This window comes from Paenibacillus selenitireducens (genome assembly GCF_002021565.1).
Classification (GTDB): domain Bacteria; phylum Bacillota; class Bacilli; order Paenibacillales; family Paenibacillaceae; genus Paenibacillus_K; species Paenibacillus_K selenitireducens.
Window position 1 is genome coordinate 1 of sequence record NZ_MSZX01000019.1, and the last position, 57,671, is coordinate 57,671.

A 57,671-nucleotide genomic window follows, 5' to 3' on the forward strand; every position below is an offset into this window, starting at 1 on the left:
STRCSSATNDATACTNTRYCHNAGCDTAAACCAGCTAATCAAAGTCAAGATTCAACAGATTTAAGATTTCAGAACTCCAAAGAATGCAGACTCAAATAAGCCTACTGCAAGAAGCGAGTTAATGGTAAAATATAACTATTAATATCCGTTATTTGCTCTGAAAGGGCGCGTCGTTACTCAAAATTCCGTAAATCATGCGCAAAAGCTTGTTTGAAGTCGCCACAATGGCAACTTTGGCAGGTTTGCCTTCAAGTCGTTTTTGCTGGTAATATTGCCATAGAATCGGATTTCGAGGGCCGTGGATTTGCTTTGAGATACCCCCAACTGTTGCTTGGTAGAGCGCTGTACGGAGATATGCAGAGCCCCGTTTTGAGATACGATTCTGGTTTGCTTTAAAGGTTCCTGACTCGTAAACAGATGAATCCAGCCCTGCAAAAGCGGTCAACTGTTTCACGGAAGGGAACCTTTTTATGTCCCCAATTTCAGCGTGAATCATTGCCGCAGTAATCGGCCCCACCCCAGGGATCGATCGTAGTAGGTGGTAGGCAGAAGATTCTTGAACTAAGGATTCCATTTGTTTTTCGAGTGCTGTAATTCCTTCTTGGTAAGCCTTGAATAACCCTATGAAATTCTGCATTGCAAATATATGCGCCTGAGATCCACACGGATCAGGAAGGCTACTCCGCGCAATTCCCAGAAGCTGCGCGTATTTATCTTCATTCCAAGTACGACCTCTTCGATTCAGCATAAGAATGGTTAATACGTCCTCTTTGTCCGCAGTCAGTAAAGCTGAGGGGGAAGGGAATTTAGTGAGAAGCTGAATGGATGAAGGGTTGAAAATGTTCTGAAAAGCCTTGTCATAGCCCGGAAAAGCCAAATCCAGAATGGAACGGAATTGCAGCTGAACTTCACCAAGAAGAGCTTTCCATTGGGCATGTTGGCGACAGAGAAACCGTAGTTCAGTGACCTTTTCATCCATTGGCATGATTGGCGTACCTTCCCCTAAATAGAATGCATTAGCAATTCGAATTGCATCAATAGGATCGGTCTTTACCTTACGAGTAGAGCGCTTTTTGAGCTCATGAGTCGTTAAGGGGTTTAACAAGAAAACGGGATACCCGTGCGAGAAAAAGAAAGAAGCAATAGGCTTCGAATAATTACCAGTCGCCTCCATAACGACAGTTGGTCGCAGCGTTGTAGATTCTTCAAGCTGAACAAGAACTGAAAGCAATGACGAAACATGATCAGGTGAATGGGAGAAAGAGAAGGGCTTTTTCACTTGTACGCCATAGGAAGTGAAGGCAGCGGCAACGCTCTTCCCCTTCGCAATATCGATACTTAAAACAGGTTGATTCATATGACCTCCTTGGATGACACTAGGACCCAAAACAAATGCTCTCCACAGGTTGGCACGGTGATACGGGCTCTAGGCCCAACCAGCTAAATCGGGGTATGAACATTGCTAGGGCTGAAACACTTTATGTGACGAGATCTAAGTCCCAACACCACATTCGTTCTTAACCCAGTGCTAATCTTTTAAGTATAAAAGAAAAGCTCATCCCCGATGAACTGGGATGAGCTTAATATACCAACACCATATTCAAGCATTGGGGCTATCGCCCCTCGGTCTGCCCGAGGGATTTCGGAATTGAGCTAACGGAGTACGATAGTTCAGAACACCACAACGGCAGCCGATCAGAGGATCAGCTGCCGTTTTTATTGAAGTAAAGGGCAGTTTAACGTAAATTTCAACAATATGGAAACGTATTATTAGGTGAGTTCACAATTCTTAAGCTCGAAACTACGTCTTTATAAGGTTTAAGGTGGGAGTTGGTTTTTTGTCAAAAAACTTGAAAATCAATGTATTCTGTTCCATCGCTATTTTATTAATCGTTTCATATTTTTTTGGCATTGGACTACAAAACAATGCCAAGGAAATTGAAAAAGCTGTATTATCTTTAAACCAGCCGATGACAAAAATTGTTCATATTGAAGCATTAGAAAATAATAAAGCTATTGCGTTTTATGAATGGGGAACAGCACCCGAAGATTATTTTGGGATTATAAATTTAAAGAAAGACCTTTTTGGCTGGCACCTTATGAATGGTTCAACTTCGGCTACCCCAAAGGAATATAAAATAGGATGGTCTTTTAGTGACTTAAAAAGGGACTTTTCAAATTACACAGACATTCTCTATGGAAAAATATTTGACGCCGAAATCGTAGACGTACTTGTCAATACTGATAATGGTAAGCAATATTCAGCAAAAATCATTGACGATAATAACGGTGAAAAGTTTTGGTTCTTAATAACAGATGGAGTAAAACTTACAGGTTCTACTATTACAGCCCGTTCTCAAGATGGAAAAATAATCGAACAGATAACAAGATAAATACTGATATCGTTAAGCTAACGGGACACGATAATGTAGGAGTTTGCTTGAGGCAGCTCCTTTTTCTTATGTTGAAGTAACTGGCAGGTTAATTTAGTTGAAAATAAAGGAAAATAGATAAGATATGAGGAATATATTGGAGTATTTGGGGAGGGTTTTCGTTGAAATACTTTTATGGAATATTAGTGGTTTTGGGAGTTGTGTTGCCGTATTCGCAATTTCTTCCGTGGATCATTCAGAATGGCCTGGATATGTCTCAATTAGTAGAAGAAATAACCCAAACGAGCATTGGATCATTTGCATGGATGGATGTTTTAGTATCAGCAATTGTACTTATTGGGTTCATTCTCTTCGAAGGCAAAAGAAATGGTATGAGGTCGTTATGGTTGCCGATTATAGGTACTCTTGTAGTAGGTGTTTCATTAGGTCTTCCTTTATTTTTATTACTTCGTGAAATACACATCGTGAAGAAATTATAAGGCTGAATTTCAGCACTTTTGAGCTAACGGAGAACGATAGTTGAATAACACATATTGTTGAGTAAGCTACCGCAGCCTGCTTATTTTTTAAGCTATTCTAGCTAATAGCTTGTCAATATTTAATTCCTAATGGGTACGGGCAACATTCCTGAAGTTGTACACATCTGAGGGCTGCTTGCAAAAATCGACGGGGGAGCCTTTAGGATTCAATTGTCATCAGATTGGTAGGGGGCTACATATATGATGGAACGTGATGTTGTTATAGGCATTGATGGAGGTGGAACGAGTACAAGAGTCATGATATGCGATCTAAAGGGGAACGAGCTTGCTTATGCGGAGGGTGGCTGTGCTTCCAAGTATAAGGACGAGAACGCGTCTGATCATGTGAAAGCTACTATTGAGGATGCACTTGCGAAGGCAGGGCGAGTTGCAACTGATGTGGCCATGCTTGTTGCTGGAATTGCAGGCTACGAATCAGAAGCTGATGATGCATGGATTATACCTTTTACCGACTTGCCGGGACTCCATTGTCCAAAGCTGCACTTGAATGACTCGGATATTGCTCACGCCGGAGCGCTTCAGAATAGGCCAGGTATTATTGCGATCGCGGGAACGGGCACCATGATCATGGGCATCAATGAATATGGCAGGCGGATCAGAAACTCAGATTATCATCAATACGCGTATAGTGCCGCGCGTCATCTCGCCTATGATGCTGTGTATGAAGTGCTTGCAGGACTTCGAGATGATTCGAATGAGGGGCTGATCACGGAGATGCTGCAATATTTGCAAGTGAGTAGCTTGGAGCAGTTGCAGGAGCTTGCTCGGCAGGGCTTCCATCCCGATACGATGAAGCGCAATCAACTGTTCGGGCAGTTCGCTCCACAAGTCACGAGGGCCGCAGAACAGGGCAGCAGTGTTGCAAGACGTGTATGCAACCGCGCTGCAGAGCAGCTCCGATTGGGTATTGAGCTTGTCGGCTCCAACTTTGCTCAACGCAACGTTGAGGTCGCGTTAATCGGCAGTGTCATCTGCAGCCCCTATATGAGCGGTAAGCTGACAGAATTGCTCATGGCAAATCCAATTAAGCAATATCGCGTGGTTGAAACGCAATTGCAGCCCGTAGTCGGTGCCATTCTTCTGGCCTATAAGGAGCTGGGAATCCCTACAAACAAACGGTGAAGTTGAATGTGAAACGGATATCCTATCTGGATATTTAGCGGAGGGCAGCAGTTGTGAATTCAACATGTCATATATAAAAGATAATGTAGTCTTCATACCTATTCGTATGATCGGAGATTTAATGAGGTAAGAAGGTGATCAAGAATCGTCTCATGAGGATCAGAGATTACCATAAAAAAGAGGCCGCCCCGAATACTGTTTGGGGCGGCCTCTTTACATGATGTTTTATAGGATGCGATGGACTGTAAATTGTCCGGTGGAGGCATGAAGAGCCTCTGACACCTGCTGCGGATCAACCTGGTGGTGACGCGCGATCGCATAGCGGAATTCATAGAATCCTCCGAGCGTTGCTTTAAAGTTGGTTTCCCAGTAGTTCGTCAGGATCCATGCATACGTGGAAGGACGACTATCTGCTTGTTGCATCGTATGAAGTAATCTCGGTTTGTGCTCCAAGGTGCCCAACTGCAGCAATGGCGTATCTGTCATGGAAAGGGCGAGAGCTTCTTGGTCGTTGGCTGAGTGCCAGAATAAGCCTTCCTGTACGCACGTGTAATCCAGGCAAGAACCCGGAATTTGGTCCTTCCATGGACGAACCAAGCCCCCGGCTTTTTCCACGTAAAGTTCTGCATCCGATCCCATAGCAAATGGCAGAGCTACATATACGTTTTCGGGGAGCCAGATGCTGTCCTTGTGAAAACGGACCGATACTTCGACGCGAGGCTGGTTTGCGAACATTTTAAGATGTACGGCGTAGTAGCTGAGTCCTTTCACTTCATATGCAAGCTCGATAAGAGCGAACAATGGTCCATTGTCCAGCACCTTCATGCGAGTCAAACGCCCGACATCCCGCTGGACGTTAATCCCTTTCCGGTTTCGCCCCATCCGGGAGCGAGTAGAGCATACCTGGGAAGGATCGTGTTGATCCAGAGCCGGTGTAACCTCATAAACCGGAGTGAATGGGGCGTGTTGGCGGTTCTGATCCAACAGATCTACAGAACTTCTCTTATCCACCCACGCTGTGATTCCTTCATTTATTTTCCACTCGATACGCATCGTTCCTGATTCTATGAAGTCCTCGTTGACAATAATCGGATGTTCCGTGGCAGGCTGCATCCAGATGTCGGCGACTCCTTCGCATGCGATCGGCTCGATATTGCGGGCGGTCAGGATTTTATCGGATGGTGCGGAAACGTCCCCCATATCAAACGGTTGAAGATGAAGAGTACGGGACTCTCCCGGTAAAAGCGTCAGTTCGGTGACGAGCGATTTCGTATGGGATAGTTGATACGGTATCGCTTGTCCTATCGATTCATCGATAAGCTCGAATTTCTTCTGGAGTATTACGGTTTCCCATCCATCGAGCGGAATCGTCACCTGAAGCGTGGCTTCAGATGGTTCCGTATTGATGACCTCGTACCGCAGAGGACGATGGGGAGCAAGAAGAGCCCCATGACGAGCGACGAGCGCTTTATCCAGTGCACGGTAAGCCAGTTTGCTGGCTTCGGCGGCATACGCCTGTTTCCGAACCTCCAGCATCTGAACCTGCGGATGCCACGGTTCATAGACAGAGGAATGGTACCCCCACGTATGCTCCGCATACATGGTCAGTGCCTGCATCGCTTCGTCCATGTCGGAAGGACTTGCCGCTTCATGGGCAGGGTCCAATCTTTTCACTTTCCGAAGTGTACGCTGGGCATCGCGGTAGATCTGAGTATGCATCGCCGTGGAAGCAACGCCGTCGGTCCACCAGTCCGGCCAGTCCCCCCGGTGAACCGGGAGCTTGGATAAGTCTTCCTCCTTCAATACCGCAAAGAATTCGGAAAGCGTCGTTAGTTTAATCGTGACTTGATCGCCGAATTGTTCATTCCATTGCGTAATCCATTCCGCTATATCCGCATTCGGAGACGCATTGTCTGTGCCAAGCCCAGATACCATGACAGGAACGAAGGAATAAGGATATTGTTCCTGCTCAAGATTTCTTAAATACCGGTTAATCCGTACCGTTGCAATATCGTTATGACGAGATTCGGGTTCCATGAGATAATGTTGGATTTCGTCTTTGATGATATATTTACCCAGCGCGTTCGGGCAGAAGCCCAACTCATTGCCGAACATATAGTGTTCTCCGTTCCAGACGAGCAGCTTGCCGCCGTCAGGGGTTTCCCACCAAAACGGCGTTTGCTTGCGGCCCAGTGGATACATACCGTGATGCGTGTGGATACAGGAGAAGAGATGCTGAATGTTATTCTGGAGCAAACTGGAGGCATATCCCCAGCCGTATCCGTTAATGTCGGCTGTCATCGCACTGTCGATCCGGTGTCCGAAAGACTCCGCATATTGCTGGGCCTTGCCGTGATTCCGAAGAAGGAGATCGAAGTCGGGAAGCTCGGTCATGTTCAGATAAGTCCCCGATAGCTCAATATCTCCCCGTGCTACAGCCTGCTGAAAAGCCGCTTTTTCGGAAGCTGAAGCTTCTTCCAGGAACTTCTCTACGGCCCAGAACGTTTCACATGTCCAACGGAATGGTTTCCACTCCGGATGCATTCCACTGTGAGCGGCTTCTGAAATTTTCAATGCCTGACGAATAAAATCAACATGATACTGTTCGATTCTTTCCTGACGCTCCGTATAGCCGATATCCGTGTGCGAATGATGGATGACGTAGATTGTCCAGTTGCGGACGGGTTTATGCTCTTCTTTAGTTGATATACTCATAGTAAGATAACCTCCAATTAATTTAACGATGCGTGCGCTGTTATCCTGATCCTCGAATAGCTTACGATTTTATTGTAGAAGGAGCAGGAGGAGGTGTCTTTATAAAAAGAGGAAGTTTTTTTGTACGATCAGGACATGATTCCTTATCGCTACAGATTGGAGTCAAATCGCCCTTCAGTGAACTGTGAATATCTGAATCGTACGGGGGGTTACGCCAAGCTTTGCTGTAAATACGTGTGTGAAGTAATGAACGGATTTGAAATCCGTATACGACGGCAATATCTATGATCTGTCGATCCGTATGTAGAAGCATGCCTTTTGCAATTCTGTGACATGTTCAACAAGGTCGCGTTCTTTAGCATAACGAATCGAGTCCGTCCCCAATAGCCCATATAGGGGGACATTGGTCCGCACTCTGAAACCGTTTTCTAATGAAACAGTGGGGTTCTTTTGAATGTCTACTCAATGAGGTATAATGATAAATTATTAATTGATATAAGAGATTCTAAGTTGGGGGAAGTGCAATATGTTAGAGTTGATCATTGATGAATCGGAACGTTTACGAATAGTAGCGCATGCGTTATCTTCAGATATTCGTATTAACATTATTAAGCTTTTGAATTTTAATAAGGAGAACATAGTAGATATTGCCGAGAAACTAAATCTACCTGTTTCTACAGTCGCATCGAATATCAAAGTTCTAGAGGGTGCTGGGTTAATCGTTACGGAAGTACAGGCTGCATCCAGAGGAACTATGAAACTTTGTACAGTGAATTTCAATGAAATTCATATGAATCTGAATGTAAATGCCGGATATAATGATCCAACAAAAGTTTACCAAATCGATATGCCTGTTGGCTGTTATACTGATTGCGAAATTCATCCCACTTGCGGTTTGATTAATGATAATGGGATTGTTAAACCTCAAGACGAACCGTCCTATTTTTTTCATCCGGGGAGAGTTTCCGCTCAACTGATTTGGTTTCATCGGGGTTACGTCGATTATAAATTCCCGGTTACCTCTGATACAAATATGAACATCAAGTCAATTCAATTTTCTATGGAACTCTGTTCCGAAGCTCCTGGTTATGATCACAATTGGCCGTCTGACATTACAGTATGGATCAATGATACAGAAATTGGAACTTGGACTTGTCCTGGAGATTTTGGCGATAGAAGGGGAAAACTTAACCCACTATGGCTTCCTGACAATCATACCCAATACGGTTTGCTAAAAACCTGGAAAGTCGATAACGGGGGAAGTTACTTGGATGATGTAAAAATCTCGGATATTAGATTGCCGGATATTTCATTTAAAATGAATAAATATATTAAATTCAGAATTGGCATCAAACCCTATTCGGAGAATATCGGCGGAATCAATCTTTTTGGTAAAGAGTTCGGTGATTATAGTCAGGACATCATTATGAGAATTATCTACTAAAGTTAAATGTAGAAGGATCGCAGAAAATGGCGATAGAATGCCGCACCCTTTAGACCCCGATTGGGTCTTTTTGGCATATAAAATGGCGAGATGTGTCGATTATATATTTTTCTATTTTCAAGTGAAAAGGGATCAATATACAATTCGTTACGGATTTTGTGTAACAAATAAAAAAACGGGAAAAAAGTGTTGACGAAACAAAAAAACTGATTTAAGTTTAGATTGTCATTAAACGGTAACGTTAATGGAAAAATATACGTGGAAAGGAGACAAGACTGTAAGCGCTGTCACAAAAGAAGTTTAGCTGTGTTTAGATTACACTAGTGGGGGGAATTTCTGTGAAACGGTTCAAAATATATGCGATTACAGTATGCTTAATTCTTCTTTCAACTTTGATTCTAAGTGCTTGCTCCAGTACTAGTAATAATAAATCTGTTTCGGAACCGAAAAGTAGCGATGCTGCAGTTTCTGGTAAGAAGATCACGATTACCTATTGGAACTTATTCGGTGGTGGTGACGGAGTTATCATGAACGAAATGGTTAAGAAATTTAACGATGAATACAAGGATCAAATTGAAGTCAAAGCTCTGACGCAAGATTGGGGCCAGTTCTATACAAAACTTCAAACGGCAGTTGCAGGAGGGAACGCTCCGGATCTCGCAATTTCTCATACATCCAAACTTTCCGAATTAGTAAGTTTAGGAATCGTTGAACCCATAGATGCGTATTCGGAATCCATTGGGTTGAATTGGGGCGATTTTAATGAGAACATTCTATCCGCTTCAATCTTTGATGGTAAGCATTACGCAATGCCTCTAGATGCTCATCCGCTTATCTTGTACTATAACAAGAAAATTTTGAGAGATTTGAACTTGTTGGACGAGAATGACAAGCCTCAAATTCAACCTGGTCCGGAGGGATTTACGAGCTTTCTTCAAAAGATTAAAGACAGTGCTCCTAGTGGCACTGAGGCCATGCTTCTTCCATCCGATGGTGAAGACCCATACCGGGTTTGGTGGGCACTGTACAATCAGCTTGGCGGGCAAGGGGTATTTGATGAATCTGGTAAAAAGGTTACATTGAATAACGAGCAAGGCAAAAAGGCAGCTGAGTTTGTCAGTAGTCTATTTAGTAGTGGTTTGGTGAAGAAGAGCTTTCCGAAGGTCGGTGAAACATTCCAAGCGGGTAAGGGCGCTTTACTTCCAACAGGTGTGTGGTTCACGAGTACGCTTGAAGCAACGAAAGGTTTAGAATTTGGAGCCATTCCGTTCCCACAAATCTTTGATAAGCCAGCTACATGGGTCGACTCCCATAATTTCATTCTACCTATACATAAGAAAGGCGAAGATGCAAACAAAGTGAATGCAGCTTTGACCTTTGCTAAATATATAACGGATCATGCTGCGATGTGGTCTAAGGCTGGGCATATCCCAGCTTCCAAGGTGGCCGTAGAGTCTGAAGAATTTAAGAGTTTACCTCTTCGCCAGGATTATCTTCAGGCAGGTAACAATGGGGTGTATCTACCCAATTCGCCAAAGTTGTGGCCAGTGAAGGATCAGCTGGTTCAGGCTTTGAATACAATTTGGTCTGGCAAAGTCCCTGTAGATAAAGGTTTAGAGGCAGCCGTTCAAACTATGGAGAAAATTCTGGCGCGATAAATAATGTTTGGCATCGGGGTTACTGTGAGTAACTCCGATGTACTATGGAGGTAAATCATGAAAACGGCAATGGTAGTAGAACCTGATCTTGCCCATATCTCTACAGGAAAGCGAAAGAGAAAACTAAATAATGAACTGCTAGCATCCGCCTTCCTGGGACCCTACTTCATTTTTTTTCTAGTCTTTTCAATTGTTCCGATTTTTTACGGTTTATTCGTAAGTCTTCACGATTGGACGTTGATCGGCAAAGTGAAATTTGTCGGCTTGGATAACTACGTATATGCGCTTCAGGATTCTGATTTTTGGGCCTCATTGTGGAATACCTCCTATTTCGTTTTGATTTCAACGCCTCTAATGATCATTACTTCTTTTGGTCTTGCTTTAATACTTGATTCAAGAATTAAAGGTCGGACGTTTCTTAGAATCATATTCTTTATGCCTAATATACTATCTGTTGCGGTCGTTAGCTTCATATGGATTTTTGTTCTTGCTCCTTATAGCGGGTTGGTCAATACGGTGCTGCATAATATCGGCCTTCTAAGCCTAGGAACAGAACTCTTCTGGTTGGATGATCCAAATCTAGCTTGGATATCTATTGTCATGATTACGCTTTGGTGGACACAAGGATTTAATATGATCCTGCTTTTGGCAGGGCTACAGGATATTCCTATTGATCATTATGAAGCGGCGACGTTAGATGGTGCCAATACGTGGGCGAAATTTAAATTTATAACTATACCCGCGATGCGCGGACTAATTGTGTTGATTACTGTTCTTCAGGTTATTGCTTCTTTTAAAGTATTCGGTCAGGTATGGTTAGTAACGCGCGGAGGTCCCGGCAATGAAACCAGGACAATAATCCAATACATTTATGAGACTGGTTTTACTGCGAATAATCTAGGATTATCTACGGCTATGTCATTTATGTTTTTCATTTTTCTTATCATTCTTTCATTTTTTCAACTTAAGTTTTTTGGTAAAAAGGTGGATTAAGGAGATGAACAAATGGGCGAATTCGCTGGATCTCAAAAATGGACAATTGCTAGAATACTGCTGTACGTCATAGCTTTTGGTTTAGCGATTATTTTTTTCGTTCCGGTCCTATACATGGTGTTTACTTCATTAAAACCTGAAGGTTCAATCATGGGGAATTTATTTGATCGTGTATTGCCTCCATTTACGTTTGAAAATTATATTTATATCTTTGATAACGCGCCTGTCCTAAAATGGACGATGAACAGCCTGATTGTGTCAATTATTGTTCCTGTGCTCAGTTTAACAATGGCTTCCTTGGCTGCTTTTGCACTTTCGAGGATCGATTTCAGCTACAAGAAAATAGCCTTTTGGTTAATTCTGAGTGGAATGATGATTCCAGGCGAAGCAACAATCGTTTCCTTGTATATGGTAGCCAACAGCTTGAATATCCTCGACTCTTATGCGGCTTTGATTCTACCAGGTCTAGCAGGGCCGCTCGCTGTAGTGATCATCAAACAGTTTTTTGACGGGATGCCTAATGAGTTAGTAGAGGCCGCCAAGATCGACGGATGTAGTCTGTTTCGTATATGGTGGAACATTTTCATCCCTCTGTCAAAACCGGTATTTGCTTCATTAATGATTTTTTCTTTTCTTGGTTCTTGGAATGACTTTCTATGGCCGTTTTTATCGATTCAATCGGAAGATCTATTTACACTGCCTATCGGCATTCCGTTTTTCATGAGTTCTTATAACCAGGATGAGACTCTCCCGATGACGATTAACGCTTATGCATCGATTCCAATCATTATCGTCTTTATCATTTTCCAAAAGTATATTGTGAAAGGCATGACCTTATCGGGGATAAAAGGTTAATTTTACATATACGGTATCGAGTAAGCAGATTGTTTATGATACGGGGAATTACAACCATTTAAAAGAAATTAAGAGTATTCAAAGATATCACCTTTCATGTGGAACGAGCCCTTAGAATGATTCTATAGGCTCGTTTTTTTTTGTTATTTATTGTGATTGAATCAATTTCATAATGCATTAATCCGTAAAAGGCTAGACTAACCCGAGTTCATAATTAATCAATTTTTTAAAATTAGGCGGCTTCTGACCAAACGAAGAATGGGAGTGATATCCAAAGTTTCAAAAATCGCTTCAAAGCGATGATTTCGTTCCATTTCAAAGTAGCTCTGAGGGGGGCCAATCGGTTATGTTGCAAGGGAAAGGGGGATCCAAGGCTCGAACTATTTATTTACGAGGATGAATTGTGGTATCTTATATTACGGCACTAATGTCATTATCCCACTCGTCACTCTTATGGTTAATTCGTCATATCAGGTATTCAGTCCCTATAGCTAAAACCAACATTCGCGGTTTCTAACTTTGCATTGGAAACGAGGTTTCAATTTTGAATATAAGGGGTTGGTTTCATGGGGGTAGTGACGTTATTATTGAATACACTTATCATTTTGATTTGCGTATTAAGTTACCAAGTGTTTTGGCTAGAGCGGGAAGAAAAAGAACCGAAAAACGAATGTCTGATATCGTTGCTGGCTGTAACCGCAATAATTCTCTGTATGACATTTCCATTCAATATACAATCCGGATTTATTTACGATTTGCGAATGGTGCCGATCCTCCTATGTTTCATTTTCGGCGGGCTTCGGAGCACCCTCTTTGTTGGGGTCGTTTACTTATCCTATCGATATTATTTGGGTGGGGTTGGTTTTTATTCTTCCGTTATTATTTTTGTGATTTTATACCTCATCGTAAGTTGCCTTTATTTTTTTGTTCCTCTATTTTTAAGAAAAAGAAAAATGTTTATAGGCATGTTACTGCTGGTAGCATATATTCTAGTTCTATTTTTCGCAACAACCCTCTTCAAACATAGTTCCCATCAACATCTTGATTTACACTTTGCTCAGTTTCTCCTCCTTCATTTTCTTATCAATCTGTTTACAATGTGCATCTCGGTTTATTTAATCAACAGCATGTTAGAGAAAAAGAGGTTAAAAGAAAAAATTCAACGAACGGAAAAGCTATATATACTCGGGGAACTATCTGCTACCTTCGCCCATGAAATTGGAAATCCATTGACGACGGTTCATGGATTCCTTCAGTTTATGATGAACAATCCCATTTCCGACATGAAACGAAATGAATATTTACATATCATGATGACCGAACTGACGCATGCAGAATCGATTCTTGCTGAATATTTAACTCTCACAAAATCACAGGAGACTATCCAGGAATCCATAGATTTGGGATCGCTTATTCAAGAGGTGCTCGAGACATTATCTTCTGTGGCCGCGGAAAATTTCGTACAAATTCAATGCCATCTTCCTTCATTAGTAATGATCGAAGCCAACCCGCTAAGGGTTACGCAATGTTTGTTCAATATCATAAAAAATGGGATTGAAAGGATGGCGACAGGCGGAATATTAACGGTTACATTGAAACAAGAACGCAAAGAAATCATAATCGACATCACAAATACAGGTGTAGAAATGACTAGGGAGGAAATTAAACGCATGGGGATGCCCTTTTATGCTACAAAAGAGAAAGGGACTGGTCTGGATACGATGATGGCTTACAGCGTCATTAAAGAATTGAAAGGCGATTTGGAAATAAAAAGCAAGAAGGGATGGACTTGTTGTTTGATCACAATTCCGGTTGCTTCGAACGACAAGATGAATTCGGATTCCGGGAACCGATGCAACGATCGTATATTGAAGTGACTTGTTTCACAGAAGGGTAGTTTTTTACAAATATTTAACAAAGGTTTTAAATAAAGCTAACATATATCTTCTATGATGGATGCATCCGTTTTGGTTATGTGAGACTTTTTTGTTTTGTTGCTTGATATTGTTTGATGTGACAATAACTTTGCAGGGGGATCGAACGATGAAACGAATAGCCATTGATATGGATGAAGTCATTGCGGACACGCTAACGACACATGTGGAGTGGTACAACCGAGACTATCAAGATGAACTGAAGCTGTCAGAGCTTGAAGGCATTACCTTGCTGCAGGCCAGGCCTGATGTGAGATCGGCGATTGAAAGCTACTATGAGCGGGAAGATTTTTTTCGCAATATTAAGGTGATGGAGCACAGCCAAGAAGTGCTTCGAGAGCTCTCAGAGCACTATGAAATCTATATCACAACAGCTGCAATGGAAGTACCCGCCTCTTTCCGGGCTAAGTATGAGTGGCTGCTTGAGCATTTTGATTTTTTAAATGAGATGAACTTTGTATTCTGTGGCGACAAAAGCATCATTCGAGCAGACTACTTGGTCGATGACAATGTGAAGCAGCTCCGTGCCTTCAAAGGGCAAGGGATTCTCTTTACTGCGCCTCGCAATGTGCATGAGATAGATTATGTACGGGTGAATAATTGGTTGGAAGCGAGAGCGTGGTTCATGGCTCAGCTGCATCAGGACCAACAGCAGCGTGAGGAACAAAACGAGGAGCAGAACAAGGAGTGCTGTGCTGTGGTGGAGGAGGGTTGAACATGACTTTGCGCGAAATGCAAGATCGAAGTGGAGGCGAAGAGGCTTTACCTCGGGTCGTTGCGCATTGGGAGTTCTCTGCGGATAATGTACTATCGGGATCCATGGAGGAGGGCTGTCTAATCATCAAGGATAGAAGCGGGAATGGAAATCACCTCGAGTCCGTATCTATTCCTTGTGCTGCAGATAGACCAGAACCGATAGGGGAACAGCGATCCTTACAGTGGGAGCACGATCCACAGCGTGGAGAGGTATTGGGTTTTTACAATGACATCGATTCTGCCGCTCGCAGTTACTTCCGAACGATTGCGCAGGCACCGCTCAATGAACTCACTTTTGAAGAGGGGTACACGATCGAAGCCGTCATTCGACTTCCCCATCCCTTCGATGAGGTCAGGCATAGCTGGATGGGCGTGCTGACGAGACAGGGGAGCGGCGCAGAGCTTGGGCGCCAAGGGGAGCAGGAGCTGCTTGCGACACTATCGGTATCCAATTGTATGGAATACCAGTGGGTCTATCATCCGAATCAAGGGGATACGTCAGCAACCAGTTGGTCGCGGTATTTGAAGGAGGAGGAGTGGCATCATGTTGTGATCGTGAATGACACCAAAAAGACGCTGCTCTATGTGAACGGGATTTGTGATTACGCATGCCTTCAGCAGGATCTTCATGGGCTCGCCACCATCAAGGGAAAGGGCTGGAATGTAGGTGCCTCAGAATGGAATGGTAGGCTTGACACGTTGTTCTCTGGCAGACTAAGCGAGATCCGTGTGACAGATAAGCCGCTCGATAAGTCGGAGTGGCTAGATGACCTGAAGCCGTTACAGATCCTCGAGGGTACGAATGAAGGGGAGATAGCCTTACATCATGAGAGCAATTACCACTTTGTGTTTATCCCGGATCCGCAGAAGCTCGTATATCTTAACCCACACATGTTTCATGCACAGGTCGAGTGGGTGAAGCAGCGGCGTGCCGAAGCGAATATTGCAATGACCGCCTTTCTTGGCGACGTGGTCGACCACAGTAATCGTAGAGAAGAATGGGAACGAGCCTCTCTTGCGATATCTACGTTGGATCATGAGGGTATCCCTTATGTAATGACGGCAGGTAATCATGATTATGATGAAGCTGATACGTATCTAGCGTACTTTGGTCCGCATCGGTTCAAGGATAAGTCCTATGTGAAGGGTTATGCTCCTTCATGCTATAGCTCCTATGGCATCATTGAAGCGGGAAGTTATACTTATCTATGGCTAATGGTAGATATGAAACATCTTCAATCGGATATTCATTGGTGCAAAAAAGTACTTGATCAGCATTCTGAGCTGCCAACGCTTGTCGTATCTCATGATATTCTCTACAAAAATCATGCGCTTCAATTAGAGGAGTCACCGAATGGTCGCATCATCTGGGAAGAGCTTGTTGCTCCGTATGACCAGGTATTCATGACGGTAAATGGTCATTATGATGGAACAGGACATCAGGTAAGGACGAATTCGCACGGCCTGGAAGTGATTCAACTATTAATCAATTATCAAGACAGCTACCGAGGCGGCAACGGGTGGCTTCGGCTTGCGGAGTTTGATGAAGCGTACAATCATATTATTTTTCGTACCTTTTCACCATGGGTAGAGCAAATGGCTGCAAGTGAAGAGCCAAGCTATCCAGATTATCGTTTTTTAACGGGAGAGGACCATTCCTTTACGATTCCTTTGCATTTCAAGGAGCGTTTTGGGCAGCTTCAACCGTCTATCTCATGAGGAAATGAGGAGTTTATGCGTGTCTCTATTATCAGAAGAACGCAAGCAGTATATTCTGGAGCAGCTCGATGGGGGAGGGAAGGTTCGGGTCGTTCAACTTGCGAAGCAGCTTCAGGTGTCCAATGAAACGATTCGAAGGGATCTTGGCGTATTAGATGAGGAAAAGCGGCTTCGGCGAGTGTATGGCGGCGCAGTTAAGGTGCAATATGAAACAGGAGAACCGCCTTATCAGCAGCGGCAGGTTCTTCAACATGAGGCCAAACAAAGGATTGGACGCTGTGCAGCCTCTTTGATTCAGGATGGCAATACGATCTACATGGACACCGGCACAACGATTCATGAGTTGGCTCGCGCCTTGAAAGGCCGCAAGCGGATAACCGTGATTACCAACTCATTGACTGTCGCGTGTTTGCTTCGGGATTCCGTATCTCAAGGGTTGTTCAGCGGTCGCATCATTATTCTTGGTGGGGAAATATCACCAGAACAGCAATCGGTTAGTGGACATCTAGGTCTCGATATGCTGAGTCATTTTTACGTTGATAAAGCCTTTATCTCGGTAGGAGGCGTGTCGATTCTGACAGGAATCAGTGATTATGACATGAATGACTCTGTCATCTCTAGAGCTGTGACCTCCAGAGCAAAGGAAGTCATCGTATTAGCGGACTACAGTAAAATGGGCATTCAAGCCTTCTGCCATATTGGACCGATGGAGAAGATTGACGTGGTCGTGTGCGATCAGTCGTATCCACCTTCATGGGGGCAAGAGCTGGAGTTGAAAGGAATTACCTGGATCGTTGCAAGTGAATGAGGAACAAGGACAGACGATGTGGGAAGGTCTTCGGTATAGCCGGAGGCCTTTTTTATTGTTTGGCTCTGATTTATTTTTCTTCGTATTACCGATGATTCTGACAGACGGTAATTACGTTAAAGTCAGGGTCTCTCATGTTAAAAAAAGAGACTGCATCATTTCTGTGGATACCTCCATATATTATTTCAAATCCAAGTTCTTGTACGAATGAAGCCGCTTTATCGATTTCCGTTGCAGGCATAAAGAACAAAGGTGAAGCCTTGTCTGGAACGGGGACGGTATCCATCCCGTTTGAATCGATCATAATATCCAAACCTGAAGGTAGATGAAAGATATGGAGGTGTCCGAACCGTTCTTGTTGTTCTGGAGAAAGCTGAAGCAACTTATTATACATATCAACAGAGCATTCTAAATTTCTTGACCATAAAATAACGCCAGTTACCTTACTTGGAATAGGGGATTGGTAATCCAAATTTTCTCCTCTTTTCTTTGGCATTAGTAATCTTCAATGTAATATTCAACAGAACAGGTTCAAATCCTTCCATTTAATACCACAATTCTACCAATTAAGATTTAACATAACCTATTGTTCACGCGGGATCTTAAAGAAACATTAATAACTCGTTAATCTTACGAAAACATTCGCTCTTTAAAGTAAAGATGTTACAACATCAGTCAACAAACAATAAAAACAAATCACAACGGTAGATTTACAATGTCATTTCTAAGAGATTTGAGTATGCATGACCAAACCGGAAGTAAACAGCCTGTCAAACGGGCATGGCAACCAGATTGAAGTGAACATTTTGTTGCAATTATTGAAAGGTGGACAAGCCGTATGAGAAGTATACTGAGCACCAGCCAGAGGGAGGGGATCGCACGATGGCCAGGAACACATCGGTCATGAAATCGCCGCTAACGGAAGGATATTCTTCCAGCCGACAGGGATCACGATTATGGAAGCGGATTTTGTCCCATTATCAGCTGTACCTGCTCCTCCTGCCCTGTATCGTTTTCTTCATCATTTTCTCATATATACCGATGGCGGGACTGGTACTTGCTTTCAAAGAATATCAGTTCAATAAAGGGATATTCGGCAGTCCGTGGATAGGACTCACGTACTTTGAAATGTTTTTCCAAGACCCACAAAGTTTGAAGTTAATTCAAAACACCCTTGTGATTAGCGGGATGAAGGTATTCCTCGCTATGCCATTCCCGATTCTTCTTGCGATTATGTTCAATGAAGTGAGGAATTCAAAACTTCGCAATATTTTTCAGGGGATCGTGTATTTGCCTCACTTTTTCTCTTGGGTCATTGTGGTTGGGATGATGCAGCGGATTCTCGCTCCAGATACGGGGCTTGTCAATCAGGTCATCGAATGGTTTGGAGGCGACGGCAGCAAGTTCTTCCTTATGGAAGAGAGTGCCTTCCATCCGATCATGTTCTGGAGCTATGTGTGGAAGGATATCGGCTGGAACTCGATTATCTACTATGCAGCTATCGTGGGTATTAATCCTGCGTTGTATGAAGCGGCGAAGATCGATGGTGCGAATAAGTGGCGTCAAATGTGGCATATTACGCTGCCGGGCATTCGCTCGACGATCATTGTATTGTTCATCTTATCGCTAGGCAATATTTTGTCTGCCGGCTTCGATCAGATCTATCTATTGAAGACACCAGGCAATATGAATGTTTCTGAAATCCTTGATACTTACATCATTTATATGGGACTCGAAAGTGGTCAATTCGGATTTGGTACTGCTATCGGCATGATGCAAGGCATCGTCGGCCTGATCTTGGTATTAACAGTAAATAAGGTTGCCAAGAAGTGGTTCCAATCATCTCTTTGGTAAGACGTAGAGCTGAAGTTCGCTTCGGCTCTGCGAGAATAAAAACATAAATGAACCATTTAAAGGAGAGGGAAGCAAATGTCTCACAATCGAATGTACATCTGGTCTAAGTTCATGGCACTGACGCTCGTCATTTCTATGCTGTTGTCGGCTTGCGGAACAAAAAGTCAACCTAGCACGCAGGAGGCAAGCTCCAGTGAAAAACCAGCTTCTGGCAAGCCATCGACGTGGATTGCTGATCGCAAGATCAAGGGTCTCGTCTTCATGGGTAGTGATGTGACAGAGGAGATGAATCCTGAGATTGCAGCAAAGCTCAAAGAAATGACGGGGATTGAGCTTGAACTTCAAGCGCTGGGTCATGATGGCTCGCAGAAGGCGCTCGCGGCAGGTCTTGCTGCAGGTGACTTGCCTGACTTCATTGCCTACTACCTGAATCATAGTGGACGACCTGAGATGGAGATGATCAACAAGGCTGCACGTGAAGAGATGTTCCATGATCTTGCTCCACTCCTCAAAGATACAACCATTTATAAGAAGTATACCGAAGAGGGCTACTTGCCGCTGGATACCCAATATGGTGTCATGTTCCGCCCGGAATTCAATGGATCTGCCTATGTGGCTCACTTGAATGTTGCACGCGAGGGTGGCTATGAGGTGCGTAAGTATGTGTCAGGTCCTTATATCCGCAAAGATATTGCAGATGCTCTTGGTGTAGATCCGCGCACGATTACGACGTCAGAACAACTCTATGATCTCGCGAAGAAGATCAAGGCAGGCAGCTTCAAGGATAAAAACGGCAAAGAGGTGTACCCGATTGGACCAACCGTGTGGGGTGGAATTGACCGCAGCGGCTTGTATAACGATCTCGTATGGACAGGCTTTAACGGCGAAGGCTTCGGTCGCGACAAAAACGGCAAAATTCTTCATGAAAGTCAGACAGACTACGGCATGAAACGTGTGGAATTTGTACAAAAGCTGCTTAAAGAGAAGCTTATGCATCCTGAGTACTACTCCATGGAAGAAAACCGTGCCAAAGAAGGAGTGCTGAGCGATTCCTTTGCTATTGTGGGTGACATGCACAACTACGTGATGGAGAACAAAGACAATCGTTATCTTCCAATTGGTCCTCTGAACACGGTAGATGGTCCGTATCGTATGACGTCCACATTCAAAGGCGGCTATGGGGCATGGTCGATTCCAACAACGACGGAACATCCTGAAGATATCGTGAAGCTCGCAGACTTCCTTGCGAGTCGTGAAGGTAAGTTGTTGTGGAAGTACGGCATCGAGGGTCGTGATTATGATTTAGATGCCAAAGGAAACCCGGTTCCTAAGAAAGAAGTGCTGGATCTGTTGGAGAAAGACCCTGTGAAGGCGAAGGCGCTTGGATTTACAGGTGTAGGCAATGACTGGGGCTGGTATCTGGGAGGAACAGACCTGAATGACTTGGCAGACTTTGGTGAAGCGAGCTACGGTGAATCCGTCAATAAAGACATCAACAAAGGCCCGCTAGAAATTGCTGAATACTGGAACTATGACGAGAAAAAGAAACAAATCGACTTGCGTGATGGTTACGCAGCTCTAGCATTCATTGGGGAATTTCCGAAAGGTTCCATGTTGACCATGGCACTTGATAAGTACAAGGAGAGCTTAATCCGTGCTTACTACGCGAAGGATATGACGGAAGCGAAGTCGATCTTGGATGCAGCGGCAGCGCAACTGAAGAGTGCAGGTATTGAAGATTACATCAAGTTGTTGGAACAAAAGGATAAGGATCCAAAGACAAAGCTGATTTTCTAACCACAATAGAATTTACAAGTTTCGACGTATCGAAACTAAAAAAATCTATTTGGCGATAAAACCTACATCTAAACGCGGTCGCTCATCTTGGAAAGGCGTCGATAGAGGTTTTCTCATCAAGAGGAACCGTAATAAGAGCCTTCCCCCCTGTGTGGGAGGGCTCTCTACATGATAGGAGGAACGGTGATGAAAAAGACGACAGTGTCACTTGGGGCGACATTTGGCAGGCTGATGACGGCGCTCAACTATGGCCTGATTATTCTACTATGCTTGTCCATCATTCTGCCGACATTAAATATACTGGCGCTATCGTTGAATGTAGGTTCAGATGCGGCAAAGGGGGGCATCTATTTATGGCCGCGAATATTCACGTTGGATAACTTCAAGGAAGTGTTCAAACAATCGAACATCGTCAATGCTTTCTTTATTTCGATATTCCGTACCGTGCTCGGAACGTTGTTAAGTGTTATTTTGACGGCCATGGCCGCTTATGCGCTGAAAAGCAAAACCATGCCTGGACAGAAGCAGTTGACGTTTTTTGTCTTCTTCACCATGCTTTTTAGCGGAGGTCTTATTCCTTACTATATCTTATTGAAGGAGCTTCACCTGACGAACAGCATCTGGGTATATATCATTCCAGCGCTCTATAGTGTGTGGAACATGATGATTATGCGCTCCTTTTTCGATCAAACGCCAGAGGGTCTTGAGGAAGCAGCGCGTATTGACGGATGCAGTGATCTCGGTATCTTCTTCCGCATCATCTTGCCGACGAGCAAGCCTGTTATTGCCACGATCTCCTTGTTTAATGCGGTGGGACACTGGAATGATTGGTTCACAGGCTCTTTCTATGTGCGTGACCAGGGGATGAAGCCGCTCTCGACGGTTCTTCAGGAAATGCTGACGAAGCAGCAAGCGTTGACGGATACGCTGATGAGTTCTACAGGAGCAATACAGATGCAAATGCTTGATAAGATTCAAGTGACGGGAACATCGCTGAAGATGGCAACCATCATTATCGTAGTTACACCGATTGTGATTGTGTATCCCTTCTTGCAGAAGTACTTTGCCAAAGGGGTCATGATTGGTTCCATGAAGGAATAGGAGTGGGAATACAGATGAGAGAAACATTACAATATCGTACAAATGGAATTTTTAAAATTGTTCAGCTTACTGATCTTCATGTAGGTGGAGGGGATGAAGCGAAAGATAAACGTACGTTGGCGTTGACCAAGCGAGTGATTGAACTAGAGGAGCCGGATCTTGTCATCTATTCTGGGGACATGCTCTATGGCTCAGAAGTGAAGGAGCCTCTGGCGACACTGCGGACGATCGCTGCTATTCCAGAGGAAATGAAGGTTCCTTTTGCGATCATCTTCGGGAATGATGTGCTTCCGATTCCGGAATACCGTGAAGCTTGGGAGCGCGGGGAAGTAACAGGTACCAAGCATGAATCCGTCTGCTGTCCTGAACTAAATAGCGGTCTGTTCACAGCGATCGTGGAATGCGGTGATGTTATAGGAACTTTTGCGGGTCATGATCATGAAAATGATTATGTCGCAGCATGGCACGGCATTAAGCTTGCGTATGGACGTGTGTCGGGATATGGCGGCTATGGAAACCTAAAGCGCGGTGCGCGGGTTATTCAATTGCAAGAGGGGAACCGAGTATTCAAAACGTGGGTTCGACTCGCTGACGGGAGTGTCGTCCAAGATGAGCCATAAAGAAGAGGGGCGCTTTGGGATTCTGTCGCTCACTTGGCCAATCTTGCTAGAGTCCTTGTTCGGCATGCTGCTTGGTACGGCAGACACCCTTATGTTAAGCCATTATTCTGATGGAGCCGTAGCGGCTGTAGGGGTAGCCAATCAGATTCTTACGGTCGTTGGCTTGATGTTCGGCTTCGTCACGGTAGGGTTAAGTGTGATTTTGAATCAATGGCTTGGGGCAGGGAAGCTGCAGGATGTAGACCGAATGAGCCGCACAGCGCTCACACTGAATCTGGGGATGGGCCTCTTGTTCAGTGTGAGCTTATTTGCGTTCGCGGATGGAGCCCTGCTTCTCTTCAAGCTGCCAGCTGATCTCTTGACGGAGGGGGGCATCTACTTGTCCATTGTCGGGAGTTCTGTATTCATGATCGCGATCAACATGGCCCTGGGCACGATGCTTCGCTGCAGAGGGATGGTCAGGGACATGATGTTGATTTCGTTTGGTATCAATGTCTTTCATATTATAGGAAACTACTTGGTTCTGATGGAGCCCTTCGGCTTACCGGTGCTTGGCGTTCAGGGGGTAGCGATATCGACTTGGATCAGCCGAGGCGTAGCTGTCATTGCGTACCTTATTCTATGTAAGCGTAGATTGGATCAGCCAGTACGGCTCATAGCCCCATGGCGTATGCAAAAGGTTGACCTGGGTCTCATTTTTAAGCTTGGTATTCCTTCTGCAGGGGAGCATGTATCTTACAATCTCTCTCAGGTTGTGATCACTTACCTCGTGACAATCCTGGGTACTGCCGCATTAACGACCAAAATTTATACGCAGAATATTACGTCCTTTGTGTTTATTTTCTCCATGGCTATTGGTCAAGGGACACAAATTATTGTCGGGCATTTGATCGGAAAAGTATATAAAGAGGACGCCTATCGATCAGGTGTACAGTATCTAAAGCTGGCTGTGCTGGTCTCCTTTGTGATCAGTGACCTGTTGTACGTCATGGCAGAGCCCCTGCTTCAACTTTTTACATCTGATCCTGAGATTATCCGACTTGGCAAGCTGCTCATGCTGTTGTCGATATTGCTTGAACCCGCACGTGCAAGTAATATGGTGCTAATTAGCTGCTTAAATGCAGCGGGAGATGTCAAATTCCCTGTTATTATGGGTCTTATCTCGATGTGGGGAATCAGTATTCCACTCGCCTACGTGCTGGGGATTGTGTATAACATGGGCCTGACAGGAATATGGATTGCGTTTGCCATTGACGAATGGGTTCGCTCGCTCGTCATGCTTCGTCGTTGGCAGCGGCGGAGGTGGCAGCAATTGAATATATTTGCAACACGTGAATTAGGAACAAGGAAAGCAGGATGAAGAATCATCTGTGAAGGAAGGCGTAGCCTTTTATAAAGAGAAACCCAGTGGCAGCCTGTCTGGCAGCCGGGACCGAGACATCGAAATACACCCTAAACTGCAAGCTGCTTCCTGTATTGGAGGCGGTTTGCTTCGTTTGCGTTGAGATCCATGTTCGTTATACATTAAGGATAGAATATAAGGGTGAACTGGATAAGGGGATTCGTACATATGCAAAGAGAAAAAATCCTGGAAAATCTCACATCACAGATCAACATGGGGAATCATATTATTGGTGTAGCCACAGGCGCAGGAATAACAGCGAAATACGCGAAGCAGGGTGGGGCGGATTTCATTCTGATGTTAAACTCCGGTCGATTTCGCCAAATGGGGAGAAGTTCACTCGCCGGTTTTTTGCCATTTTGCAATAGCAATGATATGGTTATGGACTTTGCATCTCGAGAGATCATCCCCTTAGTCAAGGATATGCCGATTATTTTTGGTCTGAATGCAACGGATCCTACAAAGGATATGGAAACCTATATCAGTGAAATCAAAGACATGGGGTTTGCTGGTATAAATAACTACCCCACGGTTGGATTAATCGATGGTCAATTTAGCGAAGCTCTTCAAGAAGACGGGAATTCTTATTTACTTGAAGTAGAAGCCATAAGAATAGCTCACGCAAAAGATTTGTTTACCGTTGCCTTTGTATTTGACGAAAACCAAGCTGTTCAGATGATCGAAGCTGGAGCTGATGTGATTTGTGCACATTTAGGCTTAACAGAAGGCGGATTATTAGGGGCCAAAAAAGTCGTTTCCCTGGAAGCGGCCAAGGTCAAAGCGAACAAGATATTTGATGCATGTAATGCGTTAAAGCCAGATGTCATGAAGTTGGTGTATGGGGGTCCTGTAAAAACGCCCATTGATGTTCAATATATGTATAGTAATAATGAAAATTTAATGGGATATATCGGGGGATCCGCTTTTGAGCGAATTCCATCCGAGAAGTCCATTACCAATATAACGAAAGCCTTTAAAGTCACAGGGAAGTTGGATGAAAATGATTTAATGGTGAAAATGTTAGATGGCGTTACGAAGCATTATGACTATGTTGAATTTGTGAAAGAATACGTTGCCCAGAATTATATGAATGATATTTCTTTTATTGATTTAGCGAAGGTGGCCCATGTATCCCGAAGTTACTTAAGCAGTTTGTTTACAAAGAAAGTAGGCTGCAGCTTTCAAACCTATATCGTGCAATATCGGATTGATAAAGCAGCCGAAATATTAGACAGGGAAAATATTCAGTTATCGGAGTTAGCGCCATTCGTTGGATATCAAGACTACGCACAGTTCAGCAAGATGTTTAAGAAGTACAAAGGCTGTACGCCGAAACAATATAAATCTAACATAAACACAAAAACATGAGACATAAAAGCGTTTTCATAAATGTGCCGAAGCAGTATGATTAATTTATAGTTAATCATACTTTTTTTATGGAGAGCGTTCTCGGAATCATGATTTAGTACTGTGCAGGCTAGATCATCAAAATCGAAGAGGAGGTTAATCAAATGAAGAAGACCATTGCAATTGCAGGAACATTTGACACCAAGGGCGATGAATATCTATATATCAAACATTTGATCGAAAGCTTGGGACTCGGTACGTTTACCATTCACACCGGCGTATTTGAGCCTACTTTTATACCTGATGTATCCAACCGTGAAGTAGCTGAAGCCGCAGGTGCAGATATGAAAGCGCTCGCTGCTAAGAAAGACAGAGCTTTAGCGACGGAAGTATTATCGAAAGGGATGGAAAAACTCGTACCTGAATTATACAAACAAGGTAAATTTGATGGAATTATCTCCTTTGGGGGGACGGGCGGAACTTCACTCGTGACACCTGGGATGCGGGCATTGCCGATTGGTGTACCCAAAGTGATGGTGTCGACTGTAGCATCAGGGAATACGGCTCCCTATGTAGGCACGAGTGATATTGTGATGATGCCGTCCGTCGTCGATGTTGCAGGGCTGAACTCCATTTCCACTAAAATTTTTACAAATGCAGCCTTTGCCATCGCAGGGATGGTTCAATTTGAAAATACGCAAGTGATCGAGAAAAAGCCGTTGATTGCGGCAACGATGTTCGGCGTAACAACGCCATGCGTAACGGCAGCCAGAAATTATCTTGAAGCTAGAGGATATGAAGTGCTTGTGTTCCATGCAACAGGTGTAGGCGGACAATCCATGGAAGCGCTTATTGAGGCTGGATTTATTGAAGGGGTATTAGATCTGACCACAACAGAGTGGGCAGACGAATTGATTGGTGGCGTTCTGAATGCCGGACCTCATCGTTTAGAGGCAGCAGCGAGAAACCTTATCCCTCAGGTTGTATCGGTAGGCGCGCTGGATATGTGCAATTTTGGACCTTACGATACGGTACCCGAGAAATTTGCCGGGCATAAGTTCTATAAGCACAATCCTACCGTAACACTGATGAGAACCACGGTAGAAGAAAATGAAGCCATCGGTAAAAAGCTTATGGAAAAATTAAATATGGCCAAAGAAAAAACCGTATTAATGCTGCCGCTCCAAGGCATATCAGGCATTGATGTTAAGGGTGAAGCCTTTTATGGTCCAGAGGAAGATCAGATGTTATTTGATACCTTAAGAAAGGGTATAAACAGAAATGTGGTAGAACTCATCGAAATGGATTGTGCGATTAATGATGTGGAATTTGCTGAAGCAGCGGCACAGAAACTCATCGAATTAATGAATAAATAACAAAATATATTGGAGGAGTTACACATGAATAAAAATACGAGAGCAGAAATTGTTGCAAAATTTAGAGAAGAAGTTGCCAATGGAAAGATTCTGTTGGGCGTAGGAGCGGGTACGGGGATTACGGCGAAAAGCAGTGAAGCGGGCGGAGCGGATATGCTAATCGTTTATAACTCTGGAAGATATAGAATGGCAGGTCGTGGATCATTGGCAGGGCTGCTATCTTATGGAGATGCCAATCAAATTGTCGTCGAGATGGGTTCTGAAGTATTGCCTGTTGTGAAAAATACACCTGTATTAGCAGGCGTATGCGGAACGGATCCTTTCAGAGTCATGGAGGTATATCTCAAACAACTCAAGGAACAAGGATTTAGCGGCGTTCAAAACTTCCCAACCGTAGGTTTGATTGATGGCGTGTTCAGACAAAACTTGGAAGAAACGGGGATGGGATACGATTTAGAAGTAGAAATGATTCGAACAGCGCATGAATTGGACATGCTTACTACGCCATATGTATTTGACCCTGAGCAAGCCAAAGCCATGGCCGCTGCAGGAGCAGATATCCTCGTAGCCCATATGGGCTTGACGACCAAAGGTACGATTGGAGCCAAAACAGCGCTTACCTTAGATGATTGTGTAGAAAAGATTGAAGCGATTATTAAAGCAGGGAAAGCAGTTAATCCAGATATTATGGTCATCTGTCACGGCGGCCCGATTGCAGAACCGGAAGATGCGGCGTACGTCATAGCAAGAACTGAAGGAATCGATGGATTCTTTGGTGCATCCAGTATTGAACGATTCGCTGCTGAGAAGGGTATTAAAGATCAGACCGTGTTATTTAAAACCATTACAAAATAAAAGGTTGCAAACGTACGAAAAACAGCTCTCCTAAGAGAGCTGCCCCATAGATATTGTAAAGAAAAAGGCGTAGCCTATGGCTGCGCCTCAAAGTGTCGAGAACGTCCAGAGGACTTTTCGGCGCTTTATTTTTTCGTGGACCCTCGTCTCGTAGAAGAAAAATCGATTTGAAAAAAGATCTGAGAGCCCAAGTTTTATTGTGGAAAATGGGCATTTCCATTCCCTTCGTTTGCTATGTTGGATAAATCCAATAACTTTAACGGATTTGCCTATATTTAAGCGTCTATAGTGTATATTCTCCAACATACAAGGATGAAAAACACACATAATCCTCCATTCGTGGCTCTTATCCTACATAAATCCAACATAGATGATAAACAAAGCTCATTCGGATATCCTATCTTGTATTCATCCAATATAGATGGTAAACCTTATTTATTTGTTATCTCCATTCAAGAACGTCTCCGCTTTACCCCGGTGCTCGTCCGTGATCTGGCCGGAAATCGCCTTGATTCCTGCTACAATCACGGCTGCATCATCCGTAAACCCAAGTCCGATCAACGCATCTGGAATCGCATCCAAGGGAGAGATGAAATAGGCCAGCGCACCAAAGGCGATACCTTTTGCCCATAAAGGGGTTTGGGCGTCTACTGCACAATAGTACATCGCAATTGCATCTTTGGTGAATGGGATTTTCCCAGCGAATTTTTTGGTTTTGGTCCAAAAGTTTTTTGTCACTAGTTCTTCATTCTCTTTGCTATAGGGAAGTTCTTGTAATGTCAGCTCCGCGTTAAAGGGATTATGATCTTTCTTCATATTAGATTACCTCCCAATGCATACTTTAACTCAGTATAATTCTTTCTGTTCACTTAAACAAAGGGTTGTATTGGGAACGAAATGAAGCTGATCGTTATCCCCGACTCTCAAACGTCAAACTTCCAAGATTTCCGAAACAATCCAATGTATCAAGATTTCTTGACAGAGGAAGGACATTTCCGCTTGACAATAATGCATGAATCACATACATTATACTCACTTAATAAAACACTTTTAAAAAGTATTTTACGAACGGGGTGCTTACGTTGAGAAGCATTGGCGGCAATGCGATTGTGATGAAAGAAGTCAATATCAATCTTGTCCGAAAGGCACTGAAAGCAGAAGGGGAAGCAACAAAACAACAAATTGCGAAGGCAACGGGTCTTAGCGCCGTTACGGTTGGAACCATATTACTGCAATTGCTGCAAACGTCTGAAGTGGAGGAAACGGAACTGTGTTCATCAGGAGGTGGAAGGCCTGCGCAGCGCTTTAAATATAACGGAGACTTTGCATTTGCGCTGACTCTTTTTCCCTACGAGGCTGGAGGACATACGGTCATTCGCAGTACTGTTGTTAATCTTCTCGGCAATAGGATCTACGAGCGAACGGACGAGGTAGAGCAGGTGGATTTGGCATGTTTTGAGCGAATTATCGATGCGATGGTGGCTTCATATCCTGCGATCCGCGCGATTGGCTTTGGATTACCTGGAGCAGAATGGAAAGGGAAAATCGTGATTTCCGACTATAAAGCACTATTAGGTATTTCGATCGTGGATTACTTCAGGGAGCGATATGGAATGCCCGTCATTATGGAAAATGATGTGAACGCTGCCGTGGTCGGATATTGCGAAAGGAACCAGATTCGTTCAGATGCTGCCGTGGTATATCTCTATTTTCCTGATCGCTTTCCGCCAGGGGCGGGGATCTTCATCAACGGACAGCTGTTCAAGGGAAGACGAAACTTTGCAGGTGAAGTAGGGAATATCCCTTTAGGTATCCCATGGGGAGAGAAAGCCTTCATGTCTTCTGCGGTGCAGGTTGAGCAAGCCATTGTTCAATTGATTATATCCATTTGTGCTGTGATCAATCCAGATTGCGTCGTCATGCACGGCAGCTTCTTAGAACAGGCGAATGGAAGGAAAATCGCTGAACTGTGCAGCACAGAACTGCCGGAGAGCGCCATGCCTGAAGTTATCGTATCGGAGGATTTTACTACGGATTATGTGGAGGGTTTGACCGCACAAACGTTAGCTACGCTCGAACCGAACATTGTATTATCTAGAAATGAATAAATAAGGGGCTGGGCATGTTGGCAACCATATTTCTGATGATTATTTATTTATCTTTTATTAGCTTAGGGCTGCCTGATTCATTGCTTGGAGCTGCTTGGCCGGTTATGCAAGCAGATTTTGGAGCAGCCTTCGGTGTTGCGGGCGTGCTATCGATTATTATTGCAGCTGGAACGATCGTGTCGAGCTTGGCAAGCGGATTCGTGTTGAAGCGGCTCGGGACGGGGCAGATTACGCTAATAAGCTGCTTGATGACAGCGGGCGCATTACTTGGATTTTATGCTGCACCTTCCATTGTATGGCTGATGGTTTTGGCATTGCCGCTTGGACTAGGCGCAGGTTCTGTCGATGCAGCGCTGAATCAATATGTTGCCATACATTATAAAGCACATCATATGAGCTGGCTGCATTGCTTCTGGGGTGTGGGAGCGACAATGGGTCCGATTATTATGTCAGGATTTATTCGTCAAGATAATTTATGGCGGAGTGGGTATTTGACCGTTGCTTGTATACAATTTGGGCTTGTGATTTTGCTATTTGTTTCACTTCCATTGTGGAAACGAATGGAGAAAGTTCAGATTCCTGTTGAGGAAGAAAGACAGGGGCATCCAGAGCATTTGCAAGACACCCAGTCCGCCGTGCAGCCGATGCGAATGAAAGGCGTGAAGCTCACCTTAATGACATTTCTCTTCTATTGCGGTGCTGAAGCAACCGTGGGATTATGGGGGAGCAGCTTCTTGGTGAACGTGAAGGATTTATCAGCGGCCGTGGCTGCGCAATGGGTATCCATGTATTACGGCGGCATTACGGTGGGGCGATTAATCACGGGATTTGTGACTTTAAAAGTAAGCAATCGTGTCCTGATACGTAGTGGGCTGCTCATTGCGTTAGCTGGCGTATTGCTGCTACTCCTGCCATTACCGACTTTTTGCTCGCTGATCGGCTTTATGTTGGTTGGTTTAGGCTTCGCGCCTATCTATCCTTGCATGCTGCACGCAACCCCTGAGCGCTTTGGCAAAGAGCAGACGCAGAAGTTGATGGGCTATCAGATGGCGGTTGCTTACACGGGTACGACACTGCTGCCACCGATGCTTGGTTGGATTGCTGCGCAGACGACGGTTGCAATTTTACCGTTTTTCTTATCCATTTATATTGCGTTTATGCTATTTGGGTCTGAAAGCGTCAATCGGATTATGAAGCTGCGATCGGTTCGCACGATAACGGACTCAACCCAATTGAAAGCTTAAACATGCTCATCATGATGTATTAGTCTCTCATAAGTTCTCAGAACTTATGGGAGGCTTTATTTTTTAAGGCATAAAAGATTTCCCTAAGACTAAGTCGATGTTCTCTGAATCATTTGATAAGGTATTTTTATTTTTTGGTTTGATTTATGGATGATAAGATCACAGGCCTGTTCACCAACTTGGAATAACTGATGATTCACAGAAGAAATCCCTAGACCAACGCCGATGGGTTGATTTTCTTGCCCGATAATGGCTAGATCATCCGGGACCTTAAGGCCCATGGACTGGGCATATAGGTACATTCCACCGGCGACTTCATCGCCATTTGCAAAAATAGCTGTAGGCCTGTTGGGCCGATTTAAAAACGTCTTCGCAGCGATCAATCCATCATCTAGACAGGAACAACCTGTTACATAAACGTCTGATTGAAACGTTCCAAATACCTCTTTATAGGCAGCGATCAATTGCCGAGTACTCATGCTCTCCAATCCTCTTGCTGTCGTAAAAGTAACGTCTACATGTCCTTTATCTTTCAATAGCTGAAAAGCATCCACGTAAGAAGCGTACCTATCGATATAAGAACAGCCAATGGAAGGGTGGGGCGTAAATTCACAAGTTACTACGGATCCATATGCCGTGTACGGAAGGATCGCCTCCCAATCATTTGCTCTTGAAGCAATAATAATGCCATCAAGCAGCTTGTTTTTTAATTTTGAAAGACATTCAAGTTCCTTTGCTTTATTGTACTGAGACGGAAGAACTGTAACCGTATAATCCTTCTCAACAGCCTTATGAAGAACTCCATTTAATATTTGATCAAAGCATTGGTTATTGTTATAGGGGATGATTAGACCAATCATCCTTGTCTCACCGCGGATTAAGTCGATGGCGTTTTTGTTCGGCGTATAATTCATTTCGTCCATAATTTTGAGAACCGTTGCGCGTTTGTCATCCGAGACATATTTATGGTTGTTGAGAACTCTCGAAACGGTTGTCACCGATACACCGGCCATTTTAGCTATATCATGAATATTTGCCATAGAATTCCACTCCTATCCTCTATGTACAACTTAATATGTGAAAAGGATTTCATGTCAAGTTTACGCGATAAACATGTTAAGCAAAAGAAAAATGATTGAAGGGGCTATCTAAAAGTCAATGTAAGATGACTTTCGGATAGCCCCTTGAGGCTTACTTCAGTATGAAAGTATTATTGTTCCGCTTGAATCCACTTGATTAGTTCGCTGTTGAAGGCTTGAGGTTCTTCAAACATAGGATTATGACCACTGTACTCAAAGATCACTTTCCTCACATTCTCATAGGTGTCATCCACAGCATCCCAAAGGGAAACAGGCGCTACCAAATAATCATATCTGCCCAATCCAATAAACACTGGTTTATTGAAGCCAGTCAGTGATTGGATAAGGTTCATCTCTCCGAATGCCTCTCCCCATAAATGATCGATAATGGGCATATTCGTATAGACACCTTCCCACATGTAAGCTGCATCAAATGTATAGTCGTAGAAACTTTGGGCTCCCATCCGAATACACATATGAACGAATCGCCGTTCAGGATCTTTTATGATGTCGCTTTCTAACAGAGCCATATCCTTCGCCAACTGATTTTTTCTTTCCGGACTTGCTGTCTCATTAAAAAATGCAACACTTTGACGTTGTCTTTCCTCATGATTTGTAGGTGCTGAATTTAATAAAACAACTTTTTGCACATGGTCAGGATATTTCTTGGCATACGCTAATGCCATAAAAGCATGTCCCGAGTGTCCTAGTATGATGAAATCGGTTAGCCCAAGGGCCTGCCTTGCCAATTCTATATCATCTACGATGTTGTCCAATGTATAATCATCGGGTTCCAACGTTCGGGGGGGTCTCACAAATCCTCTATGATCAAGGAAAATAAACTGAAAGGTATGATATAAATCGTCTGAGAACAGGTGTGGATAATACACGCTGCTTCCAATCACCAATATAGGTTTTCCGGTTCCCTTTACACAATAATTCAGCTTAAATCCATCACTATTTATACTTTGATAGGTATTCATTTTTATAGTCCTCTTTTCTTTTTTTATGAGAAGAGCTACTCAGGAAGTAAAACTCCTCTTAACACCACTTCCTTTCTTTTTCTGATTCCATAATGTTTTCCATGGAACGTTCTAGCATTCCCATCACCTCTATCCTTTTTAAGCCATCGCATCTAGCTCCAAAGGCAAAAAAGCATAATCTCCATTCCTCAAGATCTCACATGGACGAACGGGAATCGGATGTCTGAACAGGGGCCCATCGATGACGGTCGTATGGAACTCGCCACCTTCCCCACACGGGTCAATCCCGCGAGCTTCGAGCTCCTTCACAAATTCATGCGTTAACGTACGCCCTAGATCGTCCTCCCGCATGCCTAGTGATAAATTGACAGTCACAAGGATCGTGACAAATCCTAGGTTGATGAACTCATCGACAGCTTCACGATGATCCATCTCCCACAGAGGCATCCCAAGCTTTAAACCAGCATTTTTCGTAACCTTGTCATGCCAGCAACCATGAGCAGGCATATCCAAATCTCCCGTTATTAACACTTCTGCGCCTTGATTTTTGGCATTATCCAAAAGACTCATATACACCTTTTCATAATCATCCCAACTTGCAGCCGCAGTATATACAGGCAAACCGATGGATTCAGCTTGAGCCCGTATAAGCTCCGGAGGCATGCCATGGGATCTGGAACGATTCCCTTCTTCCTCCAGCATGACGATCAGTCCAACCGCTTCGCCAACCTTCATTGCTTTATATAGAGCAAGGGTACTATCCTTGCCCCCGCTAAAAGATGCTATAAATTTATGCCCGTGAGCACCATGTTTCCACTTCGTATGATCTTCCATTTCTATCGTTCCCCTTTACTTTTTTTGGCAATCCTTTTACGCTGGGAAAATATGTGTTATATTAGGTGATACCTAAAAATCCCCCCCGATCAACAGTCTTCGAACTCTACATAACACGAGCTCTTTTTGCTGTCTACCAGGAGGGGATTGTATCACATCGTCACTTCTTGGACTTTAATATCAACCTGCGGCCCAAACATCCAATTCAATTTTTATTTCAGGCAACCCTAACCCTTTAACATAAGCAATGGTCATGGAAGGAGGAGTAGAACCGAATACATCATTCCAAATTTCATAGAAATGATCCCAATCTATTTCCTCGGTGGCCCAAATGTTGATTTTGACGACATGATCAGGAGTTAAATGTTGAGAAGCAAGAATTTCAACAATATTGTTCATGGTATGGGTAACTTGTTGATTAAAATCTGTAGGGATATGATTGTTTTGATCTATACCGATCTGACCCGAAAACACATACCACTCTGCATTTCTACTTATTTTGGTTACATGACTATAGTTTCCAACAGGTTTTGCTATATTTTCTGGATTATATCTTTGAATGATAGGGTTATTTGAATTTTTCATCTGTAAAGTCTCCTTTAAATTTTCACTATTTTTTAATTTCACTCAAATTTTGACAAACGTATCCCGTCATCATCGATTCTAGAAAAAAACAGCAGTAGAGTACCCAATTCCAAAAGATAAAAATTTGATTGATTTCTTTTTCATCAGGTATTCCTCCTTCATTTAAAGTAAACTTACTAATAGATATGATACTAGAATCATGACATGAAAGCAAAATAACAAGATAGCTCAAAATATTTTTACAAGGGGGAAGTCAAATGCATGTTGTGGTTACGGATTATAACGAAGAATGGAAACAAAGGTTTAGCGAAGAATCTCAGAAAATTAAAGATATTTTTGGGGAAGAGCTCATTGATATTCATCATATAGGCAGCACTTCTGTTCCTGGATTAAAAGCCAAACCGATCATTGATATCATGCCTGTCGTTAGAGATATTGACAAAGTAGATTCATTTTATGCACAAATGGAAGGTCTTGGCTATGAATGTATGGGCGAGTTGGGTATGAAAGGCAGAAGATATTTCAGAAAAGGCGGAGATCATAGAACACATCAAGTTCATGTATTTCAGGCGGATAACGAGGAAGATATTCATCGCCATTTGGCGGTAAGAGATTACCTCCGGACACATGCCGAGCAAGCAAAGCAGTATGGGGATTTAAAAGAAAATCTTGCAAAACAATTCCCCAAGGACATTGAAGCGTATATGGACGGTAAAGATGCGTTTGTGAAAGAGCTGGAAAGCGTGGCACTACATTGGTATAGGAAGTGAGAAATATGAATACGATTTTATTTGATTTAGATGGAACTCTTCATGATAGTGAAAAATGGTATATACAAGCATGTTGTGCCTGCATAGAAACCTTTAGGGAGCGCCAGCTTACCGATGAGGAAAAAAACTACTTGGTCGGCAAGCCGATTACAAAAGTTTTAAGCGAGTGGTTCTGTGGGCAAGAAAATGAGGTGCTCCGATCCTTCTTCACACACTATGAAATGATTAATAATCAGGTTCAGGAATATGATGGTGTGTACGAAATGTTAACAGAACTGCAGGCTAGAGGGATAACCCTGGGGATTGTTTCATCCAAGTATCGAAGATATATTGAACAGGAATTGGTTAACACACGACTGTATCCTTTTTTTAGTTTTATTGTAGGGTTAGATGATTGTGAAGCGCCCAAACCCAATCCAGAACCGTTGTTAAAAGCAATGAATGAGCTGCGAATCGAACCAGAACATTGTATGTACATAGGCGATCAGCCTACAGATGTTATCGCTGCCCATGCCGCAGGTATCCAGAGTTTTGGAGCATTATGGGGAGAAGGGCAACGAGAAAAGTTATTAAGTGTTTCACCTACGGGTTTATTGCAAAAGCCCGAAGATATCTTAGCCCTTCATCCTTCATTCGTAACACGGTAATTTCTATAAATATATGAAATCGAGGGATTCGTATGAAAATTTCGGAATCATGGATTGAAAAAGAAAATAGTATTGTACGACAGCATCTCATTGCGTATAATCTATCACAAGTTTCAGGACTTACGGATAACGTGGGTACGATTGAAATTACGATGTCAGACGATAACGATGTCGTCGTGGCAGGGATTACCGCTTCGATCTATTGGAAGCAAATGCACGTTGATTTTTTGTGGGTCGATGAATCCTTACGCGGACAACATAAAGGCTCTGAATTGCTTGCGAAGGCTGAAGATATTGCCAGACAACATCATTGCAGATATATACAACTCGATACCTTTAGCTTTCAAGCGCCTGATTTTTATCAAAAAAGAGGGTATACGGTGTTTGGTATCTTAGAAGATTCTCCGTGTGACGGAGCGAAGCAGTACTTTTTAAAGAAAATCATAAATGAGTAAACAACCTCAATAGAGGAAAAAGCAAAATCCCCGCTAACCACGCAAGGTTGACGGGGATTTTTTGTGCATGCACCGCTCCAACATTTGACTTCATTGTTCATAAAGTGTATGGTGTGTATGTAAGAACATCACACTGTGCGTATCCAGAAAGGTGATCACACCCCTATGAAGATATTAATATCAAATACATCCGACAAACCTTTATATCAACAAATAAAGGACCAGATCAAGGATGCGATTTTGAAGGGCGAGATCCATGAAGGGGATTCGCTTCCTTCTATCCGCAACTTCGCCAACGATTTAAAAGTTAGCGTACTAACGATCAGGCGTGTCTATGATGAATTGGAAAATGAAGGGTTTATCACGAGCCAAGTGGGGATTGGTACGTTTATTTCCTCCGGTAACATCGAATTGCTTCGAGATTCCAAACGGCACCTCGTTGAGCAAAAAATGCAGGATGTCATACAAACGGCAAAGACACTAGGTATTTCCAGAGCTGAATTGGATGAAATGATGGATATTTTATTTGAGGATGGTGATTGAGATGAGTAATATCGTGGAAATTTCGGGCTTGAACAAAAACTATGGGAATTTTGAACTTCGTGACATTCATTTTTCTTTACCAGAAGATTGTATTACGGGCTTTATCGGCATCAATGGGGCAGGCAAAACAACCACCATACGGACGATGCTCGGTCTTGCACATCAAGACTCAGGTCAAATCAAGATTTTCGGCAAAGACATCAAAAAACATGGGCGTGAGTTGAAGAATCGAATTGGAATTGTGCTGGATGAGGGGTGTTTTTATGACGAATTGACGATGGCTGAAATGAAAAGTATCATTGCCCCAGCCTATTCGCGTTGGAATGAAAAGGATTATAAAAACAATATGGATCGTTTTTCCCTTCATTCCAATCAGCAGATCTCAACGTTGTCCAAGGGGATGCGTATGAAGTTTGCTTTGACCTTAGCCCTTTCACATCAAGCAGATTTACTTATTATGGATGAACCGACGAGTGGATTGGACCCTCTCATCCGAATCGAGATGTTAGAAATTCTTCTGGACTATATGAAGCAAGGGGGCAAAGGCGTTTTCTTTTCTACGCATATTACTTCTGATTTAGATAAAGTTGCAGATATGTTAATTCTTATTAATCAGGGAGAAATTTTGTTCGAGGAAGATAAAGATGTATTAATGGATTCACACCGTGTAGTCAAAGGGAAAGGGCACCATTTGAACGATGAAAATAGGGAGTTGTTTTTAACGATACAGGAAACTCATTTTGGCTTTACAGGCATCACGAACCAATTAGCGCAGGTCCAAGCAAGCTTGAGAGAAGACATTATCATCGAAAGGCCAACGATAGAAGATATTATGCTAGCCTATGTCAGAGGAGGTAAACATCATGTTATTGCATCTAGTTAAGAAAGACATTCTCATAGCTAAAAAATACGTTTGGATTATGATGGTCGTGGCTATAGCGATCCCGCTCTTTTTTATGGTGCGTGCACCTGATCTCTTGGGGGTTAGTGCATTTCTTACGTCGGTGGTTTTCACGGAGCTCATGCTGTTTCAATCCGTTTCAATGGCAGAACTCAAATATCCCAAAGCGGCTGCTTTGCTATGTGCTGCTCCCATTTCCCGCAGTGCGATCGTTCTAGCAAGATATATTTTCCTGATATTCATATTTGCTTATTGTTACGTGACGTATAGCCTCATGGCATGGATCATGGCTCCCATTGAACATCTTACACTCATTCATGTGCTTACTGTCCTGCTTATTTCAACCATCTTAATTTCTGTATATACGCCTATTCAGTATAAATACGGGTATGAAAAAACAAAGTATTTTTTCTCGATTCTGATCGTTGCCACACCATTTGTATTGCCAGCGATCATAAAATCAAATATGTTATCCCAATTTGATGGTTTTTTTACTTTGCCTGAATCTATCCAATACTTAACCCTCATTGCAGCTATAATGATTAGCAATTGTATTTCCATATACGCCTCGATTCGTATTTATTCAAATAAGGAATTACTGTAGACATGCACCCCTTAGAATGGACATTGGAGAGCCCCCGGGTTATTCGATGAAATTCTAAAGGGTGCATTTTATGCTATTAATGTAATAAAATCCATGGATTGGATGCACAATAAGGGTTGTTAACAGCGCATGGATGGCTGCACGAAGGAGAACGGTTCATGGTAATGCGTAAACCCATTACATACTTGCAAGTGTGTTTTATATTAAGCATGTCCACAGGATTATTAAACCATGTTACCATCATACCGCTATTGCTGCGTGAGACGCATAAAGATGGCTGGATAAGCGTATTACTGGCGCTCTTTCTGAGCATTTGCTGGATTCCGCTTCTCTTATGGATCATGGGCAAAAAAGGGACAGAGTTGTTATTTCCCTGGTTATGTAGACAAGGTGGGAAGTTCACGGCATGGATTATTACCATACTACTCATCGCATATTTAATACTGGCTGCATTTGTTACTATACAGGACACATCCACATGGACGAAAATCTCCTATTTGCCGAGCACCCCAATGCTTATCATTGCAGCTACAATGGTTTTGCTATCTTTAGCAAGTGCGCTTGCTGGCATACAGGCGATCGCCATTTGTGCTGGAGTCTTCCTTCCCGTCGTGGTCGTATTAGGCTATTTCGTGATGGGGGCCAATTTTCAATTCAAAGACTATTCCCTCATGCTGCCGATGCTGGAGAATGGCATTTCCCCGGTCATTCGCGGATTAGTGTTTATCGGAGGGGGAATGACGGAACTAATTTTTGTCCTTTTGATGCAGTCCCATCTTTCGAAAAAACCGGGTTTTTGGGGCATGTCCATTTTGGCTGTCATTCTAGCGGGGCTGACGATAGGTCCTTATCTGGGATCGATCGCTAATTTTGGGGTTGTCAACGCGTCTTCGATGCGTTATCCCGCTTTTGAACAGTGGAGAATTGTTACGGCAGGCAAATATATCGAACATTTAGATGTGCTATCGATATATCAATGGTTATCCGGATCATTTATCCGCATTTCATTGATGTTTTTTCTTATGATAGATCTGCTGCCTTTGCGGAGTCTGAATCGTCGAGTCGTTGCCGGTTTGGTGGCGGCCGCTATCATTATATTAGTTGTGATCGTGGGCAAAGATGATTTCTTTTTTGTTGAAATGCTGCATTCTTTTTATTTTCCAAGCGTAACATGTGGGCTTATTCTGCTTTCGCTGCTGCTTGCACTTCTGGCCGCTAGACATCAACGACAATCTTAAGGAGCGGTTATCTATGGACAAGAACCCTATTCCAACCTCTAACTCGTCTAATGAACTGGGGGGACAACCGACGTTAACGATCAATCAGTTATTGACCTGCTTAGTTGATTGTGGAGACGTCCGGAGTGAGACCCATCTATTTGGCCCTTCCGAAAATTCCTATAAAGTTGTTTTGATTTATTGTGATGGTCTAGCCGACATGAAGCAGTTGAATCAATATGTCATTCCGCTCTTGGCATCGTTACTGGAAAAAGCGAATACCTTGAATAGCTTGGATCGTAATAATCCGCTTACGCTGCAGCCCATTCTTCCAACAGCAGCGATACAAGCGGTAGAAATGATTCTGTTTTCAGGTCAGCTTATCATTGGCATTGAACAGGATAATCTACTCTACGCCGTCAATATTGCAAACCCGCCCAATCGTACTCCTGAAGAGTCCAATACAGAAATCTCCATTAAAGGTCCGAAGGATGGATTTACGGAGGACTTATCCACGAATATAGCACTCATACGCAAGCGAATGCGTACGCGTTCGCTGAAATGCGAGATCTATACCATAGGCGTACGAAGCCAGACCAAAGTATCATTAATGTATGTGTCAGATATCATGAATTCAGATATATTGAATGATGTGAGGCAGCGGCTGCAGAAAATCGACACCGACGCGGTTGTAAGCAGTTCCCAGCTGGGTGAGGCATTAGGGGACTCTAAGTATGCTCTGTTTCCGATGCTCGATTATATCGGTCGCCCTGATTACGTCGTGCAATCGCTTGTTCGAGGGAGATTCATCATTATTGCCGAGGGATCGCCCATGGTACTGATAGGTCCAGCAAATTTATTATTAACACTCAAATCGCCGGAGGATATCCATTTTCCTTATTTCTTCGTTGCGTTTCAAAGAATACTACGATTCATCGGATTGTTTATTTCTATTTTTATGCCGGGGATCTGGATTTCCTTGATCGCCTTTAATCTGGAACAGCTTCCATTTTCACTTCTGGCAACCGTTACGATTTCCCGCTTAGGACTACCCTTTTCCGCGCCTATGGAAATGATATTGATGCTCGGTTTATTCGAAATTTTCCGCGAAGCGGGGATCCGCCTACCCAAAGCCGTGGGACAAACTGTCGCCGTCGTAGGCGGTATAATTATAGGAGACGCCGCCATTCGTGCGGGACTAAGTTCAGCTACAACCCTTGTTGTGGCGGCAGTTACCGCAGTGGCTACCTTTACCCTTGTCAACCAGTCATTAAGCGGAACGGTAAGTATTCTGCGTTTATTCGTGCTCATCGTTTCATCCGTACTTGGGATGTATGGATTTATTATTTCTTTGATCACAATCGTGTTCTACTTATCTATACAGCAAGCATTCGGCATCCCTTACCTTGCGCCCATATCGCCCCCGATCTTTAGAGACATGATTGTGGCGTTGTTCACCTTACCCGTCAAAATATTGAAACGTCGTCCGGCTATGCTGCATACGACCGACGATACGCGGCAAGGGGAGGACTCGACATGACCAGATTAAGATGTCGAACGAGAAACTCCGGTACGAAGATCCTCAGAATCGGAAAAACCTGTGCCATGTTCAGTGTCTGTTGCATGATGATACTCTCGCTGACAGGTTGCTGGGATATCAAAAGCGTGCAAGACATTAATTATATTACCGGCTTAGGGATCGACTATAAGAATGGGAAATATGTCGTGTATACCCAAACATTAGACTTCTCACGGGTTGCCAAGCAAGAAGGCGCGAAGAGTCAAGGCAAACCAGAGGTATGGGTAGGGCGGGGAGAAGGCTTGAGTCTCGATGCTGCGGTTAATGACATCTACACGGCCGCTACGCTTCAGATTGTTTGGGATCATGTAGCGGTAATCGTGTTTAGTGAAGATGCGTTGCGGCAAGACGTATTCAAAATGATGGACTCTTTCCTTCGTTTCGCCGGGATCCGATACACACAAAGCGTCTTTGGGACGAAAGAGTATATCCCTGATTTGTTCATCACTCCGCCGATTCCGTACAATATTTCTCCCTTAGCATCCATACTTCATGCACCGTATGATGTAGTGAGGCAGCAGGCCGTCATTCCTCCGATCCGGCTGCGGCTTATGGTCGTGGAATTGACGGAGCCGGGTTCTACATTGCTGTTACCCAGTCTTGCGATCACGAATACAAGATGGAAGGAAAGCAATAAAGAAGTTAGTCAGTTCCAAATTAACGGCGCATTCGCACTCCAAGACGGTACCTATCGGAGTTGGTTCAGTCAGGAACAAATGAATGGCTTACGGTGGGTGTCCAACAAAGTCAAACGAACTCACATCGATATCGGATCCGGAGAAAAACCTCAAGCCGTGCTTACGTTAAACGCACCTAAATTAAAAGTTGACGTTGCTTTACGAGGTGGCGTTCCTAAGTACAAGCTGAAAATAAATATCCACGGCAACGTGGATGAAGTAACGGGGAATTTGTCTAAAGCTCAAATGACCTCGTTAGCTGAGCAAAAAATACGTGACGAAGTGAAGCGTACGTTTGAAACGGGACTCCAGCATAAGACAGATGTGTACTCGTTGCGGAACTACTTGTATCACAAATATGTCCATACATGGAAACGAAAACGAGACGGGGAATTGCTGCAGCTAACCCCTGACTCGATCGAAAAGATCGAAGTCAAGGTGCAGATTGAGCATGCAGGGATGAACCAATTGCATCGTACGCAATTTAGGTATCGTTCTTCGTCGAGAAACATGAAATGACCGCTCTCCCATGGAATACGGAGAAGCGGTCGCTGCTTCATGATGTCTTTTTAGCTTATATCTTTTGACGGAATCTGAAGCGTGACCTGCGTTTCGATCCCCTCCACACTACGTAGGGTTAACCCATATTCTTGCCCGTACATCAACTTGGCCCGGTCATTCACATTTTTGAGTCCATACCCTTTAGACTGGGATTGAAGCAAGAGGGGGAGTCGTTCTTGCTGAATACCGATTCCATTATCTTCTACATCGAAGACAATGCATCCGTCTACTAGATTACCCGATAGAACAATTTTACCTCCGCCATCTTCTCTATTTTCGATGCCGTGAATAATAGCATTTTCAATGAGAGGTTGGAGCATCAGGTTAGGCATATGGTAGGGGAGAATGACATCATCGATGTTGTATTCCACCTCAAAGCTGTTGCTGTGCATATTGAGCTGAATTTGGATGTAGGACTGTACGTTCAGAATTTCATCGGAAACCGAAATCATGTTATTGCCTTTATTGAGCGTGGTCCGATAGAACGTGGATAGGTGCTGAGCCATCCCACTGATATCGGTCGCTCGAATTCGAATCGCCCGCCAATTAATGATCGACAGTGCATTGTATAGAAAATGAGGGTTGATCTGCGCCTGTAGAGCTTTCATTTCATACTCTTTCCGCGCGATCTCCTCGACGTACACTTTGTCGATCAGCATTTTGGTTTGGTCGACCATGTTGCCGAATCCTCGGATTAAGTCCCCGATCTCGTCCTTGGATTGGCTAGTTACCGTGACCTCTAACGATCCCTGTTCCACCGTTCGCATGTTATCGCGTAGACGCTCAATCCGGTTAATGAATTTTCGGGAAAAAAGACTGCCAGCTACCGCAACAGCGGCAATACAAGCTGCAATCATAACGAGGACGGTTGAGACGATCCACCAAGCAGAGTTCGTAATCAAACTCGTCGGTTTACATAGCATGACGTTCCATCCTGAGATCGGAATATCGGATTGCAATACGGTGTACTTCTTCCCCTTCCAACGGAGCTCATCCATCGGGTTGTCGGGTGCCATGTGGGAAGAAGAGAATCCTTTTATGCCATCGGATGAAAAGATCGTCCGTCCATTTTCGTCCTTGACGAGTACCTCCGAACCTTGTGAGAGCAAGGCTTCAAAGGGTTTGAATAGGGTATTGTAGTTTACGCGTGCATATAATACATTTTCTTTCGGGTTCTTCTGCTTCGTATTGATGATACGGCGGACGCTAATGACATCTTTATTGTCGGTAAACCACAATACATCGACCGATTTCATCACGGGCGGGTACCAATCTTTGTTTTTAATTTCATCTAGGGGTCTAACGGTATTCCCATGCTCATGCAGGTTGGTTCCCGTGTACAATGTAATTTGTTCTACGCCTGTATTCAGATAACGAGCCGTAAAGAAATTCTGATCGATCACATTTTTTAACTGATCATACATTTCAAATGTACTTGTGTATGTATGGTTGGCTGCATTGACAATCTCTTGATTAAAGCTCAAAAAGTTCATGAGCTTATTGTAACCGTCCAGTTGACTGTTTAAAGTTAAAACGCTTTGATTTAGGGCAGCCTTTAAATTGGATTTCGACTGCGAGATCAGGAGGGATCGGGTTTCTTGAAAGCAGAAGCCCCCCAATACGATCACAGGTATCATACTAATTAACAGAAAAGCAAGCTTGATTTTGGTTTGAAACTTCAAGTCATGAATGTTCTGCTGAAGTGCCCGCCACGGTTGCATGGTGTTCCTCCTGATGCTCAAGCGATTTCTGGTTAGACTGTCTGAATTTCTCCGGTGTGTGTCCATAGAAATCTCTGAAATTCTGGCAGAAATACGAAATATTACGATAACCCACCGCGCTGCAAATATTTGATATTTTGAGATGCGTATTTGTCAGCAGATCCTTTGCTTTCTGCATCCGTACGTTTTTAATATATTTATTGAGCCCACAGCCCGTTCTCTTCTTGAAAATAGAGCTGAGATAGTGGGGCGACAGATATACCTTCGCCGCAAGCAGCTCCAAACTCAGGTCATCTGCATAATGTTCTTCAATATATTGTTTGACGGCTTCCACATCGCGGTTCAGCGCAGGTTCATAGTCGGGTAAAGCCTGTTCGAGTTGATCGATACCTTCAAACATAATATCTCTGATATCCCGTAAATCTTCAGCCTTGTAGATACTCTCAATTGCAGCTTGGAGTTTCATTTCCGATGAAGGCATCGTATGGATCATGATTTCCTGATAGATCGAGGAGAACATATACTTCACATACAATTGCGAAAATTGAACCTGACGCACATATTTCTGATACAGGATCTCTGTGTTTGCTCGTAGACTAAAAATATCTTCATCCTTCAAATTACTCCGAATCTGATCCAACAGATAGCTATCGGTCGTGTCAGGAATCATTTGCTCCGTGAAATACAAGTCATTTTTCGCATCAAATATGAAAGTATCTGGCAGGAAGAACCGGTATTCCATCAATTCCTCTAAGGGAGTCAATATATGAGCTAGTTCTTGTAGCGAAGTTACTTCCTCTTTCATAGCCAGATAACAATTCACGTTATAGGTATCCAGGATACGATTGTGCAGGTGCATCGATAATTCAGAATTAGAATAGCGAGAGGGTCGATCACGCTCGGGAAACAGCAGCAGACTTTGACATCCGTTAAGATTTAAATAATCCGCAGGTGTATCTAGCAAGCCAAGAAGGAACTCTTCGAAATCCGAACCGGCATTTTCAAAGAAATCTTTCTCAAATTCTAATAACAACATTCGATTATAATGGCTCGGCAAGCCGATAGATAGTCCATGAGAGGGCGAAGGGTCACCGACGCCGTTGATCAGAGAGAAGAGCACATGTTTCCTGGCATAGGCCAGCTTTTTTTGTGTTGCTTCTGCTTCTTGCTGTTGGTTCGCTAAGTCGCGAATCACTTTTTCCATCGTATTTTGGAATGCATCTACATGAATGGGTTTGAGCAGATAATCAGAGACCCCGAGCGAGAGGGCGGTCTTGGCATACTCGAATTCGGCAAAGCCGCTGAACAAGATCACCTTTAATTTGGGGTACATGTGCAGTGCTTGTTTTGTAAGCTGCAATCCATCCATGATCGGCATCCGTACATCGGTAAACAGAATATCTATAGCATGTCGTTCCAAGCATTCGAGCGCTTTTCGACCGTTTTCGGCAACATGCATGTGGAGAGGGAAACCGAGTTCCTGAATGAGGAACGTGATTCCCTCCCGCTCTTCCTTATGATCGTCCACCACCAGTATGGTCAACATGTGCGTCCACCTTTCGATACGTTATGACATCATCTTAGTATACCATCTTGGGAATGAGCAATTTCCTGATGTAAAATGAAGTATTTTTTTGTGTAAATCACAATTATTTTGCGTTTACGATTCTTAGCAGAGAACGATAGAATAAAAAAAGTAACTATAAGATTTGTTTTGAAGCAAGCCGGCGCTTTGAAACCGTTATCCTACGAGAGAGATTTTATATCATTAGGGGAGGTTCTTGTGATGACAGTAAAATTCAGACGTACATGTTCCATCCTATTGGCAGCACTTTTATCCGTAGCTATGGTTGGTTGTTCGAAGGCCGACACGTCTACCACAAATACGTCTAGTGTAAAATTGAATGACCCTGCGTGGAAAGAAGCAATGACGACGCCTTTTGGCGCATATCCAGAGACGGTTACGTATTCCGTGGGACAGATGGCAACAAAATTTACGCTGCTGGCAGGATCGCCATATGCGAAGGACAATGCGACGAACAATGTATGGACAAGATATTTCAAGGATAAACTCAACGTCCAAAATACGTCCAAGTTCGAAGCAAATGATGGCAAGGACTACAATCAAAAAGTGTCGATGGCGATCGTAAGTGGTGAAATTCCGGATATTATGGTGGTGCCTGATTATTCCACCTTGCAACAACTTTACGAAAATGACCTGATTGCAGATCTGACGGATGCTTATAAAAATTCGACCAGTGATCGTATTAAAGAGATTTATGATTCGTATGGCGGACGTGTCCTAGACAGCGCGAAGTTTGATGGTAAATTGATGGCGCTGCCAACCACGGAAATCTCGCATGGTCCTGGGATTCTGTGGCTGCGCAAAGATTGGATGGACAAGCTTGGACTCCAAGAACCGAAAACAATGGATGATATTGAACACATTATCAAGGAGTTTGTAGAAAAAGACCCCGGTGGGAACGGAGCCGGAAAAACGGTAGGTCTTGTGGTTGATAATGAAAACGTTGCCGGCATTTCTGGCGGACAATATACATTTAATAATATTTTTGCGTTGTATGGTGCCTTCCCAAAACAGTGGATGGATGACGGCAAAGGAAATGCGGTATATGGATCGATTCAACCTGAGATGAAGCCTGCATTGACGAAACTATCTGATATGTACAAGAAAGGCTTGATCGATCGTCAGTTTGCCGTGCGTACAGGGGATGATCGGAAGGCCTTACTTACAAGCGGAAAAAGCGGATCGTTCATCGACAACTGGTGGGGAAGCTGGATTGTAGCGGATTCGCTTAAATTGAACAAGGATGCGAAATGGGTGTCTTATGTTGCACCGCAATCCGAAGATGGTTCGGTTACGATGTTCACAGGCAATCCATCCAGCAGTTACCTCGTCGTTCGCAAAGGTTTCGAACATCCTGAACTCGCAGCCAAAATCGTAAGTCTTCAATACGATTATCAACGTTATGAGGAAAAGGACGAGGCAACGTTAAAGGAATTTTCCGATTACAGTGCGTTAAACGTATCAGGATCTCCCATTGTCATTAACATCGATTACTATGACGCCTTTTACCGTAATGTCGGGATCATGAAACATGCGCTAGAAACAGGAGACCCAAGTGAATTGAAGAGCAATAACGATATCAGTGCGTATCACTCGTATAAGAGTTACTTAGATAGTGTGAAAAGCGGCAAAGCCCCAGATCCCAACGCATGGGCCGGGTATACAGCCAGTATTACGACTGCCAGCTTAGTGGAGAAATCAAATATCAAAGAAGTGAATCCCGTATTTTTTGGAAGTACGGCATCTATGGCGCTCAAATGGCCAACGTTATCCAAAATGGAGCTTGAAATGTATCTGAAGATCATAACGGGGGACCAAACGCCTGACGATTTCGATAAGTTCGTGGATACCTGGAAAAAAACCGGCGGCGATTTGATTACGAAGGAAGTCAACGAAGCGCTTGCAGCCAAATGATGTTGAAAGAGATGATTCGAAATGAAAAATAAAAAAGATCAGACAGCGTTCCATTTGATGCTCGCACCCGGCATGATTTTTCTCATCATTTTCTCGTTTATTCCGATGTTTGGGATCGTGATGGCGTTCCAAAATTACGTTCCAGCCAAAGGAATTAGCGGCTCGTCCTGGGTAGGACTGGATAATTTTAAATTTATGCTCCAAATTCCCGACAGCAAGCAGATTTTTGCGAATACGATTATCATCGCGTTATGGAAAATTGTTGTGGGCACCATTGTTTCCATCGTATTCGCCTTATTATTGAATGAAATTCGTGTACGTTTTGCCAAACGGTTCATGCAGACGGTTGTTTATTTGCCGAACTTCCTGTCGTGGGCCATCTTGGCTACCGTCGTGATGAATATTTTCTCTTATGAAGGTCCTGTGAATGCATTTTTAGGTTGGTTTGGGATTGACCCCGTCTTGTTTATGGCGAGCAATACCTGGTTCAGACCGATGCTGATATTAACGGATGTATGGAAAGGCTTCGGATACGGCTCGATCATCTATTTAGCCTCTTTAACCGCAATCGATCCGGGACTTTACGAAGCAGCTTCCATGGATGGGGCGAACCGGTTTAAAAAGCTATGGTACGTCACCTTGCCAGGTTTGATGCCTACCATTTTGCTGGTCACGACCTTAAACCTCCCGAACGTATTGAATGCAGGCTTCGACCAAATCTTCAATCTGTATAATCCGTTGGTATACCAAACGGCCGATATTATTGACACGTATGTCTATCGGGTGGGGCTTGTAGAAAGACAATATAGCTTGGGTACGGCTGTCGGCCTCTTACGGTCTGTCGTCGGGATCATCTTGATTCTTTCTGCGAATAAATTGGCTCAGAAACTTACAGATTATCGTATTTTCTAAAGAAGGGGGTGTCTCCCATTTACGTACATACCGTCAAAAGCCGTGTTGCAGATATTATTATCTGGGTATTGTTGCTGGCTTTTACCTTGTCCTGTCTTATTCCTTTAGTCAACCTAGTAGCGATTTCCTTCAGTGACAATGCGGCGGCTTCCGCAAATCTTGTGAGTATTTTTCCGGTGAATCCGACGTTCAGCTCGTATGAGAAGCTGTTGTCAGATACCCAGTTTTGGCGTTCGTTTATGATCTCGGTCGAGCGGGTCGTGTTAGGTCTGATTGTGAATGTAGGACTCATGATTCTGACAGCTTATCCGTTATCCAAAAGTTCGAGACAATTCCGTGGTCAGAAAATATACATGAATCTTGTTATTTTCGCGATGTTATTTTCTGGCGGACTGATTCCTACGTTTATGGTGGTCAAAGAACTTCATCTGTTGGACTCCATTTGGGCGTTAATCTTGCCTGGAGCCGTACCGATCGGGAATGTCATCCTGCTGATGAATGCCTTCCGTGCGGTGCCCAAATCTTTAGAAGAAGCGGCTAAGATCGACGGAGCATCGCAATGGCGAATATTAGGACGCATTTATCTTCCTGTGGTACTGCCAACGCTCGCTACCGTTACACTCTTTACGATCGTAGGGCATTGGAATGATTACTTTGGCGCCTTGGTTTATATTAACAAAGCTGCGAATTATCCGCTCCAAACCTATATCCAGCAGTTGAGTGTGGAAGTTCAGAACATCACGGATCCGGAGAAACTCATGGAATTAGCCAAAATATCGGATAAGACGCTGAATGCGGCGAAAATCGTTGTGTCCACCTTACCGTTGCTCTTGATTTATCCGTTTATGCAGAAGTATTTTGTATCCGGGATTGTTGTTGGTTCTGTGAAAGAATAAACGTATGCACAACAAGAAATGAATAGAAAATGTATTGTAGCCGGCCGCTGTGAGCTCTCATAGCGGTCTGCTAATTTCAAAGGAGTTTGACATATACAATGAAAAAAACATGGTGGAAAGAAGCAGTAGCCTATCAAGTGTACCCTCGAAGCTTTATGGATGCGAATGGAGACGGCATCGGCGACATTCAAGGGATGATATCCAAGCTGGATTATATTCAAGACCTTGGGATCGACGTGATTTGGATCTGTCCGATGTATAAATCTCCGAATGACGATAACGGATATGATATCAGTGATTATCAAGACATTATGGATGAGTTCGGTACGATGGCTGATTTCGATCAATTGCTGGCAGAAGTGCACAAGCGCGGCATGAAGTTGATTATCGACCTTGTGATTAACCATACGAGCGATGAGCATCCATGGTTTATTGAATCCCGTTCTTCCACAGATAACCCCAAACGGGATTGGTATATTTGGAGAGATGGTAAAGAGGGGAAAGAACCGAATAATTGGGAAAGCATTTTTAGCGGTTCCGCCTGGAAATATGACGAAGCGACAGAGCAATATTATATGCATATTTTCTCTGCCAAGCAGCCGGATCTGAACTGGCGTAATCCAGAAGTTCGGCAGTCCATCTATCAGATGATGAAGTGGTGGCTTGATAAGGGCATTGACGGCTTCCGTGTGGATGCGATCAGTCACATTAACAAAGAAGAAGGGCTGCGGGATATCCCCAATCCCAACAAGCAGAAATATGTACCTTCCTATGCGAAACATATGAATGTGAAGGGCATCCAACGCTATTTGGAAGAATTAAAAGAAGAGACTTTTGCGAAATACGATATTATGACGGTTGGAGAAGCCAATGGTGTGAGCGCCGAGAACCCGCAAGATTTGATCGATTGGGTCAGCGAGGACAATGGGAAGTTCAATATGATTTTCCAATTCGAGCATATGGGACTGTGGAATCATACAAGTGAAGGCAGAAACCTGAATATACTGGGCTTAAAAAGAACTTTAACGAAATGGCAGAAATCCCTGGAAGGCATCGGTTGGAACGCTTTGTTTATCGAAAATCATGATCAGCCGAGACGAGTGTCCACTTGGGGAAATGATGAGGAATATTGGTTTGAAAGCGCGACGGCACTAGCCACCATGTATTTCTTGATGCAAGGGACTCCTTTTATTTATCAAGGGCAAGAAATCGGGATGACGAACGTGAAGTTTCAGACGATTGAAGAATATGACGATGTTGCCGTTCGCAACATGTACCGGATCCAGCGGGAAGAAGGGGTTCCTCATGAAGAAATCATGAAGACGATCTGGGCGTCCAGCCGGGATAACTCCAGAACTCCGATGCAGTGGTCTGCCGCAGAAAATGCCGGTTTTACGACAGGGAAGCCGTGGCTCGGTGTCAATGAAAACTACAAACATCTGAATGTTCAGGACCAGCTTCAAGATGAAGGTTCTGTGCTGAACTACTATAAGAAGATGATCAAGCTGAAGAAAGCCAATGAGATATTCACCTATGGTACCTATGAGCTTGTGATGCCGGAACATTCAACGGTCTTTGCTTATACACGCACGTTTAACGAAGAGCAAGTGCTTATCATCACCAACTTGTCGGAGGACGTAGTGGAACTTAACGAGCAAGAATGTGAATTTACTGCTGCGAAGCTATGGCTCTCTAACTATGCGAATGGCGAGAACTCGTTCACGTTGCGTCCTTATGAAGCTAGAGTCTATTGCATGGGATCATTGTAAGGAATTTTGTTTGTCTGATAAATCTGTGCACGAGGAGGATTGTCATGAATTGTAATCAAGAAAATACATCGATTTTAGATGACATGAAAATGTTCGTCCCGCGTGAAGCCAATCGCGCGATTTCGTTTACGAATAAGGAGGCGGCATTTTACTTTACCCAGTCGCATCAAACCAATCATGTGGAGTATGCATTTTTTGAGGGATTGAATATCGCGAAGAATAGAATTTTTGGCGGGTACACCTTATTCGCAAGCCATCAATTGCTTGATAACCAAAAAGCAGAGGTCTGGGCTTACCCGTATAAAATGGTGCGTAGGCATGAAGAGTTGACCGAAGAACTCTGGATGTTCGATCATCAAAACCTGCTGGAAATCCGTCTTATCGGCGCACAGGGAACCATTGGCATTGCACTAAAGGGAGAGCACCTTACCTATCTGAACCAACAAGATCAGATCGCTTTCTTCCGTTCTATGGAAGGGGATTGGATCGTAGCTGTAAGTGCGATCAACCTCTCACCTTTGCAAATGGAAAATCAAATCATTACAGCTGAAGCGAACGCAGACGGGTTCTATATCGGTGTATGTAAGACGACGGACGAAGCAGTCACCCTGATCAACCATGCAAGACATCATGCTGCGGCCATGAAACAGGAACGCGTGAAGCGGATGGAAGATTTCTTGCGCCACAATGCACAGGTAACAAGCCAGGATGATACGCTTACCTTGGCTTTGAATTGGTTGAATATCACGATGGATCAATTGGTTACCAGACAACAAGGGGATGGGATTTATGCCGGGCTGCCATGGTTTAATGAGTACTGGGGGCGCGATCAATTCATTTCACTCCCGGGTGCCACGTTAGTTACAGGGCAATTCGAGACCGCGAGAAATATCCTGCTGTCCTTCGCCGAGTTCCAGAACACAGACGAAGATTCCATCTATTTCGGTAGAGTTCCCAATATTCTAGCCCCTGAAAATATTGATTACCATACAACCGACGGTACACCGCGTTTTATTATCCAATTACAGGATTATGTGAAATATTCAGGGGACACCGCAATTATCGAAGAGCTCTACCCTGCTGTACAAAACAGCATCGAAGGTGCCATTAAACATTGGGTAGATGATAAAGGATATTTGATGCACGCCGACAATGAAACTTGGATGGATGCGCGGGATACGAATTTGAATTCATATTCACCTCGAGATACCCGTGCGAATGACATTCAAGCGCTCTGGTATAACCAATTGCGTGCGGGCGTTTACTTTGCCGAATATATGAAGGATCAAGTGAATGTGGATAAATGGAACGGCATTGCCGATCAATTGAAACATCATTTTGAGGTCGATTTCCGAGATCCAGCACACCCTTATTTAGCAGACAGACTGAACGCAGCAGACGAGCCAGAGTTCTCGTTGCGCCCCAACCAATTGTTTGCTTTTGACATGTTCGATGACAATGACTTTAAATCCAAAGCCATTCGCACCGCATGGGAAGAGCTGGTATATCCATGGGGGGTTGCTTCACTTGATCGGCATCATCCTTATTTTCATCCGTTTCATTTAACGCATCATTACCCGAAAGACGAAGCTTACCATAACGGAACGGTCTGGGTATGGCTTAATGGGATTGCCATGCAGCGTATGATTGAAGCGGGGCAGGAAGAGACGGCCTATCAGCTGTTCAAGAACATGAACTGGCAGGCCTTGAATCTAGGCGTCGTTGGCGGACTTTGCGAAAATATGGATGCCTATCCTCATGAAGGAGAGCGGTGGGCTAAACTGACGGGAGCCTATCTGCAAGCATGGTCCAATGCCGAGCAGCTGCGTGTATGGTACCAGTACTTTTTAGGTATCCGTCCGGATTTGATTAACCATACGCTCACGCTTGCGCCAAGGATTCCTGAAGAGATTCAGACGTTGGATTATCATGTAAATATCGGGGATGGACGGATTGAAGCTGCGTATTCCCGTGGGCTTGAAACAACGTATCGATATACGTTCAAGCAGATGGGTCTGAAGGCCGTGATTGATCTATCGCCATTTGAGATGGTACAGATGGATATTGAGCCCAACATGGAGCTGGTTGTAAAACATGCCGGTTCCACGCTGACGGTGACCCTTCGCGATGAGCAAGGCCACGTGATCCAGGAGATCGCTGCAGCGCCGTCCGCATCCCGTGTGGAGCAAGAGGAACGGAATGATCAAATACTGAAGGACGTTGAGTTTGCAAAGCCTATCAGTTTGGAAAATCATCCGGTTATCAAGTCGTAACCTATGATCGAATCGTAATGGATCGGTGTTCAAGTGAATTTGTTTGGTCCATAGAAGAGGGAGGACGCTTCGAAATGCGTCCTCCCTTTTTTCGTCTATTTCTTGACCGTCGGCCTATGACCCATTCACGCATGGAACATCCTGAAGATGCCAATGAACGTATAATCAATCAAGTTGTCTGAAACAATGATTTGAACTCCTGTAGAACCGAGTTGTTGCAGAAGAGGGGCCTTGAATAAATCATAACTTTTAGCGATTTGTCCTCCTAAAATAATGATCGTTGGTTGATAAGATAGGATATAGGGAAGGAGCATTTCCGCTAACAGCATTCCGAATTCGGAAAATACATCCATGCAGGCGACATTTCCCGCTTTTGCAGAATCGGCAAGATCTTTCACGTCCATTTCCGGAGTAAGTACACCTGCATGTTGGGCCATTTGTAAGATCCCTCTTCGCGAAAACAGATCATCAATCCTCCCGCCGCGAAACGGCTGATTGTATAGCCAACCATTTTCGGGCACGCCTGGTCCGTGGTTTATGATGTTTGAATGATCAATAAAAGCAGAACCAAGCCCAGTTCCTAGCGTAAGCGCAATGATGCGATCACTTGGGTAAAGGGTACTCATGCCGAGCGCAAACAGCCGAGCATCATTCTCGAAACGAATGTGAACGTGAAGTAAATGTTGTGCCCATTCCTCATGGATGTTTTCTAAATGCGCATAGAATGCTTTCTTGAGATTGATTCCGTAAATGGATTCGAATTTGTTCAACCCGTGAACATAACTGATTCCTTGCGAATAATCAAACGGACCGGGAAAGGCAATTCCAATCTGCCAACGGATATTTGGATGGATCTCTTTCGTTAGGTTATAGGACTCATACTGTATTTTAATAATGGTCATAAATTGGTTGATAATCGTTGCTGCATCCCGATCGGCAAGAGCGGGGAACTGTTTGTAACTAGATTTCAGAGGGACGCCATTCTCAACGATACACGTCTTGATGAAAGTCCCTCCCACATCAAGGGCGATGACATTGTTATACGTCAAGGAGACTCACATCCCAAGATTCGGATACGCCAGCTTTAATTAATTTGCATGGAGCATCGCCAAGGTTAACTATTTTGTATTCTCCAAAAACAGACGGTAAAATATAGGATTCCGCATATCTAAAATCCACGTAAACCGATTCATCCGCACGAGACACGATCCGAACTTGTTCACCTTCCACCAAATTGTACATAACCATCTCACCGTTGGTGTTGTCTTCCCATGTATCCTGCAAATGTACGCGACGAACATAAAACAATAAGTCATCACGCTGCCCTAATAAATATTCTTCATTTTCACCTTGGGTTTGAAGAAGTGTAGGCGCAGGGATAAGATTTTGTCTCACCCACGCCGTCTTTTTATGAAAATCAATATTATCAAACGCATGATCAATGTTAATTGGACGAGGTTTTCCATCTAATCCTTTACGTAAAAAATCGTATATTTTAAATGTAAACCACCACGTTGTGGATGAGATTTCAAGGACTAGATTATCTTTACCGGATGTATGCACCGTACCTGTAGGAATAAGGAACAAGTCGCCTTGTTTTGCATCAAATGAATTCACGTAGTCCGTTAACTGCATAGGGACGCCCGTTTCTTGGGCGGTTTGAACAGCATCGTAAAAGCTTTCTTTCGTGCATTGCTCTGTTAAGCCCAAATAGACTTTGGAATCGCCGTTCTTCTCCATAATATAATACGATTCCTGCTGGGCCATAAACTCATTGAACTTATCCCGAATGTACTCTTGTTTCGGATGGACCTGACAAGAAAGATTATCCCCGTCGATGGTATCCAGATAATCGAAGCGAATCGGAAAGTAATCTCCAAAGAGCTTGACGAGTCGATCTCCCAGAATATTCGTGTATTCATAGTGCATTACCGTTAGAAACGGAAGCTCAATTTGGGTCCCCTTATACTCCAATAGGATAGAGTTCTCAGGTGCTATAGGTTCAAAACTCCATGCACAATTGATCCAATCCTTCGGTAAATCCGCGAATTTTTTAAGGAACTGGCCTCCCCATACGCCTGGTGCGAAGAAGGGTTTGACACGCATTGGCGATTTCGCAATGTCTTTGACCATCTCTCGTAATGTATAGGCTGTTGTCATGACCGGAGATGCCGGTTGATTCATGTCGATGTAGTAATGGATTTGGTCAAGGATTTGTTTGCGGTAAGATTCCATAATCGGCCATTCTACGAACAGGGATATTTTATATTTCTCAACCGCATCCCGATTCCAATTCAAGCCGAAATTAAGCAGCTGGAGCTTGTGTTCGATTTGTTGGTATTCTCGGGAAACGTCTAAATAGTAGGTGATATCGAAATGTCCGTTTCCAAGCCAATAGGCGCCTGGACCAAAAGTAATGACGAATGTCGGGTAGTTGGAGGCAGGGCAGGATGCAATGGCTTGGTTCATCCAACTTGATACCTGAGCTTGCGCATCGGGTTCAAAATAATCATCGATCGTTCCTTCCGCGAAATATCCGAATGCACGGTTGTCTGAAATATTGGGATGAAATTGCTTACGCAAAGCCTCACTCGTTTTCATGTAACCATCGGTACCTAAGGTAAGCACGGCGTAGCCGTTTTTCTCCAGCGTATCTATAGTTCTTTGAAGAACAGATTGGAAAAGAGCACCATGGGTACCATCGAATGATACTCGGATGATATCTTGCTGCTTATTTTTGGCGAAGTGCACAAGCGGCGTTATGATTGCATCAAATCCTTTTTGCAGTCCTGGTTCGGCGAATGGGGCGTCCGTTCCTGGCGAGATATGCTGTTGGAAGCGAATAGGGTTAATCGGCCTTTTTTCAAACACGAATGTCACACTCCTATATTATGATTAATCCCATTGTAAGGAGTGTTTGCGAAGATTTCTTTAGAAACAGAATCCTATTTTTTGTACAATTCGGACATGGAATGAAAAAAGAATTACGCATTATGCAAAATGATTTGGTAGTTTTCGCGTTTGTCTGCCTTCCGTAAATTGCGATTTTCGAAATCTAGCAGGCGAAACACCTAGCATTTTCGTAAATACGCGTGTAAAATAATGAACCGACTCGAACCCCGTAAGTTTAGCTATTTCTTTGATGGCGAGATCACTGTTAAGTAGATAATCTTTCGCTTGTTGCACTCTTCGTTCTTGAACGTAGTGTACGAAGGTTTGCCCCAACTGGGAATGAAAGAGCCTAGACAAATGGCGCGTGGAGATGCATAGTTCTTTTGCAACATGTTCAATGCTTACTGCGGAGGATAAATTGTCCTCAATATAGAGTTTGGCTCGTGTAAATTGACGATGTTCTTCGGTATCTTCGACTAAAGATTCATGATCAAATGCTGGATCAGGCGACAAACTGTGCAGTAAAGAGTACAGCAAAGAAAGGCAAAGTAAATTCAACATATCTTTGAATACCGGTTTCTTGTTTTCGACTAAGCTAAAAACGGTTTGCCAAATCTGAGCAGAGATTTCAGCATCTTTCATATCAGCGACGACTTTGCCGCGGTGAATTAGGTTTCGAACATTTCGGCAGTAGTCTTCTGAGGATCTCTGTTCGTCGATTTCAAATGCTACGAAAAATAAGATAAGACCTTGCTCGCTGCGAATTTGATGCCATATGCCGGGTCTTGAACAGAATAAGGTGCCATCACTCAAAGGATAGGTTGTGCCGTCATCCTCATAACTGCCTTCCCCTTGCAATACATAACATACTTCAAAGAATGAATGACGGTGCAATGAGTTGTTATAATGTTCGGGCATAAAGCCCCAGTAATGAATACGAAAAGAAACTTGTTCATTGGTAATTTCCGATATGTGCTGATTGAGAAGTGCGTTTGCTCTCCGATAGGTTTCGTAAGACATTCAAAGATCCTCCACATGAAGATTTAAATTTAGCAAAGTACATATGTAAAGCCAAAGCGAACGTCAATCACGATCATAGGTGAATGATATTATCTAGACGAGGTTCTCCTAAGTATGTAATATAAACGTTTGACTCAATACAACTATTTAACGCAAAAAAAGTGTAATTTTGTCCCAAAAGTTAGTGCCTGTTCTAGTACCTTATACTATGCATGAAAAATGCGGTAAAATAAACAAGAGGTGATGCTTTATGGACAAAATTTCAATTGATGAACTGTTTGGAAAATTAGAAACTGAAGAAGTTTTATTGCTCGATGTCCGCGGTCAAGCAACCGTTTCTGAGTTTATCCCGGAACATAGCAACCTTCATCGCATCCACATTGAAAAAGGCGAAATCAACAATTGGTCAGAGACTACCAAGGCTGAAATTCAAGAGTTTGCTGAAGGTAAAACATTGTACGTAACATGTTCAGGGGGCTACTCTGGAACAAGTTGTGCGATCTTATTGCGCGAGAAAGGATTTGACGCTGTCACAGTTGATGGTGGAATGCGTGCATGGCAGGCAGAAATAACAAAAAAATAATATCTTTTTTGGAAAAAGGAAGTGGCTGTCC

The 57,671-nt window shown here is 43.6% G+C and carries 49 protein-coding genes; 36 read left to right on the plus strand and 13 right to left on the minus strand.

Translation table 11 applies throughout. The features are described from left to right. Nucleotides 1-148: 148 nt before the first annotated feature. Nucleotides 149-1,357, minus strand: a complete 1,209-nt coding sequence (locus BVG16_RS29195; protein WP_078501439.1) for an IS110 family RNA-guided transposase — start codon at nt 1,355-1,357, stop codon at nt 149-151. Between the two features lie 481 nt (nt 1,358-1,838). Here BVG16_RS29195 and BVG16_RS29200 point away from each other — a divergent pair, with 481 nt between their 5' ends. The 3 genes from BVG16_RS29200 (at nt 1,839) to BVG16_RS29210 (ending at nt 4,054) form a co-directional block, all read left to right on the plus strand. Then, the gene (locus BVG16_RS29200) at nt 1,839-2,393 is read left to right on the plus strand and encodes a hypothetical protein (RefSeq protein ID WP_078502730.1); all 555 of its coding nucleotides are present in this window, start codon (nt 1,839-1,841) and stop codon (nt 2,391-2,393) included. A 161-nt stretch (nt 2,394-2,554) separates the two neighbouring features. Further along, nucleotides 2,555-2,872 carry a DUF2834 domain-containing protein gene (locus BVG16_RS29205; RefSeq protein WP_078502731.1) on the plus strand — a complete coding sequence of 106 codons (318 nt, stop codon included), beginning with the start codon at nt 2,555-2,557 and terminating at the stop codon, nt 2,870-2,872. A 240-nt stretch (nt 2,873-3,112) separates the two neighbouring features. Then, complete coding sequence (locus BVG16_RS29210; protein WP_078502732.1) at nt 3,113-4,054, plus strand: BadF/BadG/BcrA/BcrD ATPase family protein; 942 nt, start codon at nt 3,113-3,115, stop codon at nt 4,052-4,054. A 225-nt stretch (nt 4,055-4,279) separates the two neighbouring features. Here BVG16_RS29210 and BVG16_RS29215 read toward each other — a convergent pair whose 3' ends face one another. After that, the gene (locus BVG16_RS29215) at nt 4,280-6,769 is read right to left on the minus strand and encodes a glycoside hydrolase family 38 N-terminal domain-containing protein (protein WP_078502733.1); all 2,490 of its coding nucleotides are present in this window, start codon (nt 6,767-6,769) and stop codon (nt 4,280-4,282) included. Nucleotides 6,770-7,295: 526 nt separating this feature from the next. Between BVG16_RS29215 and BVG16_RS29220 the strand changes: the two genes are divergently transcribed. From BVG16_RS29220 to BVG16_RS29255, 8 genes are all read left to right on the plus strand, one after another. After that, nucleotides 7,296-8,213 carry an ArsR/SmtB family transcription factor gene (locus BVG16_RS29220; protein ID WP_078502734.1) on the plus strand — a complete coding sequence of 306 codons (918 nt, stop codon included), beginning with the start codon at nt 7,296-7,298 and terminating at the stop codon, nt 8,211-8,213. A 338-nt stretch (nt 8,214-8,551) separates the two neighbouring features. Beyond that, nucleotides 8,552-9,871: an ABC transporter substrate-binding protein gene (locus tag BVG16_RS29225; RefSeq protein ID WP_078502735.1), complete on the plus strand. Its 1,320-nt coding sequence runs from the start codon at nt 8,552-8,554 to the stop codon at nt 9,869-9,871. A 57-nt stretch (nt 9,872-9,928) separates the two neighbouring features. Beyond that, the gene (locus BVG16_RS29230; RefSeq protein ID WP_233147204.1) at nt 9,929-10,864 is read left to right on the plus strand and encodes a carbohydrate ABC transporter permease; all 936 of its coding nucleotides are present in this window, start codon (nt 9,929-9,931) and stop codon (nt 10,862-10,864) included. A 12-nt stretch (nt 10,865-10,876) separates the two neighbouring features. Next, nucleotides 10,877-11,719, plus strand: coding sequence for a carbohydrate ABC transporter permease (locus tag BVG16_RS29235; protein ID WP_078502736.1), 843 nt, complete (start codon nt 10,877-10,879; stop codon nt 11,717-11,719). Nucleotides 11,720-12,285: 566 nt separating this feature from the next. After that, nucleotides 12,286-13,596, plus strand: a complete 1,311-nt coding sequence (locus BVG16_RS34150) for an ATP-binding protein (RefSeq protein ID WP_078502737.1) — start codon at nt 12,286-12,288, stop codon at nt 13,594-13,596. A gap of 166 nt (nt 13,597-13,762) precedes the next feature. Next, on the plus strand, nt 13,763-14,368 hold the full coding sequence (locus BVG16_RS29245; RefSeq protein WP_078502738.1) for a 5' nucleotidase, NT5C type: 606 nt from the start codon (nt 13,763-13,765) through the stop codon (nt 14,366-14,368). A gap of 2 nt (nt 14,369-14,370) precedes the next feature. After that, nucleotides 14,371-16,128 (plus strand): LamG-like jellyroll fold domain-containing protein, encoded by a 1,758-nt coding sequence (locus BVG16_RS29250; RefSeq protein WP_233147207.1) that lies wholly within the window; start codon nt 14,371-14,373, stop codon nt 16,126-16,128. Nucleotides 16,129-16,147: 19 nt separating this feature from the next. Further along, entirely contained in the window at nt 16,148-16,936 is a 789-nt protein-coding gene (locus tag BVG16_RS29255; protein ID WP_078502739.1) for a DeoR/GlpR family DNA-binding transcription regulator, read from the plus strand. An 85-nt stretch (nt 16,937-17,021) separates the two neighbouring features. On the opposite strand, the gene BVG16_RS29260 is transcribed toward BVG16_RS29255, so the two are convergent. Further along, nucleotides 17,022-17,408: a VOC family protein gene (locus BVG16_RS29260; RefSeq protein WP_078502740.1), complete on the minus strand. Its 387-nt coding sequence runs from the start codon at nt 17,406-17,408 to the stop codon at nt 17,022-17,024. 431 nt (nt 17,409-17,839) lie between these two features. On the opposite strand from BVG16_RS29260, the gene BVG16_RS29265 reads away from it, so the two are divergent. The 8 genes from BVG16_RS29265 to BVG16_RS29300 all read left to right on the plus strand — a co-directional run bounded on the left by BVG16_RS29265 (nt 17,840) and on the right by BVG16_RS29300 (nt 27,288). After that, nucleotides 17,840-18,790, plus strand: a complete 951-nt coding sequence (locus BVG16_RS29265; RefSeq protein WP_233147208.1) for an ABC transporter permease — start codon at nt 17,840-17,842, stop codon at nt 18,788-18,790. Nucleotides 18,791-18,865: 75 nt separating this feature from the next. After that, on the plus strand, nt 18,866-20,587 hold the full coding sequence (locus BVG16_RS29270; RefSeq protein ID WP_078502742.1) for an extracellular solute-binding protein: 1,722 nt from the start codon (nt 18,866-18,868) through the stop codon (nt 20,585-20,587). A 231-nt stretch (nt 20,588-20,818) separates the two neighbouring features. Then, nucleotides 20,819-21,688: a carbohydrate ABC transporter permease gene (locus tag BVG16_RS29275; protein WP_408635398.1), complete on the plus strand. Its 870-nt coding sequence runs from the start codon at nt 20,819-20,821 to the stop codon at nt 21,686-21,688. A gap of 14 nt (nt 21,689-21,702) precedes the next feature. Then, a complete protein-coding gene (locus BVG16_RS29280; protein WP_078502743.1) occupies nt 21,703-22,308 on the plus strand; it encodes a metallophosphoesterase family protein in 606 nt (201 codons plus the stop codon). Beyond that, nucleotides 22,298-23,668, plus strand: a complete 1,371-nt coding sequence (locus tag BVG16_RS29285) for an MATE family efflux transporter (protein ID WP_078502744.1) — start codon at nt 22,298-22,300, stop codon at nt 23,666-23,668. The genes BVG16_RS29280 and BVG16_RS29285 overlap by 11 nt, the downstream gene beginning before the upstream one ends. Nucleotides 23,669-23,878: 210 nt before the next feature. After that, a complete protein-coding gene (locus tag BVG16_RS29290) occupies nt 23,879-25,078 on the plus strand; it encodes a phosphoenolpyruvate hydrolase family protein (RefSeq protein WP_078502745.1) in 1,200 nt (399 codons plus the stop codon). Nucleotides 25,079-25,221: 143 nt separating this feature from the next. Then, on the plus strand, nt 25,222-26,433 hold the full coding sequence (locus BVG16_RS29295; RefSeq protein WP_078502746.1) for a Tm-1-like ATP-binding domain-containing protein: 1,212 nt from the start codon (nt 25,222-25,224) through the stop codon (nt 26,431-26,433). Nucleotides 26,434-26,457: 24 nt separating this feature from the next. Continuing rightward, nucleotides 26,458-27,288 (plus strand): phosphoenolpyruvate hydrolase family protein, encoded by an 831-nt coding sequence (locus BVG16_RS29300; RefSeq protein WP_078502747.1) that lies wholly within the window; start codon nt 26,458-26,460, stop codon nt 27,286-27,288. Nucleotides 27,289-27,723: 435 nt separating this feature from the next. On the opposite strand, the gene BVG16_RS29310 is transcribed toward BVG16_RS29300, so the two are convergent. Further along, nucleotides 27,724-28,104, minus strand: coding sequence for a YkvA family protein (locus BVG16_RS29310; RefSeq protein ID WP_078502749.1), 381 nt, complete (start codon nt 28,102-28,104; stop codon nt 27,724-27,726). Nucleotides 28,105-28,370: 266 nt separating this feature from the next. Between BVG16_RS29310 and BVG16_RS29315 the strand changes: the two genes are divergently transcribed. Together BVG16_RS29315 and BVG16_RS29320 are read left to right on the plus strand one after the other, a co-directional pair. Continuing rightward, nucleotides 28,371-29,396, plus strand: a complete 1,026-nt coding sequence (locus BVG16_RS29315; RefSeq protein WP_078502750.1) for an ROK family transcriptional regulator — start codon at nt 28,371-28,373, stop codon at nt 29,394-29,396. Nucleotides 29,397-29,413: 17 nt separating this feature from the next. Further along, the gene (locus BVG16_RS29320; protein WP_078502791.1) at nt 29,414-30,640 is read left to right on the plus strand and encodes an MFS transporter; all 1,227 of its coding nucleotides are present in this window, start codon (nt 29,414-29,416) and stop codon (nt 30,638-30,640) included. Between the two features lie 89 nt (nt 30,641-30,729). On the opposite strand, the gene BVG16_RS29325 is transcribed toward BVG16_RS29320, so the two are convergent. From BVG16_RS29325 to BVG16_RS29340, 4 genes are all read right to left on the minus strand, one after another. Next, nucleotides 30,730-31,680 (minus strand): LacI family DNA-binding transcriptional regulator, encoded by a 951-nt coding sequence (locus BVG16_RS29325; RefSeq protein WP_078502751.1) that lies wholly within the window; start codon nt 31,678-31,680, stop codon nt 30,730-30,732. Nucleotides 31,681-31,850: 170 nt separating this feature from the next. Then, nucleotides 31,851-32,702 (minus strand): alpha/beta fold hydrolase, encoded by an 852-nt coding sequence (locus BVG16_RS29330; protein ID WP_078502752.1) that lies wholly within the window; start codon nt 32,700-32,702, stop codon nt 31,851-31,853. A gap of 138 nt (nt 32,703-32,840) precedes the next feature. After that, nucleotides 32,841-33,536 (minus strand): Dph6-related ATP pyrophosphatase, encoded by a 696-nt coding sequence (locus BVG16_RS29335; protein WP_078502753.1) that lies wholly within the window; start codon nt 33,534-33,536, stop codon nt 32,841-32,843. A 180-nt stretch (nt 33,537-33,716) separates the two neighbouring features. Next, a complete protein-coding gene (locus tag BVG16_RS29340) occupies nt 33,717-34,121 on the minus strand; it encodes a RidA family protein (RefSeq protein ID WP_078502754.1) in 405 nt (134 codons plus the stop codon). Nucleotides 34,122-34,378: 257 nt separating this feature from the next. Here BVG16_RS29340 and BVG16_RS29345 point away from each other — a divergent pair, with 257 nt between their 5' ends. From BVG16_RS29345 to BVG16_RS29385, 9 genes are all read left to right on the plus strand, one after another. Next, entirely contained in the window at nt 34,379-34,891 is a 513-nt protein-coding gene (locus tag BVG16_RS29345) for a GrpB family protein (RefSeq protein WP_078502755.1), read from the plus strand. Between the two features lie 5 nt (nt 34,892-34,896). Beyond that, a complete protein-coding gene (locus tag BVG16_RS29350; protein ID WP_078502756.1) occupies nt 34,897-35,538 on the plus strand; it encodes an HAD family hydrolase in 642 nt (213 codons plus the stop codon). Between the two features lie 32 nt (nt 35,539-35,570). After that, nucleotides 35,571-35,993: a GNAT family N-acetyltransferase gene (locus BVG16_RS29355; protein WP_078502757.1), complete on the plus strand. Its 423-nt coding sequence runs from the start codon at nt 35,571-35,573 to the stop codon at nt 35,991-35,993. A gap of 165 nt (nt 35,994-36,158) precedes the next feature. Further along, nucleotides 36,159-36,536: a GntR family transcriptional regulator gene (locus tag BVG16_RS29360; protein ID WP_078502758.1), complete on the plus strand. Its 378-nt coding sequence runs from the start codon at nt 36,159-36,161 to the stop codon at nt 36,534-36,536. Between the two features lies 1 nt (nt 36,537). Then, a complete protein-coding gene (locus BVG16_RS29365) occupies nt 36,538-37,419 on the plus strand; it encodes an ABC transporter ATP-binding protein (protein WP_078502759.1) in 882 nt (293 codons plus the stop codon). After that, the gene (locus tag BVG16_RS29370; protein ID WP_078502760.1) at nt 37,400-38,041 is read left to right on the plus strand and encodes an ABC-2 transporter permease; all 642 of its coding nucleotides are present in this window, start codon (nt 37,400-37,402) and stop codon (nt 38,039-38,041) included. Before BVG16_RS29365 ends, BVG16_RS29370 begins: the two co-directional genes overlap by 20 nt. A 158-nt stretch (nt 38,042-38,199) precedes the next feature. After that, complete coding sequence (locus BVG16_RS29375) at nt 38,200-39,279, plus strand: endospore germination permease (RefSeq protein WP_078502761.1); 1,080 nt, start codon at nt 38,200-38,202, stop codon at nt 39,277-39,279. A 13-nt stretch (nt 39,280-39,292) separates the two neighbouring features. Next, nucleotides 39,293-40,798, plus strand: a complete 1,506-nt coding sequence (locus BVG16_RS29380) for a spore germination protein (RefSeq protein ID WP_078502762.1) — start codon at nt 39,293-39,295, stop codon at nt 40,796-40,798. Beyond that, nucleotides 40,795-42,033 carry a Ger(x)C family spore germination protein gene (locus tag BVG16_RS29385; protein WP_078502763.1) on the plus strand — a complete coding sequence of 413 codons (1,239 nt, stop codon included), beginning with the start codon at nt 40,795-40,797 and terminating at the stop codon, nt 42,031-42,033. Before BVG16_RS29380 ends, BVG16_RS29385 begins: the two co-directional genes overlap by 4 nt. 50 nt (nt 42,034-42,083) lie before the next feature. Here the strand turns inward: BVG16_RS29385 and BVG16_RS29390 are convergent, their stop codons facing one another. Together BVG16_RS29390 and BVG16_RS29395 are read right to left on the minus strand one after the other, a co-directional pair. Continuing rightward, nucleotides 42,084-43,796 carry a cache domain-containing sensor histidine kinase gene (locus tag BVG16_RS29390; protein WP_158081835.1) on the minus strand — a complete coding sequence of 571 codons (1,713 nt, stop codon included), beginning with the start codon at nt 43,794-43,796 and terminating at the stop codon, nt 42,084-42,086. After that, nucleotides 43,759-45,342, minus strand: a complete 1,584-nt coding sequence (locus BVG16_RS29395) for a response regulator (RefSeq protein ID WP_078502765.1) — start codon at nt 45,340-45,342, stop codon at nt 43,759-43,761. Before BVG16_RS29395 ends, BVG16_RS29390 begins: the two co-directional genes overlap by 38 nt. Before the next feature lie 240 nt (nt 45,343-45,582). Between BVG16_RS29395 and BVG16_RS29400 the strand changes: the two genes are divergently transcribed. The 5 genes from BVG16_RS29400 (at nt 45,583) to BVG16_RS29420 (ending at nt 53,145) form a co-directional block, all read left to right on the plus strand. Further along, entirely contained in the window at nt 45,583-47,295 is a 1,713-nt protein-coding gene (locus tag BVG16_RS29400) for an extracellular solute-binding protein (RefSeq protein ID WP_078502766.1), read from the plus strand. A gap of 21 nt (nt 47,296-47,316) precedes the next feature. Beyond that, a complete protein-coding gene (locus tag BVG16_RS29405; RefSeq protein ID WP_078502767.1) occupies nt 47,317-48,207 on the plus strand; it encodes an ABC transporter permease in 891 nt (296 codons plus the stop codon). Nucleotides 48,208-48,215: 8 nt separating this feature from the next. After that, a complete protein-coding gene (locus tag BVG16_RS29410; protein ID WP_408635397.1) occupies nt 48,216-49,103 on the plus strand; it encodes a carbohydrate ABC transporter permease in 888 nt (295 codons plus the stop codon). Between the two features lie 98 nt (nt 49,104-49,201). Next, nucleotides 49,202-50,872 (plus strand): glycoside hydrolase family 13 protein, encoded by a 1,671-nt coding sequence (locus BVG16_RS29415; RefSeq protein WP_078502768.1) that lies wholly within the window; start codon nt 49,202-49,204, stop codon nt 50,870-50,872. A 44-nt stretch (nt 50,873-50,916) separates the two neighbouring features. Continuing rightward, on the plus strand, nt 50,917-53,145 hold the full coding sequence (locus BVG16_RS29420; RefSeq protein WP_078502769.1) for an amylo-alpha-1,6-glucosidase: 2,229 nt from the start codon (nt 50,917-50,919) through the stop codon (nt 53,143-53,145). 125 nt (nt 53,146-53,270) lie between these two features. Here BVG16_RS29420 and BVG16_RS29425 read toward each other — a convergent pair whose 3' ends face one another. From BVG16_RS29425 to BVG16_RS29435, 3 genes are all read right to left on the minus strand, one after another. Beyond that, nucleotides 53,271-54,194: an ROK family protein gene (locus tag BVG16_RS29425; protein ID WP_078502770.1), complete on the minus strand. Its 924-nt coding sequence runs from the start codon at nt 54,192-54,194 to the stop codon at nt 53,271-53,273. Beyond that, the gene (locus BVG16_RS29430) at nt 54,184-56,016 is read right to left on the minus strand and encodes a class I mannose-6-phosphate isomerase (RefSeq protein WP_078502771.1); all 1,833 of its coding nucleotides are present in this window, start codon (nt 56,014-56,016) and stop codon (nt 54,184-54,186) included. The genes BVG16_RS29425 and BVG16_RS29430 overlap by 11 nt, the downstream gene beginning before the upstream one ends. A 120-nt stretch (nt 56,017-56,136) precedes the next feature. Then, nucleotides 56,137-57,057, minus strand: a complete 921-nt coding sequence (locus BVG16_RS29435) for an AraC family transcriptional regulator (protein WP_078502772.1) — start codon at nt 57,055-57,057, stop codon at nt 56,137-56,139. 250 nt (nt 57,058-57,307) lie between these two features. On the opposite strand from BVG16_RS29435, the gene BVG16_RS29440 reads away from it, so the two are divergent. Next, nucleotides 57,308-57,640 (plus strand): rhodanese-like domain-containing protein, encoded by a 333-nt coding sequence (locus BVG16_RS29440; protein ID WP_078502773.1) that lies wholly within the window; start codon nt 57,308-57,310, stop codon nt 57,638-57,640. The last annotated feature ends 31 nt before the right edge of the window (nt 57,641-57,671 follow it).

Excerpts from the sequence above, each read along its gene's own strand:
- BVG16_RS29275 (WP_408635398.1), top strand. The coding sequence starts at position 20,819 with ATGACGGCGCTCAACTATGGCCTGATTATTCTACTATGCTTGTCCATC.
- BVG16_RS29390 (WP_158081835.1), bottom strand. The coding sequence starts at position 43,796 with ATGCAACCGTGGCGGGCACTTCAGCAGAACATTCATGACTTGAAGTTT.
- BVG16_RS29245 (WP_078502738.1), top strand. The coding sequence starts at position 13,763 with ATGAAACGAATAGCCATTGATATGGATGAAGTCATTGCGGACACGCTA.
- BVG16_RS29385 (WP_078502763.1), top strand. The coding sequence starts at position 40,795 with ATGACCAGATTAAGATGTCGAACGAGAAACTCCGGTACGAAGATCCTC.
- BVG16_RS29300 (WP_078502747.1), top strand. The coding sequence starts at position 26,458 with ATGAATAAAAATACGAGAGCAGAAATTGTTGCAAAATTTAGAGAAGAA.
- BVG16_RS29380 (WP_078502762.1), top strand. The coding sequence starts at position 39,293 with ATGGACAAGAACCCTATTCCAACCTCTAACTCGTCTAATGAACTGGGG.
- BVG16_RS29265 (WP_233147208.1), top strand. The coding sequence starts at position 17,840 with ATGAAATCGCCGCTAACGGAAGGATATTCTTCCAGCCGACAGGGATCA.
- BVG16_RS29355 (WP_078502757.1), top strand. The coding sequence starts at position 35,571 with ATGAAAATTTCGGAATCATGGATTGAAAAAGAAAATAGTATTGTACGA.
- BVG16_RS29295 (WP_078502746.1), top strand. The coding sequence starts at position 25,222 with ATGAAGAAGACCATTGCAATTGCAGGAACATTTGACACCAAGGGCGAT.
- BVG16_RS29370 (WP_078502760.1), top strand. The coding sequence starts at position 37,400 with ATGTTATTGCATCTAGTTAAGAAAGACATTCTCATAGCTAAAAAATAC.
- BVG16_RS29405 (WP_078502767.1), top strand. The coding sequence starts at position 47,317 with ATGAAAAATAAAAAAGATCAGACAGCGTTCCATTTGATGCTCGCACCC.
- BVG16_RS29220 (WP_078502734.1), top strand. The coding sequence starts at position 7,296 with ATGTTAGAGTTGATCATTGATGAATCGGAACGTTTACGAATAGTAGCG.
- BVG16_RS29420 (WP_078502769.1), top strand. The coding sequence starts at position 50,917 with ATGAATTGTAATCAAGAAAATACATCGATTTTAGATGACATGAAAATG.
- BVG16_RS29285 (WP_078502744.1), top strand. The coding sequence starts at position 22,298 with ATGAGCCATAAAGAAGAGGGGCGCTTTGGGATTCTGTCGCTCACTTGG.
- BVG16_RS29310 (WP_078502749.1), bottom strand. The coding sequence starts at position 28,104 with ATGAAGAAAGATCATAATCCCTTTAACGCGGAGCTGACATTACAAGAA.
- BVG16_RS29440 (WP_078502773.1), top strand. The coding sequence starts at position 57,308 with ATGGACAAAATTTCAATTGATGAACTGTTTGGAAAATTAGAAACTGAA.
- BVG16_RS29195 (WP_078501439.1), bottom strand. The coding sequence starts at position 1,357 with ATGAATCAACCTGTTTTAAGTATCGATATTGCGAAGGGGAAGAGCGTT.
- BVG16_RS29360 (WP_078502758.1), top strand. The coding sequence starts at position 36,159 with ATGAAGATATTAATATCAAATACATCCGACAAACCTTTATATCAACAA.
- BVG16_RS29290 (WP_078502745.1), top strand. The coding sequence starts at position 23,879 with ATGCAAAGAGAAAAAATCCTGGAAAATCTCACATCACAGATCAACATG.
- BVG16_RS29325 (WP_078502751.1), bottom strand. The coding sequence starts at position 31,680 with ATGGCAAATATTCATGATATAGCTAAAATGGCCGGTGTATCGGTGACA.
- BVG16_RS29350 (WP_078502756.1), top strand. The coding sequence starts at position 34,897 with ATGAATACGATTTTATTTGATTTAGATGGAACTCTTCATGATAGTGAA.
- BVG16_RS34150 (WP_078502737.1), top strand. The coding sequence starts at position 12,286 with ATGGGGGTAGTGACGTTATTATTGAATACACTTATCATTTTGATTTGC.
- BVG16_RS29395 (WP_078502765.1), bottom strand. The coding sequence starts at position 45,342 with ATGTTGACCATACTGGTGGTGGACGATCATAAGGAAGAGCGGGAGGGA.
- BVG16_RS29270 (WP_078502742.1), top strand. The coding sequence starts at position 18,866 with ATGTCTCACAATCGAATGTACATCTGGTCTAAGTTCATGGCACTGACG.
- BVG16_RS29335 (WP_078502753.1), bottom strand. The coding sequence starts at position 33,536 with ATGGAAGATCATACGAAGTGGAAACATGGTGCTCACGGGCATAAATTT.
- BVG16_RS29415 (WP_078502768.1), top strand. The coding sequence starts at position 49,202 with ATGAAAAAAACATGGTGGAAAGAAGCAGTAGCCTATCAAGTGTACCCT.
- BVG16_RS29435 (WP_078502772.1), bottom strand. The coding sequence starts at position 57,057 with ATGTCTTACGAAACCTATCGGAGAGCAAACGCACTTCTCAATCAGCAC.
- BVG16_RS29210 (WP_078502732.1), top strand. The coding sequence starts at position 3,113 with ATGATGGAACGTGATGTTGTTATAGGCATTGATGGAGGTGGAACGAGT.
- BVG16_RS29345 (WP_078502755.1), top strand. The coding sequence starts at position 34,379 with ATGCATGTTGTGGTTACGGATTATAACGAAGAATGGAAACAAAGGTTT.
- BVG16_RS29280 (WP_078502743.1), top strand. The coding sequence starts at position 21,703 with ATGAGAGAAACATTACAATATCGTACAAATGGAATTTTTAAAATTGTT.
- BVG16_RS29215 (WP_078502733.1), bottom strand. The coding sequence starts at position 6,769 with ATGAGTATATCAACTAAAGAAGAGCATAAACCCGTCCGCAACTGGACA.
- BVG16_RS29375 (WP_078502761.1), top strand. The coding sequence starts at position 38,200 with ATGGTAATGCGTAAACCCATTACATACTTGCAAGTGTGTTTTATATTA.
- BVG16_RS29250 (WP_233147207.1), top strand. The coding sequence starts at position 14,371 with ATGACTTTGCGCGAAATGCAAGATCGAAGTGGAGGCGAAGAGGCTTTA.
- BVG16_RS29365 (WP_078502759.1), top strand. The coding sequence starts at position 36,538 with ATGAGTAATATCGTGGAAATTTCGGGCTTGAACAAAAACTATGGGAAT.
- BVG16_RS29340 (WP_078502754.1), bottom strand. The coding sequence starts at position 34,121 with ATGAAAAATTCAAATAACCCTATCATTCAAAGATATAATCCAGAAAAT.
- BVG16_RS29400 (WP_078502766.1), top strand. The coding sequence starts at position 45,583 with ATGACAGTAAAATTCAGACGTACATGTTCCATCCTATTGGCAGCACTT.
- BVG16_RS29330 (WP_078502752.1), bottom strand. The coding sequence starts at position 32,702 with ATGAATACCTATCAAAGTATAAATAGTGATGGATTTAAGCTGAATTAT.
- BVG16_RS29235 (WP_078502736.1), top strand. The coding sequence starts at position 10,877 with ATGGGCGAATTCGCTGGATCTCAAAAATGGACAATTGCTAGAATACTG.
- BVG16_RS29230 (WP_233147204.1), top strand. The coding sequence starts at position 9,929 with ATGAAAACGGCAATGGTAGTAGAACCTGATCTTGCCCATATCTCTACA.